At 64.4% G+C, this 57671-nt stretch carries 47 protein-coding genes and 2 pseudogenes (1 of these 49 running past the window's edge); 21 read left to right on the top strand and 28 right to left on the bottom strand.

Translation table 11 applies throughout. From position 1 onward, the window contains the following. Nucleotides 1-3938, top strand: a 3938-nt coding sequence (locus BMI01S_RS23950) for an autotransporter domain-containing protein (protein ID WP_042290814.1), incomplete at its 5' end; no start/stop codon positions are given. A gap of 33 nt (nt 3939-3971) precedes the next feature. Here the strand turns inward: BMI01S_RS23950 and BMI01S_RS23955 are convergent. From BMI01S_RS23955 to BMI01S_RS24015, 13 genes are all read right to left on the bottom strand, one after another. Further along, on the bottom strand, nt 3972-5057 hold the full coding sequence (locus tag BMI01S_RS23955; protein ID WP_042290815.1) for a porin: 1086 nt from the start codon (nt 5055-5057) through the stop codon (nt 3972-3974). A 76-nt stretch (nt 5058-5133) separates the two neighbouring features. Then, nucleotides 5134-6789: a fatty acid--CoA ligase gene (locus BMI01S_RS23960; RefSeq protein ID WP_028233166.1), complete on the bottom strand. Its 1656-nt coding sequence runs from the start codon at nt 6787-6789 to the stop codon at nt 5134-5136. A 103-nt stretch (nt 6790-6892) separates the two neighbouring features. Continuing rightward, nucleotides 6893-7705 (bottom strand): glucose 1-dehydrogenase, encoded by an 813-nt coding sequence (locus BMI01S_RS23965; protein ID WP_306303735.1) that lies wholly within the window; start codon nt 7703-7705, stop codon nt 6893-6895. Nucleotides 7706-7750: 45 nt separating this feature from the next. Further along, nucleotides 7751-8965 carry a serine hydrolase domain-containing protein gene (locus tag BMI01S_RS23970; RefSeq protein WP_028213668.1) on the bottom strand — a complete coding sequence of 405 codons (1215 nt, stop codon included), beginning with the start codon at nt 8963-8965 and terminating at the stop codon, nt 7751-7753. 23 nt (nt 8966-8988) lie between these two features. Continuing rightward, nucleotides 8989-9810 (bottom strand): SDR family NAD(P)-dependent oxidoreductase, encoded by an 822-nt coding sequence (locus BMI01S_RS23975; protein WP_042290819.1) that lies wholly within the window; start codon nt 9808-9810, stop codon nt 8989-8991. A 46-nt stretch (nt 9811-9856) separates the two neighbouring features. Continuing rightward, a complete protein-coding gene (locus BMI01S_RS23980) occupies nt 9857-11137 on the bottom strand; it encodes an MFS transporter (protein ID WP_042290821.1) in 1281 nt (426 codons plus the stop codon). 106 nt (nt 11138-11243) lie between these two features. Continuing rightward, nucleotides 11244-12134, bottom strand: coding sequence for an NAD(P)-dependent oxidoreductase (locus BMI01S_RS23985; RefSeq protein ID WP_051381643.1), 891 nt, complete (start codon nt 12132-12134; stop codon nt 11244-11246). Then, nucleotides 12131-12616 (bottom strand): nuclear transport factor 2 family protein, encoded by a 486-nt coding sequence (locus tag BMI01S_RS23990; RefSeq protein WP_028233164.1) that lies wholly within the window; start codon nt 12614-12616, stop codon nt 12131-12133. Before BMI01S_RS23990 ends, BMI01S_RS23985 begins: the two co-directional genes overlap by 4 nt. Nucleotides 12617-12626: 10 nt before the next feature. After that, complete coding sequence (locus BMI01S_RS23995) at nt 12627-13556, bottom strand: beta-keto acid cleavage family enzyme (RefSeq protein ID WP_028213666.1); 930 nt, start codon at nt 13554-13556, stop codon at nt 12627-12629. Nucleotides 13557-13561: 5 nt separating this feature from the next. After that, entirely contained in the window at nt 13562-14440 is an 879-nt protein-coding gene (locus BMI01S_RS24000) for a fumarylacetoacetate hydrolase family protein (RefSeq protein ID WP_028233163.1), read from the bottom strand. A gap of 73 nt (nt 14441-14513) precedes the next feature. Further along, nucleotides 14514-15446, bottom strand: a complete 933-nt coding sequence (locus tag BMI01S_RS24005) for a VOC family protein (protein ID WP_028213664.1) — start codon at nt 15444-15446, stop codon at nt 14514-14516. Beyond that, nucleotides 15443-17059 (bottom strand): bifunctional 3-(3-hydroxy-phenyl)propionate/3-hydroxycinnamic acid hydroxylase MhpA, encoded by a 1617-nt coding sequence (gene mhpA, locus BMI01S_RS24010; RefSeq protein ID WP_028233162.1) that lies wholly within the window; start codon nt 17057-17059, stop codon nt 15443-15445. Before mhpA ends, BMI01S_RS24005 begins: the two co-directional genes overlap by 4 nt. A gap of 598 nt (nt 17060-17657) precedes the next feature. Then, entirely contained in the window at nt 17658-18425 is a 768-nt protein-coding gene (locus BMI01S_RS24015; RefSeq protein ID WP_081716143.1) for a TetR/AcrR family transcriptional regulator, read from the bottom strand. A 327-nt stretch (nt 18426-18752) separates the two neighbouring features. On the opposite strand from BMI01S_RS24015, the pseudogene BMI01S_RS44060 reads away from it, so the two are divergent. The 4 genes and pseudogenes from BMI01S_RS44060 to BMI01S_RS41010 all read left to right on the top strand — a co-directional run. Continuing rightward, nucleotides 18753-18827: pseudogene (locus BMI01S_RS44060) on the top strand (beta-ketoacyl-ACP reductase); the annotation flags it as partial. Beyond that, nucleotides 18808-18894, top strand: a pseudogene (locus tag BMI01S_RS41005) (beta-ketoacyl-ACP reductase); the annotation flags it as partial. The pseudogenes BMI01S_RS44060 and BMI01S_RS41005, both read left to right, overlap by 20 nt. Nucleotides 18895-19139: 245 nt before the next feature. After that, nucleotides 19140-19547 carry a hypothetical protein gene (locus tag BMI01S_RS24020; RefSeq protein WP_028213662.1) on the top strand — a complete coding sequence of 136 codons (408 nt, stop codon included), beginning with the start codon at nt 19140-19142 and terminating at the stop codon, nt 19545-19547. A gap of 55 nt (nt 19548-19602) precedes the next feature. Next, nucleotides 19603-19767, top strand: a complete 165-nt coding sequence (locus tag BMI01S_RS41010) for a hypothetical protein (protein WP_154671560.1) — start codon at nt 19603-19605, stop codon at nt 19765-19767. A 97-nt stretch (nt 19768-19864) separates the two neighbouring features. On the opposite strand, the gene BMI01S_RS24025 is transcribed toward BMI01S_RS41010, so the two are convergent. Further along, nucleotides 19865-20077 (bottom strand): DUF1059 domain-containing protein, encoded by a 213-nt coding sequence (locus BMI01S_RS24025; RefSeq protein ID WP_028213661.1) that lies wholly within the window; start codon nt 20075-20077, stop codon nt 19865-19867. Between the two features lie 485 nt (nt 20078-20562). On the opposite strand from BMI01S_RS24025, the gene BMI01S_RS24030 reads away from it, so the two are divergent. The 8 genes from BMI01S_RS24030 to BMI01S_RS24065 all read left to right on the top strand — a co-directional run bounded on the left by BMI01S_RS24030 (nt 20563) and on the right by BMI01S_RS24065 (nt 31383). Continuing rightward, nucleotides 20563-21981 carry an FAD-binding oxidoreductase gene (locus BMI01S_RS24030; protein WP_028233161.1) on the top strand — a complete coding sequence of 473 codons (1419 nt, stop codon included), beginning with the start codon at nt 20563-20565 and terminating at the stop codon, nt 21979-21981. A 34-nt stretch (nt 21982-22015) separates the two neighbouring features. Then, the gene (locus BMI01S_RS24035; RefSeq protein WP_028213659.1) at nt 22016-22309 is read left to right on the top strand and encodes a GYD domain-containing protein; all 294 of its coding nucleotides are present in this window, start codon (nt 22016-22018) and stop codon (nt 22307-22309) included. A gap of 317 nt (nt 22310-22626) precedes the next feature. Beyond that, nucleotides 22627-22974: a hypothetical protein gene (locus BMI01S_RS24040; protein ID WP_174480135.1), complete on the top strand. Its 348-nt coding sequence runs from the start codon at nt 22627-22629 to the stop codon at nt 22972-22974. Between the two features lie 3 nt (nt 22975-22977). Continuing rightward, the gene (locus BMI01S_RS24045; protein ID WP_028233160.1) at nt 22978-23337 is read left to right on the top strand and encodes a hypothetical protein; all 360 of its coding nucleotides are present in this window, start codon (nt 22978-22980) and stop codon (nt 23335-23337) included. A gap of 24 nt (nt 23338-23361) precedes the next feature. Continuing rightward, nucleotides 23362-23859 (top strand): lytic transglycosylase domain-containing protein, encoded by a 498-nt coding sequence (locus BMI01S_RS24050; protein WP_036047466.1) that lies wholly within the window; start codon nt 23362-23364, stop codon nt 23857-23859. 253 nt (nt 23860-24112) lie between these two features. Then, nucleotides 24113-26464, top strand: coding sequence for a UDP-forming cellulose synthase catalytic subunit (bcsA, locus tag BMI01S_RS24055; protein ID WP_081723679.1), 2352 nt, complete (start codon nt 24113-24115; stop codon nt 26462-26464). A 4-nt stretch (nt 26465-26468) separates the two neighbouring features. Continuing rightward, nucleotides 26469-28772 (top strand): cellulose biosynthesis cyclic di-GMP-binding regulatory protein BcsB, encoded by a 2304-nt coding sequence (locus BMI01S_RS24060; RefSeq protein ID WP_028233157.1) that lies wholly within the window; start codon nt 26469-26471, stop codon nt 28770-28772. A gap of 7 nt (nt 28773-28779) precedes the next feature. After that, nucleotides 28780-31383 carry a cellulose synthase subunit BcsC-related outer membrane protein gene (locus tag BMI01S_RS24065; RefSeq protein WP_244145344.1) on the top strand — a complete coding sequence of 868 codons (2604 nt, stop codon included), beginning with the start codon at nt 28780-28782 and terminating at the stop codon, nt 31381-31383. A gap of 60 nt (nt 31384-31443) precedes the next feature. On the opposite strand, the gene BMI01S_RS24070 is transcribed toward BMI01S_RS24065, so the two are convergent. From BMI01S_RS24070 to BMI01S_RS24100, 7 genes are all read right to left on the bottom strand, one after another. Beyond that, on the bottom strand, nt 31444-32205 hold the full coding sequence (locus tag BMI01S_RS24070; RefSeq protein WP_028213652.1) for a TerC family protein: 762 nt from the start codon (nt 32203-32205) through the stop codon (nt 31444-31446). Nucleotides 32206-32246: 41 nt separating this feature from the next. After that, nucleotides 32247-33170 carry a transporter gene (locus BMI01S_RS24075; protein WP_051381639.1) on the bottom strand — a complete coding sequence of 308 codons (924 nt, stop codon included), beginning with the start codon at nt 33168-33170 and terminating at the stop codon, nt 32247-32249. Between the two features lie 186 nt (nt 33171-33356). Continuing rightward, nucleotides 33357-33821, bottom strand: coding sequence for a protein kinase (locus tag BMI01S_RS24080; protein WP_042290825.1), 465 nt, complete (start codon nt 33819-33821; stop codon nt 33357-33359). Nucleotides 33822-33866: 45 nt separating this feature from the next. After that, nucleotides 33867-34796 carry a DUF2950 domain-containing protein gene (locus BMI01S_RS24085; protein ID WP_081723678.1) on the bottom strand — a complete coding sequence of 310 codons (930 nt, stop codon included), beginning with the start codon at nt 34794-34796 and terminating at the stop codon, nt 33867-33869. A gap of 10 nt (nt 34797-34806) precedes the next feature. Further along, nucleotides 34807-36111: a DUF3300 domain-containing protein gene (locus BMI01S_RS24090; protein ID WP_028233152.1), complete on the bottom strand. Its 1305-nt coding sequence runs from the start codon at nt 36109-36111 to the stop codon at nt 34807-34809. A gap of 93 nt (nt 36112-36204) precedes the next feature. Continuing rightward, nucleotides 36205-36885 (bottom strand): VIT1/CCC1 transporter family protein, encoded by a 681-nt coding sequence (locus tag BMI01S_RS24095; RefSeq protein ID WP_028233151.1) that lies wholly within the window; start codon nt 36883-36885, stop codon nt 36205-36207. Nucleotides 36886-37012: 127 nt separating this feature from the next. Further along, nucleotides 37013-37678, bottom strand: a complete 666-nt coding sequence (locus BMI01S_RS24100; protein WP_028233150.1) for a hypothetical protein — start codon at nt 37676-37678, stop codon at nt 37013-37015. A gap of 1013 nt (nt 37679-38691) precedes the next feature. Here BMI01S_RS24100 and BMI01S_RS24105 point away from each other — a divergent pair. Further along, the gene (locus BMI01S_RS24105) at nt 38692-40173 is read left to right on the top strand and encodes an MltF family protein (RefSeq protein WP_036047463.1); all 1482 of its coding nucleotides are present in this window, start codon (nt 38692-38694) and stop codon (nt 40171-40173) included. Between the two features lie 103 nt (nt 40174-40276). Here BMI01S_RS24105 and BMI01S_RS24110 read toward each other — a convergent pair whose 3' ends face one another. Next, nucleotides 40277-40507: a hypothetical protein gene (locus tag BMI01S_RS24110; RefSeq protein WP_028233148.1), complete on the bottom strand. Its 231-nt coding sequence runs from the start codon at nt 40505-40507 to the stop codon at nt 40277-40279. A 983-nt stretch (nt 40508-41490) separates the two neighbouring features. Here BMI01S_RS24110 and BMI01S_RS44065 point away from each other — a divergent pair. After that, nucleotides 41491-41706: an EAL domain-containing protein gene (locus tag BMI01S_RS44065; protein WP_238327993.1), complete on the top strand. Its 216-nt coding sequence runs from the start codon at nt 41491-41493 to the stop codon at nt 41704-41706. A gap of 66 nt (nt 41707-41772) precedes the next feature. Here BMI01S_RS44065 and BMI01S_RS24120 read toward each other — a convergent pair whose 3' ends face one another. Then, on the bottom strand, nt 41773-42186 hold the full coding sequence (locus BMI01S_RS24120) for a hypothetical protein (protein WP_154671558.1): 414 nt from the start codon (nt 42184-42186) through the stop codon (nt 41773-41775). A gap of 155 nt (nt 42187-42341) precedes the next feature. Here BMI01S_RS24120 and BMI01S_RS24125 point away from each other — a divergent pair, with 155 nt between their 5' ends. The 3 genes from BMI01S_RS24125 to BMI01S_RS24135 all read left to right on the top strand — a co-directional run bounded on the left by BMI01S_RS24125 (nt 42342) and on the right by BMI01S_RS24135 (nt 45217). Further along, nucleotides 42342-43517, top strand: a complete 1176-nt coding sequence (locus tag BMI01S_RS24125; protein WP_042290829.1) for an endo-1,4-beta-xylanase — start codon at nt 42342-42344, stop codon at nt 43515-43517. A gap of 240 nt (nt 43518-43757) precedes the next feature. After that, on the top strand, nt 43758-44102 hold the full coding sequence (locus BMI01S_RS24130; protein ID WP_081716141.1) for a hypothetical protein: 345 nt from the start codon (nt 43758-43760) through the stop codon (nt 44100-44102). A gap of 65 nt (nt 44103-44167) precedes the next feature. Continuing rightward, entirely contained in the window at nt 44168-45217 is a 1050-nt protein-coding gene (locus tag BMI01S_RS24135; RefSeq protein WP_042290831.1) for a hypothetical protein, read from the top strand. Between the two features lie 49 nt (nt 45218-45266). Here the strand turns inward: BMI01S_RS24135 and fabI are convergent, their stop codons facing one another. The 4 genes from fabI to BMI01S_RS24155 are packed head-to-tail and all read right to left on the bottom strand — an operon-like array spanning nt 45267 to nt 50601. After that, nucleotides 45267-46049, bottom strand: a complete 783-nt coding sequence (fabI, locus tag BMI01S_RS24140) for an enoyl-ACP reductase FabI (RefSeq protein WP_028233146.1) — start codon at nt 46047-46049, stop codon at nt 45267-45269. A gap of 28 nt (nt 46050-46077) precedes the next feature. Next, on the bottom strand, nt 46078-47259 hold the full coding sequence (locus BMI01S_RS24145) for an acetate/propionate family kinase (protein ID WP_028213639.1): 1182 nt from the start codon (nt 47257-47259) through the stop codon (nt 46078-46080). Nucleotides 47260-47263: 4 nt separating this feature from the next. After that, nucleotides 47264-48202, bottom strand: coding sequence for a phosphate acetyltransferase (locus tag BMI01S_RS24150; protein WP_028213638.1), 939 nt, complete (start codon nt 48200-48202; stop codon nt 47264-47266). Continuing rightward, a complete protein-coding gene (locus tag BMI01S_RS24155) occupies nt 48199-50601 on the bottom strand; it encodes a DUF3141 domain-containing protein (protein ID WP_042290833.1) in 2403 nt (800 codons plus the stop codon). The genes BMI01S_RS24150 and BMI01S_RS24155 overlap by 4 nt, the downstream gene beginning before the upstream one ends. 548 nt (nt 50602-51149) lie before the next feature. On the opposite strand from BMI01S_RS24155, the gene BMI01S_RS24160 reads away from it, so the two are divergent. Beyond that, nucleotides 51150-52691, top strand: a complete 1542-nt coding sequence (locus BMI01S_RS24160) for an MltF family protein (RefSeq protein WP_028213637.1) — start codon at nt 51150-51152, stop codon at nt 52689-52691. Between the two features lie 146 nt (nt 52692-52837). Here BMI01S_RS24160 and BMI01S_RS24165 read toward each other — a convergent pair whose 3' ends face one another. After that, entirely contained in the window at nt 52838-53188 is a 351-nt protein-coding gene (locus tag BMI01S_RS24165; protein ID WP_028233145.1) for a DUF4148 domain-containing protein, read from the bottom strand. A 274-nt stretch (nt 53189-53462) separates the two neighbouring features. On the opposite strand from BMI01S_RS24165, the gene BMI01S_RS24170 reads away from it, so the two are divergent. Together BMI01S_RS24170 and BMI01S_RS24175 are read left to right on the top strand one after the other, a co-directional pair. Beyond that, nucleotides 53463-56663, top strand: a complete 3201-nt coding sequence (locus BMI01S_RS24170) for an efflux RND transporter permease subunit (protein WP_028233144.1) — start codon at nt 53463-53465, stop codon at nt 56661-56663. 9 nt (nt 56664-56672) lie between these two features. Further along, a protein-coding gene (locus tag BMI01S_RS24175) for an efflux RND transporter periplasmic adaptor subunit (protein WP_028233143.1) crosses the window boundary here: on the top strand, nt 56673-57671 show its 5' portion. It continues 216 nt past the right edge of the window; 999 of the gene's 1215 nt are visible here — the first part of the coding sequence; it begins with the start codon at nt 56673-56675; its stop codon lies beyond the right edge, outside the window.

A 57671-nucleotide genomic window follows, 5' to 3' on the forward strand; every position in this document is an offset into this window, starting at 1 on the left:
CGGCGCTGCAACTGGACTTCGCATCGAGCAGCACGCTTGCCAACGCGCTCTCGGGTACCGGCAGCCTCACGAAGACCGGTGCGGGAACGGCCACGCTCACGGCGGCGGGCTCGACCCAGGGCGCGGTCACAGTAGGTGCAGGCACGCTTGCGCTCGCGCAGAGCGGCGCGTTCAACGCCTCGTCGTACACGACGCAAGGCGGCGCGACGACGGCCATCGGCGCGAACGCGCAACTGGTGACAAGTGGCGCGCTCGCTCAGGCCGCCGGCTCGGCGCTCGATGTCACGATCGGCTCGAACAATCCGATCATCACCGCGGCAACGGCGACGATCGGCGGAACCCTGGACGTGACAGGGATTTCGGCCAGCGCCCCTGCTTCGGCGAGCGCACTGCTCGGCACGCAGTTCACGATCATCCACACGACCGGCGGTATCACCGGCGATTTCAGCACCGTGTCGCTCGGCAGCGCAACGAGTCCCGTCGACTACCTCAAACTCGCAGCGCAAAAGAGCGCCAACGCGCTCGATTACAACGCCGGCTTCGGGCTGACGTGGGCAGCGGGCGCGACATCAGGCAACGGCACGTTCACACTCACGAACGCCACCGACGCCTTCAACGTCGACGTGGTGCTCACCAACGAAGCCGCTTCAGCCACGGGCTGGGATGGCACGAGCCTCACCAAGGCGGGCGCGGGTACGCTCACGCTCTCGGCGCTGAATACCTATACCGGCGCGACGAACGTCGATGCGGGCACGCTCGCGGCGGGCATTGCCAACGCATTCGCCTCCAGTTCCGCCGTGACCGTGAACAGCGGCGCGACCCTCGCCCTGCACGACTTCTCGCAGACGGCGAACGATCTTTCGGGCGCGGGCAACATCACGCTCGGCAGCGCAACCTCGACCGTGCTCACCGAGAACAGCAATGCCAATACAACGTTCTCCGGCGTGATCAGCGGCGCAGGCGGCGTGACCAAGACGGGTGCCTCCGCATTCACGCTCTCGGGCGCGAACACCTACCTGGGCGGCACGACGATTTCGGCGGGCACATTAGTCGCCACGTCCGGCAACGCGCTCGGCAGCGGCGCGGTTGCCAACGGCGCCGCGCTGCAACTGGACTTCGCATCGAGCAGCACGCTCGCCAACGCGCTCTCGGGTACCGGCAGCCTCACGAAGACCGGTGCGGGAACGGCCACGCTCACGGCGGCGGGCTCGACCCAGGGCGCCGTAACCGTCGGTGCAGGCACGCTTGCGCTCGCGCAGAGCGGCGCGTTCAACGCCTCGTCGTACACGACGCAAGGCGGCGCGACGACGGCCATCGGCGCCAACGCGCAACTGGTGACGAGCGGCGCGCTCACTCAGGCCGCCGGCTCGACGCTCGATGTCACGATCGGCTCGAATGCGCCCGCGATCAACGCGAGTACGGCCGCGCTCGGCGGCACCCTGGACATCGCCGGCTTCTCGGCCAATGCGCCGACCTCGGCGAGCGCGTTGACGGGCACACGCTTCACCATCATCAACACCACGAGCGGCATTACGGGCGACTTTGGTTCCATCACGCTCGGCAATGCCACCAGCCCGGTCGATTACCTCACGCTCGCAGCGGGTTCGGGCAGGAGTGCAAACAATCTGCAATACAACGTGGGTTTTGGCCTGGCGTGGCAGGCGGGCGCGTCAGTCGGCAACGGCACGTTCACGCTGGCCGGCGTCTCGGATAGCTTCAACGTCGATGTGCCGTTGGGCGACCGCCCGGCATCGGCGACGGGCTGGGACGGCGCGAGCCTCACCAAGGCGGGCGCGGGCACGCTGATGCTCTCGGCACAGAACACCTATACGGGCGCGACGATCGTCAATGGCGGCACGCTCGCGACGGCCGTTGCCAATGCATTCGCCTCCAGTTCTTCCGTGGCGGTAAATAGCGGCGCCACACTCGCGCTGCGCGACTACTCGCAGATGGCGAACAACCTCACCGGCGCAGGCGAGGTGACGCTCGGCATCGGCTCAGGCACGGTGCTGACCGCGAACAACAGCGTCGACACCACGTTCTCGGGCGCGATCAGCGGCGTGGGCAGCGTCGCCAAGACCGGTGCGGCCACGCTCACGCTAGGGGGCTCAAACACGTATGCGGGTGGAACGGTCGTCTCGGGCGGCACGTTGATCGGTACTGCGAACAGCTTCGGCAGCGGACCGATTACCGACAACGCCGCACTGATCATCGATCAGGAATCCAATGCATCGTTCATCAACGCGATCAACGGCAAAGGATCGTTCACGAAGACGGGCGCGGGCTCACTGAATCTGACCGGCGACAGTCTGCTCACCGGCCCGACCACCGTGGCCGCAGGCCGACTCGCCGTGAATGGCGCACTGGCCAACTCGGCCGTGACCGTCGAGAACGGCGCGACGCTCGGGGGCAACGGCACGGTCGGCAGAACGCTGATCCAGAGCGGCGGCACGATCGGACCGGGCAATTCCATCGGCGCGCTCAACGTCCATGGCGGCTTCACGCAGGCCAGTGGTTCGATCTATCAGGTTCAGCTCGATCCGGCCGGCTATTCGACAGACATCATCCGTGTGAATGGCCCCGCGACCATCGCCAGCGGCGCCGTGCTCGACGTGGTGAAGTACATGCCCGGCAGCTACTCGGGGTCGTCCAACTATACGGTGCTCACTGCGACTGGCGGCGTAACCGGTACCTATACGCTCACGGGCGACATCAGCGGCGCATTCTTCAACCTCGTCGATGTTTACGACGCAAACGACGTCTACCTCAAGGCCGTGCGCGTACGCAACTTCGTCGATGCGGCGCGCACCCGCAATCAGCGGGCAGTCGCGGGAGCCCTCCAGCAACTGCCGGACGACAATGTGTTGAAACGCGCAGTGGCGGCGCTCGCGACGGAAGACGAAGCGCGGTACGCGTTCGATCAACTCTCGGGAGAGATACACGCGTCGGTCAAGTCCGTGCTGATCGACGACAGCCATTACGTGCGCGACATCGCGATCGATCGTATGCGCCAGAGCTTCTGCTTGCCGGGCAGCGGAGCGAATACGATCGCGACGACGCAGTTGACGCAATCGCCGCCCAATGACAACGACGAGTGCGCTCGACATGCCGGCGAGCCGGTCGCGTGGGCGAGCGTATTCGGCGGTTGGGGCAACATGGACAGCGACGGCAACGCCGCCAGCTTGCGGCAAAACCTGGGTGGCTTCCTCGTCGGCGCCGATACGTCGATCGGCAGCCGCTGGCGCGTGGGCGCGCTCGCCGGATACAGCGCCGGCAGCATCCATGTCGACGATCGCAATTCGTCGGCGAACAGCGATAACTACCATGTGGGGCTCTACGGTGGCGCGCAGTTCGGCGCGCTGGGCATTCGGCTCGGCACCGCGTTCACGTGGCATTCGATCGATGCGACTCGCACTCCGAGCTTCACCGGATATCAGGACCGGCTCAGCAGCAGCTATAACGGCCGCACCGCCCAGGTATTCGGCGACGTGGGCTACCGGATTCCGTTTCAGCGCATGATGCTGGAGCCGTTTGCGAGCCTTGCGTACGTGAACGTCCACACTGACGGATTCAACGAGCAAGGCGGCGCCGCAGCGCTGAGCGCACAGGGCGGCAGCATGAATTCGACGTTCTCCACCTTGGGGCTAAGGCAGTCGATCGACTTCGTGCTGCACAACGGCGCGACACTGACGGCGAGTGCGACGCTCGGATGGCGCCACGCGTTCGGCGACATCGTGCCGGTTTCGGTGTTCGCATTCGCGGGCGGCGGTCCGTTCGATATCGCCGGCGTGCCGATCGCGCGCGATGCGGCAATCGTGGAACTGGGGCTCGGCTTTCACGTGACGCGCGACGCGTCGCTGGGGCTCACGTATCGCGGCCAGTTCGGCGGCGGTACGACGGGACAGTTCATCCAGGGGACGCTGAAAGTCGTCTTTTGAGGGGTTCGCCCGCGCCGCAATGCTGCCGCCCGATCAGAACACGTGGCGGATACCGACGTCCGCGCCAACCGTCGATCCCTGCACGCCAAAGAGCGCCCCGTGTAACGAAAGCCCCGTATTCATCTTTCCGTGATTATTGACGTACCCGACCTGCCCATAGAGCAACGTCGCTTTCGACAGGTTATAGGTCAAGCCCGCTGCCGCCAGAATCGAATGGTTCGACGTATCGTTGCCGTCGCTCGTATACCATACGCCCGCGTTGATGTTCGCCGCGGGTGTGACAAAATAGCTTGCTCCTGCACCGTACACCCGGTTGTCGAACGAACCGGCGACCTTGTAATTGACGTAGTTCACCTTCACCGTCAAGTCGCCTGTCTGATAGCTCACGCCGATCGTGCGACCGGAAAACGCCACCGTGCTCGGGATTGGCGTCGATGATGCCGTGCCGCCCGCGTTGCCGCTGTACATTGCCGCGCTCACCCCGAAAGGACCGGCGTGATAGTCAAGGCTTGCCGAATACTGGCGGCCAGCCTGGAAACTGCCCGGCGTGCCTCCGAATGCGAATAGCGCGCTGCCCTGAAAACCCGCAATCGTCGGTGAAGTGTATGAAACCGCATTCGCATTGAATACGCCTGTGACAAAGACGTTTCCGATGTAGAGCGGCACTCCGCTGCCAAAAGATGAAGTGTTACGCGGATCCATCGAAATGATCGAAAGCGCGAAAGGCGAATACTGGAGACCGGCTTTTACGGTGCCGAAGTCGCCCGCGACACCGAGCCAGGCCTGACGGCCAAAAAAATTGCCGTTCGAATCGTTGAATCCGCCATTCGCCATGTCGATACCGCTTTCGAGCGCGAATATCGTCTGAAAACCGCCGCCGAGGTCTTCTGTTCCCCTGAGCCCGAACAGCGACGGCCCCACTCCGCCCGAGATGAACGAGAACTGATGCCCGGCGTTGTGCCCCGTGGCTGGATCGAGCGTCCGGCTGGTATAGAGCAGCCCTGTATCGACTATCCCATAGAGTGTCACGCTGCTTTGCGCGTATGCAGTCGTCATGCTGCTTCCCAGCAACAGAGCCACCAATGCGGCGATACGGGTCCGTGAATGCGTCAATGCCATAACTAGTCTCCGGGTCCTATCTTTATGTTTGTCCGCTCGTGGCGGACACGCGTCATTCCCCGCGGGAAAATCTGTTTTACCCAGCATTCGTTGAGGCGCTCTGGTACCTGGCCCTGAGTCGCTTCTTGTCGATCTTGCCGACGCTCGTCTTGTCGATCTGGTCGACGAAAACGACGCGATCAGGCACCGCATATCGGGAGATCACGCCGCGAGCGGCAAATCCCTTCAAGTGCTCCAGGATCTGTTCCTGATCGGCCTGCTTGTCCGGTTTGAGCACCACCAGTGGCATGGGCCGCTCGCCCCACTTGGCGTCCTTGACACAGATCACAGCCACCTCGCTAACGGCAGGGTGGCGCGAGACGAGATCCTCCAGTTCGAGCGACGAGACCCACTCCCCACCCGTCTTGATGACATCCTTGATGCGGTCGGTGACCTGCAGGTAGCCTTCGCTGTCAATCACCCCGATATCGCTCGTGTGCAGATAACCGCCGCGCCATAGCGCTTCCGATGCGGCGGCATCCCCAACGTAGCCCTGCGTCAGCCAGGGCGCTCGCGCCACGATTTCGCCGGTAGACCTGCCGTCGTGCGCAACATCGTTGGTCGATGTATCGACGACGCGAAGATCGACGAGCGGAATCGGCAGACCGGTTTTCGTACGAACGTCGAGATCGCGTTCGGCATCGTCCGTCATCGACGACTTGTGTTGCGCGAGCGTCAGAATCGGGCAGGTCTCGGACATGCCATAACCGGTGAAGATATCGATGCCCCGCTCGACTGCCGCCCGGGCGAGGCCGCGCGGCAGTGCCGAACCGCCCACGATTACCTTCCAGCCCTTCATGTCGACATTGGCGGCGGCAGGGCTGGATAACACCATGTGCATCAATGTCGGCACCCCGTGCGAGAAAGTCACCTTCTCCCGTTTCAGGAGATCGATAAGCGTCTCTGGCGCGTACCGGCCCGGGTACACCTGCTTCAACCCGAGCAACGTCGCGACATACGGCATGCCCCACGCGTGTACGTGGAACATCGGCGTCATCGGCATGTACACGTCATCGCGGTGGATGCGTCCCTGCTGCGGCGCGCTCGACAGCGCTGCCGCCAGAGAAAGCGTGTGCAGGACGAGTTGCCGGTGACTGAAATACACACCCTTCGGCTGGCCGGTCGTGCCCGTGGTGTAAAAGGTCGTCGCGCGCGCGTTCTCGTCGAAATCCGGGAACACGTAGTCCGGCGACGCCGCAGCGAGCAACGACTCGTACTCGCCAACGAAGCCTGCGGGCACCTCGCACGAATCATTGTCGACTAGCAGTACTAATCGATCAGGACAAACAAGATGAGCACGTACGGCATCGAGCACCGGCATGAACTCGGTGTTGACCAGCACCGCCTTCGCGCGCGAGTGGCCCAATGTGTAGGCGATCTGCTCCGGCGAAAGCCGCACGTTGACGGTCATCAGGACGGCACCCATCATCGGGACTGCGAAATAGGACTCCAGGTAGCGGTTGCTATCCCAGTCCATGATCGCGACCGTGTCGCCGGGGCCGATCCCGATCGCCCGTAATGCGCTCGCCAGCCGGCCGATGCGATCGCGCAGCGTGCGATAGGTATAGCGCGTGCGGTCACGATAGACGATCTGCTGGTCGGGGTTCACCGCGAGCGGCGTGAGCAACAACTGCCGGATCAGCAGTGGGTACGTGTACGCGGATTCGGTGCCATCGAAAGATGTGGATGTCATGTTCGCTATCTAGTTGGGTTGTACCAGTGTTGTCGCACGGGACGAGCCTCTAGCGCGTCGTCGTCGCGACTATCGGCCCGGCGTGCAACGTCGAAGCTCGTGCTCATCGAGCCGCGTCTGAGTCGTCGTCAAAGCCCCATACGATCGCCCCCGCCGTCTGGCCGCCATCGACGATGAACTCGGATCCGGTCGAGAAGGCCGATTCGTCACTCGCAAGGTACACGACGAGGTTGCCGACCTCGGCGGGTTCGCCCATGCGGCGCAACGGAATGGCATCGGTCGACGGAGCCGGCCCGGCCATCGATAGCGGTGTCCTGATAAAGCCTGGATGGACGGAATTGACCCGGATGCCATCGCGCGCGAGTTCCAGTGCCGCCGCCTTAGTCAGGCCGCGAACGCCGAACTTCGACGCAACGTAGGCAGGCAGGCCGGTGTAACCGAGCATCCCCGCTGCAGACGAAATATTGACGATTGAGCCGCCGCCGGCGCTTCTCATCTGGGGAATCGCCGCCCTGATGCCTCGGAACACGCCCGAAAGGTTGACCGCGAGCGTTTTTTCCCAATCGTGATCGTCCAGATGCTCGATGAGTCCGTACGTCGAAATGCCCGCGTTGTTCACCAGCACATTCAGCTTGCCGAACGCGTGAACAGCGGACTCGACCGCTTTTTGCCAGTCGGCCGATTTCGTGACGTCCAGATGCACATACCGCGCACCACTTCCGATTGCTTCCGCGAATGCCTGCCCTTCGTCGTCGAGCACATCGGCGATGAGCACCTTTGCACCTGCGTCGGCCATCGCCTTCGCAATGGCTGCACCGATGCCGCGAGCGGCACCCGTAACTAGTGCTACTTTCCCTTCGAGTCGAGACATCTTCCTTCTCCTTGGACAATTTGAGGAGCACCCTGCGACGCCCATGAAACCACCGCCCGGGCTCCAACCGGCAGCCATCAGGCCGCCTGCTCAGTTCGTTATGGCCGCCAGCACCAGCGTCGCAAGGGTCGACATGCGCTCCAGGTGGCGGCTGTCCTCCATCAGGCCAGTCGAGAGAAACGCGATCGTGAGGTCACGCTGTGGATCGATGCTGAACCCATTGCATCCTGCGCCAAAGCCGCCAAAGGCATTCGGCGAATGCAGCGCGCTGAAGTGATGCCCCGGGAGCGTGCCGTCGCCCCGAACGAAGAAGCCGACGCCGATGGCCGCTGGATAAGTCATCCAGTTACGCATGCCACAGGTCGTGTCGAAGAAGACGTTGCGCATGTCGCCCGTGTGGTTGCGCGCGCAAAACTCGATCATCGCCGGCGACAGCACGCGCGCGCCATCGAGCTCCCCGCCCTGCCGCAGCATCTCGGCGAAGCGCTGTACGTCGTCGATCGTCGTCATGCATCCGCCGCCCGGGATCTCGCAGCCCGGTGCCGCGATCAGCGCGCCCACCCCCTCCACCGCCTCCTTGGGAGTCAGCGACGGCATGTTCTCGTACGCGACGCGGACCGGGCACAAACGTTCAACGAGATCCGCCCGCGGGCCGAGACTGGTGTCGCTCATGCGAAGCGGCTCGAACAGTTCCTCGCGCAGCATGTCGGCATAGCGCCGGCCGCGGCCGCCGACACGCAGGCACATCGCCGCGATGATCGAATGACCGAGCAACAGCGAATAATTGACACGTTCGCCGGGCTGCGATTCGAGCGGCAGTCCGCAAGCGTAATTCACCATCGCGTCGATATTCGTCAGCACCTCGGGCGGCACGTTCGGCACGGCCGACAGCACGCCGCTCGTATGCGTGAGCAGGTGGTAGAGGTTGACCCGTTCCTTTCCGAGCGTGCCGAACTCGGGAATCACCTCCGCGACGGGCGCATGCAGCTTGAGCAAACCGCGCTCGACCAGCGACAACGCGAGCACGTTGGTGAACTGCTTTGCGACCGACATCGATGCGAAAACCGAGTCCGGCCGTAAGCGGGTGCGAGCGGCGTGGTCGGCATAGCCTTCGCACAGATCGAGCACCGTCGTGCCGCGACGGGCGACGCGCATCGCGACACCGTGGCAACGCCCTTGCTCGATGTCCGATACGATGGCCTCGCGCACGCGTGCGAGGCGCGACGCGTCGAAGCCATAGGCCTGCAGTGCGTCACGATCTGCTGCCACGGATGCCCCGCGATTGCTGTCTGCAACTTCACTCATGACAATCTCCACCGAGGGTTGGTTCACAGGGGCTTTCCGACCAGCTGCGTGGGGAACATCCCGCGCACGGTGGCCGCGCCGTCCGCCACATGGACCTGGCCTGTCACGTACGACGCCGCATCCGAGCAGAGGAACAGGACGGATCCCGCCATCTCTTCCGGCCGCGCCGGCCGGCCGATCGGCGCGGCTTCGCGCAGTCGCGCGTTCAGTTCCGGTTCGTCCTTCAGCGCCACCGTCATCGGCGTGTCGACCCAGCCGGGCGCCAGTGCATTGACACGGATACCCTGGCTCGCGTATTCGATCGCGGCACTCTTCGTGAGACCGATAACGCCATGCTTTGCTGCGACGTATCCGGCCACGCCGGGCTCGGCGACGATACCCGCGACGGACGCAGTGTTGACGATCGCCCCGCTGCCCGAGCGCGCCATCTCCAGCAACTCGTACTTCATGCACAGGAACACGCCGCGCAGATTGACGGCGAGCAGGCGATCGAAAACGGACACATCCATCTGCGCGAGGGCGCTGCGGTCAGCGTCTCGGGGTGCAATTCCCGCATTGTTGAACGCGCAGTCGAGCTTGCCGAAGCGTCGTACCGTCTCGGACACGAGGTGTTGCACGTCGGCTTCGCTGGAGACGTCGGTGCGCACGAAGATCGCTTCGACACCGAGGCGCTCGATGCTCTCGAGCGTTTCACGCGCGGCATCCTCGTTGAGGTCACCGATCGACAATCGCGCTCCGTGCTTCGCGAAAGCGAGCGCCACGGCCCGTCCGATGCCAGTCGCGGCACCCGTGACGAGCACCGTCTTTCCGTGGAAGTCCAGAAGATCAGATGCGAGTGAAGTCATATTCCATTCCCTTTTGAAGGAGATTGAACCGCCGCGCCGCACGCATTCATGCCGCGGGCATGCCGGCATCGGCGGGGTTTGCCGCGCTAGCCCGTGTGGGCTCCCGCACGGCAAGCAGCACGATCACGCAGGCGAGCGACATGGCGCCGACGGCAATCCACGGCACCGCGGCGATGCCGAAGCGTTGAGCCACGGTGCCGGCCATCGCGGGGGCCACCGCGCCGCCGAATACTTCGCCGATGCCGACCACCACGCCCGTCGCGGTGGTCACACAGCGTGCCGGGACCGAGCCGTGCGTGAGCGGGCCGACGTTGATCGCGAGGACTCCCGTGTTCATGAAGGCGGCGACGAAGAGCAGGACGCACAGCGAGACGGACTGCGCCCCGCCGATCGAGGGCAGAACCCACAACGCCACGAGTGCGAAGACCATCGCGCCGATCATGACCGGCTTGCATCCGAGGCGATCCGAAAGCGCAGGAACGAGCACCATGCCGAGGCACCCGCCCGCACCGAACGCGGAAAGCACGATGCTCATGGTGCCGAGATCGAGCTTCAGGTGATCAACCAGATAATTCGGCATGAACGCCGCGAGCACGAGCAGGCTGGTGAGGAAGCAGCACATCGACGCGGTGTTCACGAGCACTGCGCGCTGGGAGAGCACGTCCCGCCACGAGGCCGGAGGTTCCGCGTGCACCTGCGCCCGCACTGGCGCGGCAGGTTGGCGCTCGCGCAGTACACGCGCAAGCAGGCAGGCAACGACGAGCCCCGGGACGGACACGACCGCGAACACCCAGTGCCAGCTCGGCAGAACCCTCAGCAGACCAATGGCGATCAGGGGCCCGAGGAAGGAGCCAACCAGCGGCGATGCCATCTGCTGCAGACCGATGTTTAGCCCGATGCGCGACGGCTTCGACGCATCGATCGTCGCGACGATGCTGGCCGGCACGTAAGCCCCCTCGGCGAGCCCCATGAGCCCGCGTATCAGGAGCAGACTCATGAGTCCCGTCGCCAGCCCGCTCGTGGCCACGAGCAGCGAAAAAGCGCCGATGGCGGGCACGAGCACTCGCTTGCGCCCCAGCCGGTCCGAGAGCCTGCCGCTGAAGATCGACGCGATCCCCCAACCAAGCGCCAGCACGGCCGAAATCAGGCCCAGCTCCTGGTAGTTCAAGCCGAGATCCTTCTGCATCGCTGGAAAGAGCGGGTTGATGATGAAGCGGTCCAGGCCGACCATCCCAAAGCCGAGGGCGAGCAGCGCCACTGCCTTGGCCTCGTAGTGCGCGTCCGACGAGCCGATATCATCTAGTGCGTGCGAAGCTCTCGCGTGCATGGTGTCTCCTTGTGCCGGTCAAAGCCGGCGCTATATGATGGAAAATCGATTCACGACCGCGGACCCGCGGATCGCATGCCGCCAAGCCGTCGCGGCGGTATTGCAACTACGAATGCAGTGCGACTCCCGCGTGCTCGCGCTCGGCGGCAATCACGCTCGCCATGTCGAGCTCACCACCGCCCAGCTCGCGCGCTCTCAGGTACCGCGCCCGTATGTCGGTCAGGCCCGCCGTCGGTATGCCGGCGGCCTCCGCAGCCGCGACGATCAGACCCAGGTCCTTGATCGCCGTGTCGACGCTGCCCCTCGGCGCGAAGTCGCCGTCGATCATTTGCTTGCCCTTGGCCTGGTATAGCGGCGATCTGAATCCGGTGATGCCCAGCAGCTCGAGCAGGATCTTCGGATCGCCCTCGTTGGCCTCGATCATTGCCAACGAGGCCGCGAGATGCTCGACCATCGTGAGCACCAGCAGGTTGCCGGCAAGCTTCACCGTGGCCGCCGCGCCGACGGGACCCACGTGAAAGACGCGATCGCTGAACGCCCCGAGCACGGGACCAACGCGTGCCAGCACATCGGAATCGCCACCGACCACGGGCCAGAGGCCGCCTGCCTCGGCTTCCTTCAGCGAGCCGAAAAACGGCGCATCGAGAAAGTCAACGCGCGCATGGGCCGCCGAACTCGCCGCCTTGCGCTTGGTCGCAGCGGCCGTGGTCGACATCTCGATCACCACGGTGCCGGGCCGGCAGCCCGCGAACACACCGTCGGAGCGCACCAGCACGTCGAGCACGGTCTCGTCGCCGGACAGCACGACAACGACGGCATCGGCATTCCGGCTCGCATCAGCGGGCGTCTCCGCCCAGTTGCCGCCCGCAGCGATAGCTGCCGCCGCGCGTTCACGGGTGCGGTTCCACACCGTCACGGTGTGCCCCCGGCGCACCAGATGACCTACCATCACCGATCCCATCGTGCCGGTTCCGATCACTGCCACATTCGTCTTCATTGCTGCGCTCCTTGTTCGCTAAACGGGCACATCACGCTTGCGCCTTTGCCCGGTTCGAGTTTCTGCGGCGGAGAACCGGCAGTGGACTGTGCTCCTGCTGCTTCCTTCCAGCTCGCCTCTTCCACCCTGGTCGACTGGCAGACCTCCATCTGCCAGCGCCGATCGACGCGGACCCAGATCTGGACTACAAAAGAAAAGGCCTCGAACGCCTGCTGCGCAGGAAGGCGCCGTCCTTCGTAGCGCAAAAGACCCGTCATCCACGCCACGTCGCCAACCGCCCGCACCTGCAGGTCACGTCGCTGCACGGCGCTGAACTGCACCTCCTGGCGAACGAACTGCATCAACGCTTCACGTTTGTGAATCACACCGGGCGCATGCACGTACACGAGCCGGGGCGACGTCAGCCGGTCGAGTTCGACGAAGTCTTTGTTCAGCAGCGCCGCACAGCGCCGCCGTTCGAGTTCAAAAACAGGATGTTGCATGGCCCCCTCATCAAAGTCGCACTTGCTGACGACCCTTCAGGCTCAGCATGTCGCGCACATCGCCTGGGGTTGCGATCTCCAGTCCTAACGACTCCAGCACGCCACGGATCATGCGCACCTGTTCGGCATTCGAGGTCGCGAGCCGGCCCGGTCCGATCGACAGCGCATCCTCGAGTCCGACGCGCACATTGCCGCCCATCAGTGCTGCCTGCATCGCCAGCGGCATCTGGTGACGGCCAGCGCCCAGCACGCTCCATTGATAACTGTCGCCGAACAGCTTGTCCGCGATGCGCTTCATGTGGAAAAGGTTCTCCGGATCAGGGCCAATTCCGCCGAGAATGCCCATCACGAACTGCAGGAAAAGCGGACCCTTCACCAGTCCACGGTCGACGAAGTACTTCAGGTTGTAGAGGTGGCCTACGTCATAGCACTCGAATTCGAACCGCGTGTCGTGTGCCCGGCCAAGGCGAGCCAGCAGATCCTCGATGTCAGCGAACGTATTGCGGAAGATGTTTGCTCGCGTCCTTTCGACGTATTCGCGCTCCCAGTCGTATTTCGTTTCCTCCACCTTGTCCAGCATGGTGTGGAATGCGAAATTGATCGAACCCATGTTGCACGAGGCCATTTCCGGCGAGACGTCGAACGCCGCGGAAAGGCGCTGCTCAATCGTCATCAGAACCGATCCGCCCGTGGTGATGTTGATGACGGCATCGGTGGCCGCGTGAATTCGCGGCAGAAATTCGCGGTACACCGCGGGATCGAACGAGGGCCGGCCGTCTTTCGGATCGCGCGCATGCAGGTGCAGGATGGCGGCGCCGGCTTCGGCCGCTTCGATAGCCTGCTCCGCAATCTGGTCCGGGGTGATGGGAAGGTGCGCGGACATGCTCGGCGTGTGGACGGAGCCGGTGACAGCACAGGTGATGATGATCTTGCGGGACATGTCCGTTACTCCGCGCGGTTCGGTTCGGCAACGACGATATTTTCGATGTGCCCGATGCCATCGATCTCAACGCGCATCACATCGCCGATGCGGCGATACGACGGTGGTTTCATCGCCACGCCGACACCCGATGGCGTTCCCGTCGCAATGATGTCGCCGGGCTCGAGTGTCATCACCGTCGTGAGATAAGCGATCTGCTGCCAGATGTCGTAGATGAGTTCGCTCGTACACCCTTCCTGCCGCAGTTCGCCGTTCACCTTCATGCGAATCTTCAGCGTGTGCGGATCGGGAATCTCGTCGGCAGTGACGATCCACGGGCCGATGGGCCCATGCGTGTTGAAGCTCTTGCCTAGCGTCATCGTCGGCGAGCGCATCTGCCAGTCGCGCACGGACACATCGTTGACAGCCAGGTAGCCGGCCACCACCGAAGGTGCCTGGTCGACGCTCACATGCCGACAGCGTTTGCCGATGACCACGCCAAGCTCGGCTTCGTAATCCAGCTGGTCCGATGCGAGCGACATTTGCACCGGATCGTACGGCCCGTTGATGCAGGAGACCTGCTTGTTGAACCACAACTGGCTGTCGGGAACCTTCACGCCAAGATCGATCGCCTCTTGCGCGTGTTTGCGGTAGTTCATGCCGATGGCGAGAAACTTCGACGGGTCGGGCACGGGCGCTTCCAGACGGACATCGTTGAGCGGAAATGTCACTGCCCGGCCGCGCTCGATTGCACGAGCCCGCTCGAGCGCGGCCGGCCCAGCCTGCAGAAGTTCGAGCATCGTACGCGGCAGCGTATCGTCGCTCGCAGGCAGATCGATGATCTGGTCGTTTACCACTTTGCCGATCGATACACGGCCGCGGCAGCTAAAGGTGACGAGTTTCATGTCGGATCTTCGGTCGTTGATCAGAGGAGTCCACGGGCATCGCGCTGCGAAAGGGCCCGCGCGCTGGTCGCGCTCAAGCTTCGGAATTGACGAACAGGAGTGGCTCGATCGGCGGCCCCCACAGATAAACGGAGTTACCTGCCGGATGGTCGAGCCCCTTCCATTCGATATCCGCCGGAATGTAGTCCATCGTGGCGGAGAACTCGCACCAGCTGCCCCATGGGTCTTGCGCGTAATAGAAGTAGTTGGACCCGAGCACGTGACGGCCCACGCCCCACCCTGTCGTGTAGCCGGCCTCATGCATGCGCTTCATGCCCAGGCCGACGTCCTCGACGGTCGGCACATCCCAGCTCAGGTGATGCAGCGCCGGCCCTTCGCTGTGCATGAACGCGACGAGATGATGATCGGAGCCATGCGGTGCGTGCAGGAAAGCCACCGCATTGCCGCTGCGGTCGGACAGGCGCAGACCCAGCACATCCGTGTAGAAGTCGAGCTGCTTCAAAACGGACGACGTCATGCGCGCGATATGCGAGAGCCGCTGCGGCAAGACCGGGTTCGCCTGACCGCTGTATGGCGCACATCGTGTCCCGTCAACCGGAAGCTCGGGACAGCGATGGTGCGCGCAATCTATCGTCGTCTTGCGGCCGGGTTTCACCTGCAAGGCAAGACCATCGGGATCGCGAAACCAGATGCCGCCGGTATCGGCGCTCTTGGGCGAGGAAATCCGTTCTACACCGCGGGAAAGGATATGCCGGTACAGCGCTTCGGCATCCTCCTCGAAACAATGAAACGTGATGCTGTCGAGCTTCTTCTTTGCCCCTTCGCCCAGGCGGCCCCACACATGGTCACCATCGTATGTGCGCAGCGTCAGACCATTTGCGTCGCGCTCCACGCTCAGCCCGAATGCGCGATAGAAGTTTTCGGCTTGCGTGAGCGATGGCACGGTCATGTGAAATTCACCGATCGAATGCACGCCCAGACGGTCGTACCGGCGTGAGCTGTTCATGCGTATCTCCTCTCGCCGCTCGCCGCGTACGCAGCCAGCCCCAGCGAATCGCGCCATGCGTCCAGCAAGCCGTCGATCTCCGCAGGCGTGCGTGCGCCGCCATACACGTAGAAGTCCGGCCTGACGAAGGCTGCGACACAATCGAGCTCAGCGAGCCATTTCCCATAGCTCCCGTCCACGTCATTCATGCCGCCTCGGCCGATGTGCACGATCGCAGCACCGTGGTCTCGCAGCGCCTCGTGGTTGACGGCGGAGATCGCCGCCAGCGTGTCCGCATCGCGGGCGATGAGTGCAAAGCCTCTGCCGACCACGTCGTCGAACAGCCCACGTGTTCCATTGAACCCGACCTGCGCCTGGATGCCCAGCCGCCCGGCGCCTGGTGCGCCGGCCATCCAGAGACCAGGTCCCAGGGATGGCGCGGGCGGAGGCGGCGCGGCGTAGCCGGGCCTCGCCTGTGCGGCGCGCATTGATTCGTCGCGCCTCGTTGCCTCCTCGCGATCGGTGATGCAGACGACCTTGCCAAGGTCGATCGAAAAATCGATCAATTCCCGTACATGACCGCTGCGCTCCGGGCCATAACTGTCCAGAACGCTTTCAGGCACCCGGCCTTGCAGCACCGCATCGAGCCGCCAGGCGAGCGCCATGCTGTCACGCATGCCGCTGCACATTCCCTGTCCCGCGAATGGCGGCATGAGATGAGCGGCATCACCCGCGAGCAAGATGCGCCCCCGCTTCCATTCCGTGGCCCATTGAGCGCGGAACGTGTAGACGGCGTGCCGCTCCAGCTCTGCGTTAGCGGGCGTGACGTCCCACGGTGCCAGTAGTTTCCAGGCCACGTCTTCACGGTTCATGTCTTCGGCACGTTCTCCGGGCAGCAGCATGAACTCCCAACGACGGCGGCCCGGGCCGCCCGGCACCAGTGTCGCAGGCCGTGCCGGATCACAGAGCTGCCACATGTTGGGCACCCAGTCACGCGCGACGCGCGGCTTTACGTCGATCACGAGCCAGTCGAAGGCGAAGCCGAGGTTTTGCCATCCGATATCTAGCGCGCGCCGCACGAAAGAGTTGGCGCCGTCGGCACCGATGACCCAGTTGGCTTCGATAGAACCCTGCTCACCGGTGCCAATCCATCGACCATCGCGGAGCTCACCTCGCTCGATCCCGATCTGTACGCCAGTTTTCGTTTGAGTCAGCGCCTTGGCTTCCCAGCCCTGGCACACCGTGACGCACGACATCGCCTTCACGTGGCGATCAAGAAGGCGCTCCAGATCAGGCTGCGCGAACATGCTGGCAACGGGCCATCCGCTTTGGCCGAGACCGCTCCAATCGAGCTGAAGCAGCAGATCGTTTTTCTCGTTGCGCCACTCGTAAAAGTCGATCCGGTCGGCGATTGGCATGACCTCGTCAACGACGCCGGCGCACTGAAAAATACGGGCGATTTCGTGATTGAAATGAACGGCACGTGGCAGTGGGTATAAATGCGGCCAGCGATCGACCACTGCGACGCGATGCCCGAGCCGAGCCAGCAAAAGCGCCAACAATTGACCCGTGGGGCCGTAACCGACGATAGCCACATCCGCAGAAACGGCCTCGTTTCTTCTTGCTGTCTCCACTTCGTCTTCCTCCAAAGTCAAACGCCTGCGTCGATACCCGGACCCGGTTTGAATCGTCGTATCAAATTGGCTTTGCTTTTTATTTTTTCGTCCCGGTAGCGTCCGATTCGCGCTTCCGTGAACACAGAGTAGGTGACGTGTACTCCAGTGTCAAGCTGACATTTACGTCCATATTGAACACAGATGTTCAGATCATTGGACGTGAAACCGGTCGGTTCATGCGGGGGGACTACGGCCTCGCGTGTTTGGCGATCGTGAAACGTCCGCCTGGATGAGCGGCTTGATCGCGGCGTGCATTGAGATGTGTCGAGGCGTTCTACTCGGTGCAGATCAGCAGAGCGCGGATGGGATGAAGTCTGTGCACGCCGCTACACACAGCGGGTGCTGCAAGGATGTGGAGCGCAGTTCGCTGCGAAAGTGCAGCGGCCTGAGAGAGGGTGGCGGCTCCTGGCCGGTCAAATGAAGAATGAAATCGCAGACGCCGGGCGCCCTGGCCTCAAGTGCACGGGCACCGGGTCATTGTCGCCGCCCAAGCGACCACCGTCGTGACGACGCTATCTCCTGCTGTGAAGATCGCCGCCTCGCGGCGAAAAGCGATTCAACCAGCAAGATGTCGCCGCGCCAGAGAAACGTCGTCGAAGACCCCGGCGGGCAGCTCGACCTCCGGCAGCTCCATCTGACTCAGACGGGCAGAAAGCGCGGGAGCCACGCCGACTCCGCGCAGCGCCAGGAGAAGCACCTGCCGCAGATGATCACGGGGCGCCTCCCCGGAGTTCACTGTCTGGATGCCCTGGTTCAGGCTCGCGAAGACCAGATCGTGGGCCGCGCGCAACGTCGGATAATCGACTTCTCCTGCCTTGTGCGCCAGCTTCAGGTCTCGCGGCAAGTACATATTGACGAGCTTTCCGGTTGCCTTGCTTCGTGAGCCCACACGCATCAGGAAGTCGCCCCAGGTGGGCACGTCCACACCAAGATGCATGTAGAGCAAGCAGCCGAGCGCCATCCGTTTCAGCGGATCAGGCACCTGCGAAACCACGTTTTCGATACTACCGACAATCGCGTCACTCAACTCCACTGTGACGGCATCCAGCAACTCCTGGGTCGAATTGAAGTAGTTATAGAACGTGCCGCGTGCGACGCCAGCCGCGGCGATGAAATCATCAATAACGGGCGCGTCCACCCCTCGTTCGGCAAAAACGGCCATTGCCGCAGCAAGTAGCCTTCGGCGTGTGCGCTCACTGCGCGCTGCGCCGGTGCGCACACGGTGGTCCTCCGGCTCTGCCGCTCGCGTCTTGCGGGTTGGAGCGGTGCGCGAACGCTCTGAGGAGCCGTTATTTTTGGGCATTGGACTGCGCTTTTCCATCATGAATTAGACTGTCATGTTGACAAGGTACGTCACCAGATTAGTCAGTATAGTACAAGGCCGGTTTTGCATCCGGTTCGCCGGCAGCGGCTTACGGCCAGGATGCTCGCACAGCTTCGCGTATTGATTTCGACCGGGTGAACAGGGAGGTCGAGCGCGTGATCGTTGCCGCACATGATGGCGTCGGCCAGATCAAAGGCACAGCATCTGCAGATGTTTTGACCGAGGCACGACAAATCCGGCACTCATCTTATCATTCAGTAGAACGTAATGTTTCACGTCTTAAGCGTCATCCGTCGTAGTCACCGTAATCTACCTGGAGCGCATGATATGGCGAAGCGGATTGCTTATGTAACCGGCGGCATGGGCGGTATTGGAACGGCAATCTATCGTCTTCTGGCTCGCCAGCGACGAAGCAGGGTTCGCGACGGGAGCAGACTTCTCGCTAAACGGCGGCCTGTACATGAGCTAGCCATCATCGGCACCGGCAACGACGCCGGCCGGTACGCGGTCTCCTGCGCCCGCAGTACGGCGCGAGAGAGACCTGCGGGACCGGCGCAGAAAGGCTTTTCTGCGCCGGATTCGCGTCGGCGTCTGTCCTGGCCACCCATGGGCGCTTTGCGGCTATGCACATAGCATCGGCGCATTTATTTTTTTGTCTTTTTTGGCCGGCGAAGCTCCCGTTATCCCGTCACCTAGGGACAAAGGAGACAGAGGGTGAAGGCAATCCTTATCGACCCATATGCAGCAACGATCAAAAAGATCAGGTGCACCGGCGATTACCGGCAAATATCCAGGCTCATAGAATGCACGCTGTTTGATGCAGTGCTGCTACCCAACGGAGACGCGATCTACGTCGACAGCGAAAGGCTCCTCACGCCGATTGCGGAACGGCGTTTCTGGGCCATCCGGAATTTCTACCCGGGGGAGCGCTTCCCGGGTAAGGGTCTCCTGCTGGGCTCGGACAGTATTGGAAACTCCATCGCGCCGCAGATGTCGATCGAAAATCTCAAGGCGCTCGTTACGTTCCACCAGAAGGCGCCCATGCAGGAGGCGCCGCCTGACGTTGCGCTCGATACGCGCGCAATCGGCGTTGCGCGCATGCGGGCGAAACTTTGCAGATGAGTGAGGGCGGAGCGCCCCGAACTCCGCGAGCTGGCCAGGACGCTGCGGAAACGGCATGGCCGCGCCCAGCGCCTTTCGAACTTCGGCAGGCATCGCTCGCGGCGTCCGTCACGTCGATCGGCGCCGCAAGTGCGCGCTCGTCGCAGAGAGCCGCTACCTCGCGCGCCTTGCCGATGCCGAAGTCGGCGAACACCCGTTCGCGCCGCGTTCGAGCAAATGACGCCCCACCGCCGCGCAGAGCCCCGAACCGCCGCCGGTCAGGAAAAACGGCGGCGTCCGTGGGCCGACCCCTTGCGCGCCGGGCCGCCTCTTCTTCGTCATGCGGCGCGCGGCGATGCGACGGGCGGCGAGCCTTCGTGAAAGAGCTGACTGAGCTGCGCACGCAGCTCCGGCGAATCGCTGTGACGATGCACGCTCACCGCGTGCTGGACTGCGGCTTCCAGAAGCTCCGCGTCCGAATCCGCCGAAATGGCAACCGTGCAGTTCATCTCGCTCGGAAACTCCCTGCAGTCAATGTACTTTCTAGTCATGGCGAGACCTCTTGTGGGCGAATCGATACAATCTCAAACAGACGCACGCGCGAACCATACGGCATGCGTGAAAATTATAGAATCCATGCATGACGCTTGCTAAACTATTAAAGCCAATCGACGTACGTCAATAATCTGAATTAATGCGCGAGATTTTATTTATCAAGCTGCGTAATTTAGGTTAGCTAATGAATCAACGAGGCACGGCGGCGACTGCCCGGCCACAAGACCGGCGATGCCGCAAAGCGCTCGTTGCCCGGGCCCCTGTACGGCCCGGCCAGAGGCCGCACTCTGCCGCCCTTTTCGAAAGCCTTCCTTCCCGCTTTCCCGACCGAGCGCACACCGTCTTTTTGCGCATGCGAATCTGCATTGATTCGACAATTGGAGCGGTCGCTTGCAGTCCCCTTCAGTCCACGCAGTCCACGAAAGTGCACGCCGGGCCAGTTGCGCGTGTTGTTTCCGATCCCTTGAATGAGAGGTGTGCGATGTCCAGCCTGTCGAGCGACTCCATAGCAACACTGAAAGGCGCGCTGCGCGGCGATGCCCTGCAACCGGGCGACGCGGGCTACGACGAAGCGCGGCAAATCTGGAACGCGATGATCGAGCGCCGCCCGGCGCTGATCGTGCGCTGCCGGGGTTGCGCCGACGTGCGGCGCGCGGTGGCGTTCGCGAGCGAAACGGGCCTGCCGCTGGCCGTGCGCGGCGGCGGCCACAACATCGCGGGCAGCGCGCTGTGCGAAGGCGGCATCGTGATCGACCTGTCGCTCATGAAGTCGGTGCGAGTGGAGCCCGCCACGCGGCGCGCGTATGTCGAGCCGGGCGCGACGCTACGCGACTTCGATCATGAGGCGCAGGCTTTCGGCCTCGCCACGCCGTTGGGCATCAATTCGACGACCGGCGTGGCGGGTCTCACGCTGGGTGGTGGGTTCGGCTGGCTGAGCCGACGCTTCGGCATGTCGATCGACAATCTGGTCGCCGCCGACATCGTGACGGCCGACGGCGATCTGCTGCGCGCGAGCGCCGAGGAAAACGCCGACCTGTTCTGGGCGATCCGCGGCGGCGGCGGCAACTTCGGCGTGGTGACGATGTTCGAGTTCGCGCTGCACCCCGTTGGCCCCGAGGTCTACGGCGGGCTCGTGGTGCTGCCGCTCGACGCCGCGAAGGAAGCGTTGGTGCAATATCGCGAGGCGGCGAGCGCGATGCCCGAAGACTTGACCGTGTGGAGCGTGCTGCGCCTCGCGCCGCCACTGCCTTTCCTGCCGCCGGAAGTGCACGGCACGCCGGTCATCGCCTTCGCGATCTGCTATACCGGGCCGGTGGAAAACGGCCCACAGGCGGTGGAGCGCGTGCGGGCCTTCGGCAAGCCATGTGGCGAACATCTCGGGCCCATGCCGTACACGGCCTGGCAACAGGCGTTCGATCCGTTGCTCACACCGGGCGAGCGCAACTACTGGAAGTCGCACAACCTCGCCACATTGCCCGACGGCCTGCTCGACACGTTGACCGACGCCATCGCCAGCCTGCCCTCGCCCCAGTGCGAAATATTCTTCGGACAAATCGGCGGCGCGACTCAACGCGTCGCGCCTGACGCAATGGCCTATCCGAGCCGCGACGCCCTCTACGTCATGAACGTGCACGGCCGCTGGAGCGATGCCGCCGACGACGCCCGCTGCATCGCCTGGGCGCGCGGCTTCTTCGAGGCATCGGCGCCGTTTGCGCTCGGCAGCGTCTATGTGAACTTCCTCACGGACGATGAACGCGCACGCGTCGAGGCGGCCTATGGTCCGAACATGAGCCGTCTCGTGGCGATCAAGACACGTTACGACCCGCACAATCTTTTCCGTCACAACCAGAACATCCGGCCGGAAGCGTCAGGCTCAGGAAGCACACCAGGGAGCAATTGATCCGCGTTTCGATGTCATCGTAAGGGGAATCGTCATGTCGACCTATGTGGTGCTCGCGCAGTTCACCGACCAGGGTATCCGCACCGTGAAGAACAGTGCCAACCGGGCCGGTCAGGCAGCGGAAATGGCAAAAACTTTCGGCTGTGAAATGAAGCAGATTTACTGGACGCTCGGGGAATACGACATCGTCACCGTCATTGAAGCGCCCGACGAGCAAAGCTTCATGGCGTTCGGTCTCGCGCTGGGATCGCTCGGCAATATCCGTACGCAAACGCTGCGCGCATTGAGCAAGGACGAGTTCACGGCGGTGATCGGCAAGCTTCCTTGATTCGCTCGATCAAACGGGCAGAGGCGCGGGTAGCGGCGCGAGCAGCGGCGCGCGGGCCCGCGCCGCAATTGTTCATACGTATGCGGGGCGTGCGCAACGCATTCCCCCGCGAGATTGCCGGAGGCATTTCTCTGCCCGAAGTCGCCGGCGCGCGCAGCGACTTTCCGGTAACCGCCACTGTGCGAGCGAACTCTTTCTTTTTCGCAAACGTTTGCCGCCCGGGTATCAAGTCTGGCGGGCCACGGCCGAAAACCCGTACATCGCCACGAATTTTTGGAGACCCGGCCGTGACGCGCGTTGTGCTCTTACTTGCCGTAATGGTTATGACAGGTTGCGCGCAGCTGCAGCCGCCCACTACGGCGCAAACCGGCAAACCCGCGGTGTCGAACGCAATCATGAAATTCGACATTCCCGCCGATGCGCTCGGCGCGCGCGATGCGCAGCTCAGCGCCGTGCTCGCCAAGGCGGGCGCGCTCGCCGCCGCGCAGAAGCAACCCACCGTGATCCGCGTGACGGCGCTCGGCCAGGACCTTCCGTACATCAACCAGGCAATCTGGAAGGGTGTGCCGCAAAGGCAGGGGACGAGGCCCACGCTGGAAAACCTCACGGCTGGCGCGAACCAGGCGTACAGCGTCTCGATCGAGCCGTTGCATACGGGGAGCTGACCAATGCGCCAGATCGCTCTCGCCGCAGCCGTTCTTTTCCTGTGCAACGCCGCGTGGGCAGGCCAGCCCGCCGCCAGCGGGAACCCAACCGCAGGCCCAACCGTTAGCCCGACCGTGGTTGCCGCCGCGGCCGCGGCCGCGGACAAGGTCTATCCCCCGCTGCCCACGCTCGCCATGTTGCCGCCCGCGAGCGGCGACGACGACGAAGCGCCCGCGCCGCACAGCGCTTCTTCTCACAAGAAGAAAGCGCGCCAGCGCGACTGCCATTGCGCGATGCCCGCGCCGCGGCTCGTCGTTTCCGACACCTCGCGCGCCTATCTGAAGGACATCGAGCAGCGACTCGATTCCGCTCTCGCGCAGTAACGTTCCAACCCGGAGCCTCGACCGATGCAGCACAAGACCACCGCCCTCCGCCGGTTGCGATCGCGGGGCCGCCTCGCCCGGCTCATGCTCGCGGGCCTCGCGGCATTCGGCATTTCTGCGGCGCATGCCGCGCCGCCGGCCGACGAGTGCTTCGAAAAGGCCGGCGCCTACCAGGGCGTGAATCCGCTCGTGCTGCGCGCGGTCGCATGGCGGGAATCGAAAGGCGACGCGGCGGCCATCAATCACAACGCCAACGGCTCGATCGACGTAGGGCAGGCGCAGATCAACTCGATCCACTTTCCCGAACTCACGCGCGAGGGCATTCCGCACCGCGCGCTCACGGACCCTTGCGTGAATATCTTCGTGGCCGCGTGGCTGCTCAAGCAAAAGATGGTGCGATACGGCAACACGTGGCGCGCCATCGGCGCGTACCACTCGGAATCGCCGCACGAGCGCGACGCCTACGCGCGCAGCATCCAGGCGATTCTCGTGAGCTGGGGGCACCTGCAGCCGGGACGATGAGCGCGGCACGAGGCTTCATTCGTTGCTGGCTTCCCATCCCCTTTCGTATGCGCGGCCCAACCAGGTCCCGCGGTGTGTGACAGCCCCGCCGCTGACCGCGCCAGTCGAACCTCGCGGCCTTCCCTACGAGATCCTTTCGCATCACCGGACACCGGCGAATTCGCCGCCGGCTGACGCCGATCAAAGATACCTCTGAGAGCCTCAAGTTTCACCAAAGCCCGCCGATAAGCCGCCTGGACAAGGAAGCATCCGTATGGAGAGGATCATCGGCACGGCTGGTCGCGAGGTACGTTGGAGAATTCGCCCGCGCGGCTGGCGCCTGGGCGGCGGCCGGCACGCCGTCACGACCGCCGCGCCCTTCAGGCTGCCCGGCTGGGCAGCGGGGCTGGCATGGCTCGTCACGCTGGCAGCAGTCTCGGTGATCGCCTCGGTCAGGCTCGACCTCGTGGCGCAGTTCTGCCTGTCGTTCGCGGTGGTTGCCACGATGATCGCGCTGCGCCGCGTGCGCAGGTTTGAAGGCGTGCGCCTGTTCTTCCTCTTGTGCTCGGGCTTTCTCACGTTTCGCTACCTGTATTGGCGAACGACTTCGACGCTCGACTATTACGGTTTCTTCGACTTCATCTTCGCGTTGTTGCTGTATTTCGCGGAGATCTACGGGATCGTCGTGGCGTCGGTCGGCCTGTTCGTGAACAGCCGGCCCCTTCATCGCGCGGCGGCGCCGCTCGTGACCGACGCGGGGCCGGTGGCCAGCGTCGATGTGTTCATCCCGACCTACAACGAATCGCCCGATCTGCTGGAGGTTACGCTGCGAGCGGCGCTCGACATGCGCTATCCGCGCGGCCGGCTAAAAGTCTATCTGCTCGACGACGGGGGCACCCAGCAGAAGCTCGCACAGGCCGACGAAGCGAAGGCCGCCGAGGCACGCGAACGCGCACAGGCGCTGCGCGAGATGACGGCACGCCATGGCGCCATCTATTTGACGAGGGCGAAGAACGAACACGCGAAGGCGGGCAATATCAACGCCGCGCTGGCTCAAACGAGCGGCGACCTCATGGTGATCTTCGACGCTGACCATGTGCCGACCGCCGATTTCCTCGAGAAGACGGTCGGCTTCTTTCAGCGCGACGAGCGGGTGTGCCTCGTGCAGACGCCGCACTTCTTCATCAATCCCGATCCGCTCGAGAAGAACCTCGGCATGTTCGGCAAGATGCCGTCCGAAAGCGAGATGTTCTACTCGGTCATCCAGCCGGGGCTCGACTTCTGGAATGCGTCATTCTTTTGCGGGTCGGCTGCCGTGCTGCGGCGCCACTGCGTGATGGAGATCGGCGGCATCACGGGCCAATCCATCACGGAAGATGCGGAAACGGCGCTGACGCTGCACTCGCGCGGCTATCACAGCGTGTACCTGAACGAGCCGCTGATCTCCGGGTTGCAGCCCGAGACGTTCGCCAGCTTCGTCCTGCAGCGGGTGCGGTGGGCACAAGGGATGATCCAGCTGCTGCTCTTGAGCAACCCGTTGGGCATGAAGGGACTGACGGTGCCGCAGCGCCTCTGCTACTTCTCCAACGCGTTCTTCTGGTTCTTCTGCTACGCGCGCATCGTGTTCCTGTTTGCGCCGGGGATGTATCTCCTGTTCGGCCTGCAGTTCTACCACGCGACAATTCCTCAGTTTTTCGCTTACGGCCTGCCCCAGGTGGTGGGAGCGATTCTCACCACCGATTATCTGTTCGGACGGCACCGGTGGACGCTCATTTCAGAGGTCTATGAACTGCTGCTCTCGCTGTTCTCGCTGCGCGGCGTCGTCTCCGTCCTGAAGAATCCGCGTGCGCCGACCTTCAAGGTCACGCCCAAGGGCGAGCAAATGGACGAGGACGCCATCTCCGAGCTCTCGGGGCCGTTCTACGCCGTCTACCTTTACGTGCTGATCGCCGCGGTCGTCGGGATCTGGAAGCTGCTGCACGACGCGCCGCACGCGGACGTCATCATGGCATCGCTCGGCTGGAGCGTGTTGAATCTCGTACTGTTGAACGCCTGCGTCGGCGTGCTCTATGAACGCAAGCAGCGGCGGGCCACGCCGCGCATCCCGACCAACATCGAGGCAACGCTGCATCTCGACGACGCCGGGCCCGAAGGGGCGCCGGCGCGCGCGCTCGCATGCCGCATCGTCGACATGTCGGCCGGCGGCGCGAAGCTCGTGATTGCGCGTGGCGCGTACTCGGGCACCCTGCCCCAGTCACACGCGACGCTCGAAGTCTTCAACGCCGCGCTCAACCGCACGAGCCGTGTCGCCGTGGCGCTGCGCGCGTCGTTCAGCACGCCCGACGGGGATCTGGCGGTCGGCGCGCAATTCAGCGATCACAGTGTCGCGGGACGGTCGGAGCAAGTCGCGCTCGTGTTCGGCGATAGCGGACGCTGGCGCGTATTCCGCGAAAGCCGCAACCGACGCATCGGCATCCTGCGCAGCCTCGCCACGGTCATCAGCCTCGGCACCATCCACGCTTTACATCATTACCGCGTCTTTTTCGCCAGCATGGGCACCTATGCCGTCCGGCCGCTCCTCGCCCGCACGCGTACCCTGCGTTCCCTTCTCTCGTCGCGCCAATAACCCGATGAAATTTCCGCTTTACCCGCGCGTGATCGCGTATTCGTGTGTGCTCGCCGCGATCTGTGGCGCTTTAACCGGCCACGCGGCAGTTGCCGCGCAAGCGGCATCGCCGGCCTCCCCGGCATCGGTTCCGGTCGCGGCTGCCTCCGCGGCGGCGGCGCCCGTGTCGCTCGCCACGCTGGCAAACCTGTCGGGGCCGCTGCGACTGGCGGGCGAAGCGGCCTCGCGCGCGCTCTCGCTGCCCGTGTCGGCGAGCGAGACAGTGCGCTCGGCGACTCTGCATCTGGTCGCGACCAATTCGGTGTCCTTGCTGACTGCGCGATCGGCGCTCGCCGTGCGCGTGAACGACCGCACGATCGCGCAAATGCAGCTGTCGCCGCACCAGCCGGAACTCACGGCCGATATCCGCGTGCCGGTGGACTTGCTGCACCCGGGATACAACACATTGGCTTTCGCCGTTGCCGAGCACGCGACGGAAAACTGCGAGGATCCGAACGCGCCCGAACTCTGGACCGAGATCGACACGAACGCGTCGACGCTGCAGATGCAGACGGAACTCAAGCCGCTCACGCCGACATTGGCGGATCTCGACGACCTGATCGACCCCAAGCAGGCGCTCCCGCGCTCGATCGCCATCGTCCCGGCAACTCATGCACGCAACGATCTTCAGCTCGGCAGCGGCGCACTGCTCGCCGAGGGCGTGGCGCTGCGCCTGCGCTATCTGGCGCCGGACCTGCGCGTGCAGGACGCGCGCCCCGGCGCGGGCGGCGGCGCGGTCGCCGGCCTCGCGCTGGCGCCGCTGTCCGGTTCCGACGTGTTGCTGTTCGGCACGCGCGACGCGCTGCGCCCCTATCTGGACCCTCGCATCGCGTCGCACATCGACGGCGCGTTTCTCGGCATCTACCCCAAGCCCGACGACCCGCGCCGATTCGTGCTCGTCGTGAGCGGCCGGGACGACGCCCAGGTGGCGCTCGCGGCGCGCGCGTTCGCCCACCGCGAACTGCCGCTGCCCAAGCGCAATGAGATGGCGGTCGGCGCGCTCAACGAAGCGACGCTCGCCCGCTATGCGGCAAAGCACGTGCTATCGGGGACCGGCGCCCACGCGTTCAAGGACCTCGGCTTCACCACGCGAACGCTGGGCCCCGCCGACCACGCCGACCTCGACCTGATGCTGCCCGCGGACATCTACGCGCCCGAAGACGCCGAGGTGATCCTCGACCTGAACTTCACCGAAGGCGCGAGGATGCGCCAGGATTCGGTGCTGAACGTCTACCTGAATAACCGCTTCGAGCAGGTCATCGCACTCGATCAGCAACAGGGAGCGGTGCTGCGGCACTATCGCGTCGCCATTCCGCTGCGCAGCTTCCAGCCGGGACCGAACGTGCTGTCGCTGCGGCCTGTCCTCGTGCCGCTCGTTTCCGACCATTGCGCGCTGCGCGAGCTGCGCAACCTCCTGATCACGGTGTTCGACGACTCTTCGCTCAGGCTGCCGCCCGCCTCGCACTTCACGACGCTGCCCGATCTCAAGCGCTTTGCGCAAAGCGAGTTTCCTTACACCGTGCATCCGGATGGGGCGGACCTGGCGCTGCGGGTCGCGGCGCGCGACAACGATACGTTGAGGGCCGCCTGGTCCCTGATGGCGAAGATCGCCCAAAAGCAGGAATGGCCGCTCACGTCCGCCCAGGTCACAGCGGGCAGCGTGGCGCCCGGAAGGCACACCCTGCTCGTCGGCGCGGTCGGCGCGCTGTCGCAGGCCGACTGGGAAGGGGCGCCCTGGCAGCCGGGCCGGATCGAGACCATCGCGTATGACCCGGCCGTGGATTCGCCGGGCAGCGAGCCTCGGCACGAAGGGCTGTTGCAGTCGCTGCGCGCTCGCTTCGGCGACGCGGGACAGCCGGCGGCAACCTCGTCGGAGTCGATGCTGAGCGCCGACACCGCGTTGTCGCGCCAGTTGCTGGTCATGCAATTTCGCGGCGATGCGCGCAAGACGGTCACGCTGCTGACCGCCGCGAACGCCGCCGAACTCGCCGAGGGGGTAAGTCGGCTCGTCGAGCCGAACTATTGGGAGAACCTTGCCGGCGACGTGGCCCTGATGAATTTCGACAGCCCCGGCCTCTGGGCGGCACGAAGCGGTGCGAGCTATGCCTACGGCGAGTTGAGCGCCTACGATCGTCTGGGCTTCGAGCTGTCCAACCATCCGTGGCTCGGCTATGCGGGGTTGGCCGGCCTGCTCGCGTTACTGGCCGCGCTCACGGTTGTCTTGCTCCGCCGTTACCACCGGAAGCACCATGCCGCCTCGAAGGACTAAGTCGCGGATGGGTCCGGGGGGAGGCAGGCGGTGGTGCGCGGTGTGGCTTTGCGGGGCGCTCTCCGGTTTCGCGCACGCGGCGCAGGACAACGTGCTCGACGTCGAGCAGACCGGGACGCAAGGGGTGGCCACGCATTGGGGCACGTCCCCGGATGCACGGCGATCGGCGCAGCCGCGGGTGACGAACGCGCAATCACGCGCGGGCGACGCTCGCGTCGAGCAGGCCGAGCAACAGGGGCTGATCGCGCCGGTGGTGCCGCCGGATCTTGCGCTGCCCGCGCGCAACGCGAAGGCGGCCGTGTACGTGCCCAGCGCGCCGGATGAGCGGCCGTTGTGGAACTTGCTGAAGGCGAACGAGCTGACGGCCTACGATGCGCAGGTGGCCCGGCTGACCCGGGAATATCCGTCCTGGACGCCTGCGCAGGCGCTCGCCCACGAACGCGAGCGCAGACAGCGCGAGGAGGCGTTCAAGGTGGCGCTCGGGGGCGGCCCTCAGGCGTTGCACGCCCTGCTGTCGCGCGCCCCGGAGGAATTTGGATGTGACCACATCGAGCACGTCTGGCAGGCCGCCGACGCCTTTTCGCAAGCCGGGGACGCGGACGCGGTCTTCGCGCTGTACCGGGCGGTCGTTCCGACGTGCGCCCCGGCCGCCAACCGCATGGCGACGCTTTACCGCGCCGTGCATCAGCTGAGCGAGGCGCAGGTCGACGCGCTGATCGATGCCGAGGCGAATGAGGGCCATCGTTCGCCAGAGGAAAACATCGCATTCGAGCGGCTGCGCTACGAGCGGGCAGTGAGCGCGCTGGCGGCGTTGCCGCCCGGCGATCCCGCTGCGGCAGCGCAGTTGGCCGTGCTTGCGCCAGCCATTCGCGCGAGGCGCGATGGCGAGGCCGCGACGCTGGCGGGCTGGATCGCATTCGCCCATCAGGATCTCGATGCCGCCGCGGACTGGTTCGACACGGCACTATCGATTACGCCGCAAGCCGCTGACGCGAGCATCGGACTGGCACAGGTGCGCGTCTCCCAGCGCGATTGGGATGCGGCGGACGCCCTGCTCATGCAGCGCGCGGTCGCGAAGGACGCTCGCGCGCGCAATCTGCGCGGGCAGATCGCGCTGGCACGCGCCGACGACGCTTATCGCGCGCATCGCTACGCGCAGAGCCTGCTTCAACTGGACGAGGCAGAGGCGCTCGGCATGCCCCAGGCACAAACCGCTGCGCTGCGCGGCTGGAACCTGTATGCGCTCAAGAAGTATGCGCAAGCCGAGCAGGTCTTTCGTGAACGCTACGAGGCGAGCCATGATGAGGACAGCGCGGAGGGGCTCGCGCTGACGCGCTGGGCCGCGGGCCGGCACGTAGCGAACGCCAGGCCGGACGCCGGTCCGCTCGGTGCTTATGAACACGCACTCGAGGCACAGCGTCTTTACTACGAGAAGTCCTTCGTCGCCGCACACGCCAGGCTGCATGAGGCCCTGGCCGATTCGACCGAGCCGGCACGCATTCTGCGATACGTGCCTGCCGATCTCACCGGTGTGAATTCGGCATCCGTCGCTGCGGGCGTGGACGCCTCCGACCAGGCGGGCACGGCCGGCCAAAGCAAGCTCAGCGTCGTCGCGCCCGCCGTACGAGGGGAATGGTTCGATGGCACGCGAGCGTACAACTTGCGGTATCGGCAACTGTTCCTGGATGCGAGACACGGGCAGCTGAACGGCGTGGGGATGGTGGGGGGCCATGCAACCGCAGAAGAATTCCAGGCGATGGTGTCGGACACCGCACGTTTGAACGGCGCACGAACCATCGATTGGCGCTTGTCGATGGGGGCGGTGCAAGGTGGCGTCGCCGGATTCTCGGCGAACGGGCAGGCGAGCGTCGGGCAGCAGGCACATTGGGGTGGATGGACGGTGTACGCGGGGTATGCGCCGGTACGAGATTCGTTGCTGTCCTGGCGCGGCATGGAGGTCGCGGGCGCCAGGTGGGGAGCGGTCAACCGCGCGGCGAGCGGCGGCCGGGTGCGCTGGCAGGTAGCGCCTCGCTGGAGCATGAGTGCCGCAACCGAAGCACAGTGGCTGACAGGCATGCACGTGGCGGACAACGCAGGCGTTTCGACCGACCTGTCGGCGAGCTATGACCTGAAGCTGCGCGGCTTCGACTATTTCAGTGTCGGTCCGGCATTGCACTATCTCGCGTATCGCCGCAATGAAAACTTCTACTCCCCGGGACAAGGCGGCTATTACAGCCCGCAATCGTCGGAGAGCGCGGGACTCGCGCTCCAGCTGCTGTCCGCCGAAGGGCAGTCCTGGCAATGGCAGGGCAATCTGGAGACGGGGTGGAACTACGCTCGTCAGGATAGCGAAGCATGCTCCGCGAGCTGCATCGGCAGCCACGACCGCGGCCCTTACGTGCACGGGCAAGCGTCGGCTGTCATGAAGCTGGCGCCCCATTGGCAGATGGGGGGCCTCGTCGACGTCAACGTGACGCCGGGGCGCGACAGGCAGGTGGCAGCGCTCGCGTTCGTCCGCTATTTCATCGAGCCGCGCGCGGCCGTGTTCAGCCGGGATCTGCCGCGCAATGCGCGCGATGCCTACCTGCAACTCGACGACGACCATCACTAGATGATCGAGCCAATGCGGCCCGAGCGAAGCTTTCAAGCCGCCCGGGCCGCATGCCGGGAACTACCCCGCCCGCCTCTGGCGCCGGTGCAGCCGCGCCCGCCGGGCCAGCATGTTCATGCCTTCGACGAAGGCCGAGAACGCCATCGCCGCATAGATGTAGCCCTTCGGAACATGCGAGCCGAAGCCCTCCGCGATCAGCGTCATGCCGATCACCAGCAGGAAGCTGAGCGCGAGCATGACGATGGTGGGGTTTTGTTCGATGAAGCGCGATAGCGGGGCCGCCGCGACCAGCATTGCGGCAACCGCCACGATCACGGCAATGTACATGATCGCCACATGACTGGTCATGCCCACGGCGGTGACGATGCTATCGATGGAGAACACGAGATCGAGCATCAGGATCTGGGCGATCGCGGCCCGAGGCGTCAGCATGGTGTGCGCGGCCGACACTGTCTCGTCCGCGAGTTCGTGCACATCGCCCGTGACGTTGTGGTGAATCTCCGTCGTCGCCTTCCACACGAGAAAGAGCCCACCGCTCAGCAGAACGAGGTCACGCCACGAAAACGCATGGCCGAAGAGCGAAAGCGCGGGCTCGGTCAAGCGCGTGATCCACGCCACCGTGCCGAGCAAGGCAAGACGCAACACGAGGGCGAGCGCGATGCCGATCCGCTGCGCCTTATAGCGATGCGTTGGCGGCAGTTTGTTGGTGACGATGGAAATGAACACGAGGTTGTCGATACCGAGCACCACTTCCATGGTGACGAGTGTCACCAGTGCGGCCCATGCGGCCGGGTCTGTGGCGAGAGCAAGAAGATTGTCCATGTTCACCATTGCCTCAATGATCGAACCTCAGTGATCGAACCTCAGTGATCGAACCAGCGATATTGAACCGCGACCGTGACGATCTGATAGTTGCCTGCGGCACGGGTAACGAAGCCGCGCGAATAGGCGAGCTTCGCAGACCAGCCGTGGCCCAGCGGGACCGCGAGCGTCACGCCCCCGCGCGCATTGGCCTGGCCGGTGCCGGCCGGCCCGTCATTCACGCTGGTGGCGCCCCCCTGGGCATAGCCGGCATCGACGGCGAGCCAGAACCCCGGCCGAAAAGTGTAGCCGCCATGCAACTGTGTGACGATGAGCGGGGCCTGGTGTCTGATATGACCGTTGAAAAAGTCCCCGTTGTTCGTGAAGAACCAGGCGCCGGCCGAAACCTCGAAAAACCAGTCGCCCCAAGGTTGCGACAAGCCGATCTCCGGCTTGAACGCCCAACGGTTGTTGCCGATGTTCACGAGATGCGACGGAACGTATTGGCCCGTCGGCGCCTGCACGGTCAGGCTCGCGCCGAGCGAAGTGACGGGTTTCGCCTGTGCGAACGCCTCCGGGGAAAGCGCGGGATTGCCGATCAGGTTCAGCGCGAAACGCAGTTGCATGTCGCCGATGCCTGCGCGATGAATCTCCGTGGGCGCGCCAATGACGAGCCCGCTCATATTGCCGCTCATGAAGGGCTGCGCGAAGCCTATCGATGCCGTGCGGTTTGCGAGTGCGAACGTGCGCACGTAGCCGATCACGTAGGTACCGATTCGCGCGCTCACGCCCGATATCGGCAAGGACGGGTCGGTGAGCACGTCGCCGCTCACATGCGCGTAACCTGCGATGACGAAGTTCGTGCCAACGGGCGAAGCGGAATACGTCCGCGGCTCCAGCTCTTGCGCGTGCAGGGCATTTGCCCGCCAGAGCAAGACAGCGACGCAGAACCAGACACAACGCCAGTGAGCCGTTCGTCTGCTCATCGCGGTTCGATCCGATACGCCGGCTGATGCCCGGCACATGGGCGCGCCTGGACGGCGCGCCCGCAAGGTCACACGACACCGTAGCAGCGCCGCGTTCACGGCTGAACAGGTCTTTGGTCGGACTGCCAATGATCGGTCTCGCCCGCGCTCTTTCGACGAAGCGTTCCTTTCGATTTCGAGTCCTGTTCAATCCCCTTCCGGCATCTTCGACGAATGGTGGCTGGTGATCAGCCAGGTGTGCCCATTCCAGCCATAGGTGAACGTATAGCGCGCCTTGACCACGGTGCCGTCGGCGTACTTGAACGAGTACAGTCCCGCGTCGATGGCCGTGTTGCATTCGATCATGACAAAGCGGAAGTCGATCGTGCCGACGGGTTTGTGTTCAAGGAAATGCTTGAAATAGTCCTCCTTTTCCTCGACGCTCAAACGCGGCTTGTTCGATACGGTCGGCAGCAAGATCGAGCGCCGCGCATAGTTCGCGACGACCTTCGCCGGGTCGCCGGTTTTCAGCGAATCGTTCCAGCGATCGAACAGTGAGGCAATCTGCTTCTCCGTGGCGGGATGGCAGGCTTCGGTCTTCGCGTATGCCCCATGAAAGGCAACACCGAGCACGACGGCAACCGCGCACGGCCTCGACAGGCGGCTATTCATGATTGACCTCGATGAAAACCGAACGGCCCGCATGGCATGCGAGCGTCACTCGCGATCGCGATCGGGCACCTTGCTCCAGCCCGGCCCGGGGTCGAACGATTTCATGGCCTGCGCTTTCGCTGCACTGTCCGGCCCGAGGTCGCGCTCATAAACCTGACCCGAATGGCTCACCATGAACGTCTTGATGCCCGTATCGCCGTACTTGACCGGCCAGCCGATCACCGCGAAGCCGCCAAAGAGCTTGCCCTTCACGACGTAGTCGTAGGCGCCGCCGGGCGCGTTGGGTCCCTGTGACTCCAGCAGCTTGAAGCGGTACCCGTAATAACCGGCGTTCTGTGCATTGCGCGAACTCGCATCGACGAAGGCCGCGCCGAGCGGGCTCGCCGTCTCGTCGGGCCCGCTTGGCCAGTACAGGCCGTCTTGCTTGCCGGGCGAACTCACCAGCTTCGAGGCGTAGGCGAGCACGCCGGCACCGTCGTGATTGGTCTGCGCGTATTCGCGCTGCGCGTCGAAGATCGCGAGCATCGCCTGGATGACGGCCAGCTCGTTGCGGCCGATGCGCCGCAAGCGTATTTCCCGGGCGCCAGCCCGCGTATCGAAGTGCCATCCCTGCTCGCTCTTGACGAGCGGAACCGGGAACGTCCAGCCATCGTCGCCCACGACGATGTGCGCACGCCCGGGCTCGCCTGGCTCGACGGCATGGGACTTTGCCCACTCGGCGATGAACGTATCCCGCACCGGGGCGCCGAAGGGTGGGATCAGCTCGCGAAAGTCGTTGCCGAAGATCGTGCGCAACGCGTCCTCGCGGTCCTTGACGACGGCGTCGCCGAACGCGTTCATCGCAGCCTCGGGCGAGCTGAAGTTCTTCTGCGCGTGCGCGAGCGGCACCGTCGCGACCGACAGCGCGACGACCGCCGCGACGTTCGCGAACATCAGCGTGAGCCACTTTTGCATGTCTCGTGGACGAATGTTCATGGTTCGCTCCCTAGCGCCTGCCACCGCGTCCACCGCCGCCGCGCATGCCGCCTCCGCCCGCGGACCGGTTAAAGCCAGAGCCCTGCATGCTTCGGCTGCCCCGATCGAAATTGCGCTGCGAGGCGCTGCCGCTACCCCCGACGCCCGAGAACGCGCCGTCGCGCCCGCCGCCCCCACCGTATCCGCCGCCATAGCTCGCGCGATTGCCGCTATTGACGCGGTTCGCATCGCCGATGGAACTGCGACTGCCCAGGCCGCCCGCGGATCGGTCCGCCACCGACGCGCGATTGCCTGCGCCGCTAACGTCCATGTTCCCAGCCCCGTTGCCCGCTCCCGGCCGGTCGGCCGTGGCCATGCGGTTGCCCGCCTCGGCCGTGCGCCCGCGATACTGGGACCGCCTGTCGGCCCCGGGTGCGCCGGCGAACTTGTCGCGCGTGGCGTTGTCGCGGTAGGCGACGCCCTGTCGATGGCCTGCATCGTGTTGCCAGCGGCCGCCGCCCCGCTCTCCGTTCTTGAGCTTCGAACGGTCGAAGTTGCGGTCGACGTTCCGGGCCCTGTCCGAGTTGATGTTGACGTCGTCTCCGCCCCAGCACGAATTGCAGTCCGCGAAGATCGCTCCGGCAGCAAGCAGGCCGACGCCGAAGGCGAGCCCCGCGCCCGGATAGTAGCCGGGGTAGTAGGCGGGATACGGCGGCCAGTAATAAGGCGGATAGGCCGGATAACCCCAACCGCCATACACCACGGTCGGGTCGTAGGCGGGCACATAGATCACCTGCGGATTGGCGGGCTCGATCTTCACGATGGTCTGCCCGCCGCCAGCGGGTGCCTGTTCGACGACCACGTTCTGCTGCTCGTTCGACTTCAGGTTGCCCGACTCCTGCGCCCGCGCCCGCAGCCTCTGCACCGCGGCGAACACGTCCTTTTGCTGGGCGAGGAACGCGTCGCCGAGCTTCTGTGTCCAGTCCAGCTTGTCGTACATCGGCTCCAGCACCTGGGGGAACGCCACCAGCGACTTCACGCTCGTGTCCCAGGTCTGATCCTGAACGGCCTGCACGGCGGCATCGCCCTTTATGTCCGGGTGCGCCTTCACCCAGCGCGCCGCATAGACGACTTCGAGCGGGTACGTGGACGCCATCAGAACCTGGGCCAGAACCGAGTCGGGATAGAGCGCGATCGGCGCGACCAGCGCCTCGATCTGCTCCGGCTTGTAGGGAGCCGGGCCATCAGGACTACTATCGGCAAAGACAGGCGCCGCCACCAGCATGGTGACCCACACGAGCGCGGACTTCATCCATCGTTGTTTCCAGTTGGTCATGTCCCCTCCGTGCGGCGGATGTCGACGCGCGCAACGATGTCCCCCCTCCAGCGGCGAAGCACGCCGCATGGGCCGTAGCGCGGCCCGCACCGCCTACCCGCCCAGCGCAATGATCGCCATCGTCAGCAGAACGCCGAGCGCGATCATGGCAAAGCCCGCCTTCATCGCCCCTGCCCCGGTGTAGCGCCCCAGCGCGCAGCCCGCGACGAAAAGTATTGCCAGGGTCAGCACGCGCGAGGCGATGAGTGCCGTCGTCACATCCTTGATGACCAGAAACGGCAGCGCGACCGGGAAGGTTCCCAGAACGACCAGCAAAAAGATGCCCAGCGCGCCGACGAAGTCATCGCGTCCAAGAGTGGCCCGAGGCGGCAGCGTCGCGGCAGTCGCGAGGCGTGCCCGGATCCGCTCGAGATCGGCGTCTTCGACGAGCGGCTCGAGCTTCTCGGGCAAGGCGTCGCGCAAGGCCCGCACGGCGGCCGCCTGGTCCTGCTCGCGCTTCACGGTCTGCGCGAGTTTCAGACGCTGCCCCCGATCGGCGAGCGTGCGCACGAGATACATCACGGCGTCGGCAAGGCCCCATGCGAGATTGCATCCGAGCGCGGCGAAGAACATCTTGTACCCTTCGTCGACGCCCGCGGTGACTGCCTTGACGGCGCCGACGAACGTCAGTGCCATGAAGAGCCCAAAACACAGCTCGCAGACGCGATCGACAGTATTGAGAATCGGCGTGCGCTGTTCGGGTTCGGCGTGTCCGGCTGGTGTGAGAGTGCTCATATGGCCTCGACTCAGGATAGACAAGGCAGACCTTGCTCGACATACCCGCGTGGAGCGCCGGTACGAACAGACATCGAAGGCCGGCAGCTCACATCGTTCGCGACGACTTCGGATGCGGCGCGCCGCGTCACTCGCGGCGCGCGATGGCATCCATGGCGCGGAGCACCACCGGATCCGCTTTCGGCCAGCAGGAAGCGGCGCTGGCCGCGACACTGGCGTCACCGTCCATGCCCAGCGCGAATATGCGCGCTGGGCGACCACCCGCGGAACGCGGCGTGCGTCGAGCGATGCGCACCTCGTGATTCGCCAGCAATTCCCGCAACGCCCGCTGCACCTCGCGCTGCCCGGCGCCCAGTTCCTGCGCCATCTGCGGCGCCGTCAGCTCCCGGTCGCCGGCCAGCAGCGCAGCAATCGCCCCGGCAAGTCCCTGCGACTGGCTGTGCTCCGCCGGGATGCTGCGTCGCCTTTGCCTGCGAGTGTCCATCGGGCGAGGCGGCACCCGTTTCGCCCGGACCGCCAGATGCGCTTTGACGCCTTCGCGGTTGCCATTCCCCTCGGGCGTGGCACTGGCACGCGATCCACTAGTACGAGCCGTTCGGCAGCGCTGGTCGATATCGATCCGGCAGAATGGGCTTGCAAAGATTTCGTGCAGATGCGCGTCGTGAAATCGTGAACACAGCGCACGCCTGATGGCTTCCCAGTCGTCGAAGATTCCGCTGTCCGCAAGCTCGAAGGCCCGCCGGCGGATGATCTCCCGACATTCCGTTGAATCGATACCGTCGCTCTCTTTCATCTCGCTTTCCCATGACTGCGTCCCCCCGCCCCCGCGGGGCATTCGGGGCAATGTGACGTGGCATACGCGCGGTGCGCGATATGGCCGGCGAGCGTCCCCGGCAACGCGACGAGTCGCGTGACACCGTGACCGCCTGCACGGCGCGATTTCAGGGATCAGGTTAAGCATGCGGAGCCAAAGGCGATATCGGACTTTCGTCCGATACATCGCCGCTGCCGTTTCGATAGTGGTTTGCAGTAGTGACCCGTTGCGCTTTGTCTATGCTTACGTTGATCGACAACAGCTCGGTCTGTTGCGCAGCAATCAAGTCGGCCGGACTGATGAAGGCTATTTGTAAGACTCGACGTCCCCAGGGTAGGTACTTATCGCAACGGCCGACGCTCTGTTCCATTGCCGCCACGAGCAACCTCAAGCACCGCTTGCCCTCTCGGTCGCCCAGGGTACCGGACCTTCGTCCGATGGTTGCCAGTTCAACGGCCTGTACCGAGGCCTTTGCCCGCGACGCTTCGCGCCGCCATCACGGACGAAGCTCAGGCGTATCGAGACAACTGGCGACAAGCATGCGTACCAGCTCGGCGAGCGAAGCCGCTTTCATCTTCTCCATCACCCGTCCCCGGTGATCGATGCGCCGCTGAACCGTTCGCGCTGCCCGAACAGACGTTGCGCAAGCGCGACCGCTGCCCGGGCCGTGGCGCCGATCAGCACGGTGGCCTCAGGGTTCGATGTGTTCCGGCGCTGGATTCCGGCTTCCGGGGGTACCATAATCAGTTCAATGACTGGGTAACAAGCGCTGGGCAAAAGGGCCGCCTGGGGACGCCATTTTGGTTCCCGTGGCGTCATTGAGCGCGGGCTTTCCGCGCGCCGGCGACATCACTCCGCCAGAGCCGTGGCTCGCGCGCTGGCGCACTGGTGCCGATGAGGTTGACGCACGCGGCTGGCATGCTCGTGCTGCCTGTTCGGCATGCCGCAGACAACGAGCCACGCTGACTATCGTCGTGTAGGGGATCGTTGCCATGCGTTTCGGCTCCCTGGCTCATCTCGTTGCGGGTCTCCTGTGCGCGTTTGCCCTGGGCGGGGCGATTGCGACCGTCAACCCGCCCGCGCCGGCGTCTGTGCGTCCTCCTGCGACGAGGCAACTGAGCCTGAGCAACAAACCCTGGCGGGGCGACTTCGACGGCATGCTGGAGCGCCGCTGGATCCGGGTGCTGGTGCCCTACAGCCGCACGCTCTATTTCGTCGACAAAGGCCAGGAGCGTGGCCTGACGGCCGAGCTCGTACGCGATTTCGAGCGCTATGTGAACGATACCTACGCCGACCGTCTCGGCAAGCGCCCGCTCACCGTGGTCCTGATCCCCACCACACGCGACCGGCTGCTGCCGGACCTCAATGCTGGCCTGGGCGACATCGCGGCGGGAAATCTCACGGTGACCGATGAGCGGCTGAAGCTGGTCGACTTCGTGGCCCAGATCGAGGGTAACGACGTGCGGGAGGTGGTGGTGACGGGGCCCAAGTCCCCGGTGCTCGCCACGGTGGATGACCTCGCCGGCAAGACGGTGCACGTGCGCCGCTCGTCGAGCTATTACGAGAGCCTGAGCGCACTTGACAGACAATTCCGCGCAAACCGCAAGCCGCCGATCAAGCTGGTGCTGCTGCCCGATGCACTGGAAGACGAGGATGCGCTCGAAATGCTCAACGCAGGCCTGCTGCAGATCCTCGTTGTCGATAACTGGAAGGCCGATATGTGGGCGCAGGTTCTGCCGAACATCACGGTACACGACGATCTTGCCGTGCGAAGCGAAGGTAAAACCGGCTGGGCGATCCGCAGGAACAGCCCACAGTTGCGGGACGCCATCAGCGGTTTCGACAAGAACTACGTCGATCTTCGCAGCGTTGCCGAGTACCGTCTCGAACAGTACATGCGCCGCTTCAGGCAGATCTCCAACAGCGCCAGGGCGGCCGGGTTGAAGCGCTTTGAACAGACCCTGGCGATTTTCCGGCAGTACGGTAACCAGTACAGGTTCGATCCGCTGATGCTCGCTGCACAGGGGTTCCAGGAGTCGAGGCTCGACCAGCGTGCACGAAGCCCCGCCGGCGCGATTGGCATCATGCAGATCACGCCCGCGACGGGCAAGCAGATGGACGTAGGCAATATCAGGGTGACGGAGTCGAACATTCACGCCGGCGCAAAATACATGGATCATTTAATGACCCGCTATTTTCCCGACGCCCATTTCAGCGAGGATGACCGGTCACTGTTCGCCTTCGCGAGCTACAACGCGGGCCCGGCCAACATCGCCAGAATGCGCAAGGAGGCGGCAAAGCGGGGGCTTGATCCCAACAAGTGGTTCAACAACGTGGAGATCGTCGTCGGTGAAAAGATCGGCATGGAGACGACCACATACGTTCGCAACATCTACAAGTATTACACCTCGTACCGCCTGATCACCCAGGCCGAGGCGAGCCGATCGAGGGCGATGGCGAAGGCGCGGCAGTAAGACGAGCGGCTCCCGGTTACTGCGTCAAAGTCCATGTTCGTCAGTTCCCCTCTCACTCGGCTACTGTTGGATTCAAAAATGCGACCCTTGCGGTTCGCGCCCGCTAACTGATTTTGTGGTGGGTGACCACGCCATTCAGCCTGAGAAAGTGTTCTTCACGTCGTCCCCTCAACATGGCCAGGTCCGTTCGCAAGACCGTTCGCACTTCGTCGAGCCACGGCACCAGGAAGTCTTCAGCGCCGCCCTCCATCTCCGCAAGGCGGTCCACGCGGGCCCTGATCTCGGCATCGAGATTCAGCATGGCCACCAGCAGGTCCTCGCTACGTTGCCGCATCGTCTTCGCTCCATGTCATCATCTGGTTTTTCACTTTCGCATGATTCGTGAAGCAATCCAGCTCAAGTGCGGGGTTCATGTCTCGCTTCTTCACGTGCCGCGCGTGTGTGGCACGCGACGCCTTCAAATCCGGCTTTTTTTGCTTTCAGGAGGCCGCAATTCAGCCATTCCGCAGCCGAATCGGTAGCTGTCGTTCGAAAGCAAGTAAGTCACCCATTTTTTTCCGAGACAGTTCAATCCGTTTGTCATTCCGCGCCAAGCGGCACGACAAGCATGGTTCGGGAAGTCGGCACTGCTGACGGTCGGGTCCAGGGTCCGTGTTCGTCCGCGGCACTGCGTTTCGCGCAATTCCCGAGCGCCACCATCGCATGAAAGGCTGCGGAGACCGGGTCCGTCGTGGGCGACGTTCTCGCAGTGCCCGTCGATCGTTGTGTGCGTGGCGTTCGGTCTTTGACGGGAGCCAGGCCACGCTTGAAATGGCGCTCGCCACTTCGGCTGTCGCGGTGTGAAACATGCAGGTCGCCGCGCAACGCTAATGTCCTGAGCGCGTTTGTTAATCGCCGGCCAGCGACACCCGAGGCGGCGGCCAGCTGCGCGACGCTCCGTTGCGCTCCATCCGCCAGCACGCTCAGTAGTCGCGCTTCCAGCGTCCCGACTAACCGTTGCTCTGTCGTCATCTCCCCTCCGTCACTCAAGTTGATAAGTCAACTATAAATGACACTGTAAGGAATTTGTATGCGTCGGTGTGTCGCCAATGCCTGTTTAAATCGGGCTGTCTGAATTGTCGGAGCGACGTGGCGCAAGAATAGCGGGCAGCATGGAGCTTTAAAGCGATGCAGTGCTGCTACGGTCATAGGACTCGTTGTGTCTGGCGCTCATGCAGGCGGATTCGATCACGAGGTCGCCCACGACAACAGCGGTATCTGGAACAGAAATGTTCAGCTTGCGCTGGAACGATTGCGCAGGATACGGCCTCGAGCGTCGTGGCCCCCCACATCATTTCGATGGGTCATAAGCTCGGTCTGGAAATCGTCGCCGAGGGCGTGGAGTCCGGCGCCCAGGCGGAGTGGCTCCGCGAGCGAGGCGTTCAGTACGGACAGGGCTGGTATTTCGCGAAGGCAATGACGGCCGATGAACTCGTGATCTGGGTCGTCAAGCATCGCGCGCGGCATGAGGCAGGCAGCCTGCCCACCATGTAGTTGTGCCGATCGTTTGTCTGGTGCAGGCGTTGCTGGCCGCGCGAACGACCGCCAGCCCTGGTGGCTTCAACCGGTCGAAGCGCCAGGGCAGAGGCCGCACGAACGCGCCTGGCCCAATCGCAGGCGCCCGGCGCTCACCGTCACCTCGCGGCCGCAGTCGCACCGGCAAACCCACAGACCGTCGCCGGCGTAGCGATCCGTCGTGAGCTGGCCGAACACCTCGCCGCCCCGCAGCGCAGGCGAACCGGGACGCGACCGCCACACGCGCCGCTGTGCACGGCAGCCGCAATCGCGCGTTTGGCCGCCCTCCACCGCGTCCAGCCCGGCGCTCACGTAATTCCCGCAGCGGCACTTCCACAGCCACACCCCGGCGCCGCGATACTGGAGCGCCACGAGATCGCCGAAGCTGCGACCCGTGACATCGCGACTCGGCGGGAAGGGCCATTCGGGAGGCAAAGGGGGACGGATACGCTGGTTCACGAAAGTTCGATGGGATTCGGCATGTACATGCAAGTGTAACCGCCGGCTCCCCGCCAAGCGCGCGGCTCATCACGGCGAAACCGGTTGGTTAGCGTTAACGCTGGAAATGATGCACAATCGCCCGTCACAAGAAATCCACTGAAGGGATACGGGAAATGCGTCCTGTGCGGACCTCCATACGTGCGATCAGGGTAGCCGTCGCCGCGCTCTGCGCGATCGCCTCGACGGCTGGTTGCGCGCACAACCAGATGCCGGTTCCACAAGAGGCGGCGGCGCTGGCGCAACCGTTGCCACCGCTGAAAAACGTGATGGCGGCGCACTTCAAGATCGGTGCGGCGATCGAAACCGATTCGATCGACAGTCCCGCCGACGCTGCGCTACTGGCCGCGCAGTTCTCCAGCCTGACAGCGGAGAACAAGATGAAGCCAGGCACGATCGGCGTGGCCGAGGGCAAATACAACTTCGAACCGGCCGACAGGATCGTCGCGTTCGCTCAGGCGCACGGCATCGCGGTGCGCGGCCACACGCTCGTATGGCACTTCCAGAACGCCAACTGGAAGGAGGCGCCGGACTGGTTCTTCGCCGGCAATGCGAACGATCCGCACTACCGCGATATCGTCGCCGCGCGGCTTGAACGCTATGTCACCGACGTCGTCGCGCACTTCCGCGGCAAGGTCTATGCGTGGGACGTCGTCAACGAAGTGATCAGCGACGATCCGCAACACGTCTATCGCGAAGAGAGTCCGTGGTACCGCGCACTCGGTAAGGACTACATTGCAATCGCGTTCCGTGCCGCGCGTGCGGCCGACCCGAACGTCAAGCTCTACATCAACGAGTACGGCACCGACGACCCGGGCAAGCGCGCGAAGCTGCTGGCGGTCATACGTGATCTACGCGCGCAGGGCGTGCCGATCGACGGCGTCGGGCATCAGATGCATATCAGCGTCGGCTGGCCGCCGCTGCCGAACATCAAGCAGGCCTTCGACGAAGTCGCCGCGCTCGGACTCGAAAACCAGGTCACGGAACTCGACGTGAGTCTCTATTCCGACCCGGGCGAATGCTGGCACGATCCGAAAGCGTGTCTTCCGGATCTCGGCAATCCGGTCCCGAGCGACATCCTGCGCGCGCAGGTGCAACGCTATCGCGCGCTGTTCGACCTGTTCGAGCAGGAGCCGAGCATCAAGGCCGTTACGCTCTGGGGCTATTCGGACAAGCACACCTGGCTCACGTCGACGCCCGTGCCGCGAACCAATCTGCCCCTGCTGTTCGACGCGGATCTGCAGCCGAAACCCGCGCTGCGGGCGATCGTCGACGCCTCGTATCGACCTTGATATGGGTCCAGATGCTTGCCCCTAGGACCTAGGTCCGATTGACCGTGCATCCACACGTGGCAACCTTCGAGAAAGTTGTCCGCCTGCTCACGCAATAGCGTGTGTCGCGCCGCTCGCGCGCGCCCTCCCGGCGCTGATTGGGCGAGAGAACGGGACGCACGCCGCACCTGCACGTACCAGACCAACAGGGGAAACCTGATGCGAGCCTGCCGATATGTGGTGCTTTGCGCCTTGCCCTTCATGATCGTCGGCTGCAACACGCCGCCGATACCGCCGGGCAAGCCGGTCGATATCCCGACTGCGCTCGGGCAGGTTCTCGAGGGTCTGTGCAACTTCAAGAAAGATCAGGCTGGCCGCAAACAGGATCTGGGCTTTGCCGTCGACTCCGTCACGGTGGAGCTCGACCTGACCGTCGACGGCGCGCGGACGCCCGCCGTGGCGGTCGCGCCGGATATCCAGTTCATTCCGACGGTTAGCTATGGGCAAATCATCACGGCGAACAGGGGGAGCAGACTGACCCTCACGTTCAAGAACACCGGCAGCGGCGGTCACGGCGGCTGCGACGTCATGGCACCCGTCAAGTAGCGACTATCCTCGCTCGCCATGGCCTATGGCTCAGTGCGAGCAAGACGGCTCGATCGAGGTCTCCAATGGGTCTGCTTACCTGGTTGTTTGGCTCAAAGACCGGCGCGAACACCGGTTCAGACGATGCGGCTTCCGATCGAAGCGGCAAGCGGGGCGCTAGCGCGCGTCTCGACGCGATGATGGATCGCGCAGTCGCGATGCATCCCCGTCTGCAACTCGCACGGCATTACGAGGAGCGCCTGAGGAGCGCCATGTCCGTTTCCCTCGGCCACATCGACGATTTGATCCGTCTGCTGCCTGCGCCCCACGAGGCCAGCATGGCGGCCTGGGCTCACGATCCGTTGATCCGCACGTTCTTCGCGACGCCCGACGACATACCCAAGGCGTTCAGCCGCTCGGAAGAATTGCAGGCGCATTTCGCGCAGCATCCGGACGCGACGCAAGCCTACGCGACGCTCGGGATGGCGATGTTCGAGCGTCACGTGCTGGGCGTCGCGCTCGAAGGCGACGCCGTGCGCCACGACGTGACCCAGACCACACTGTCTTTCACCGATCATCGCATCCCCATCTGCGGCACTAGCGATGCCGGACTACGTGAGGAAATGACGCGCCGGCTGATCGATCAACTCGCGCTAGAAGGGCTGGCCAGACTCGCCGCCGATCGACGCGATCTGGTGGCAAAAGGTCGAGAGCTTCTCGAAGCGCGCGTGAAGTTGCTCGAACGCCAGGGCGTGGGCATGCGCTCCGTGGTCGGAGCGGCACCGGCTGCCGATTCGAAAGAACTGCTGGATTTGCAGGCGCAAATCGAAAAGAACGCAGGCGAACTTGCTGCCCTTCGCGCGCCGACGGAAGTCATCGAGCTCGAACTGGACCGGGTCTGCGACGTGTTCTCCCACCCAGCCGATCATATCTATGTCGAAAAGCGCTGCGTGCGTCTCGATTTGATGAACGTGGTGAGGACCGACGACACGCAGGCGAGCCGCGAAATCGAGTTTCGTGTCGCGCGCGTTCCGGGCGATCCGCCCACCATGCGCGCGTTCACGCTCGTCCGCTTTCCCCGCGCCGAACTTCTGCCCGCCGGATTGCATATCGACGCGGCAACGCGCGCGATTTGAAAGCGTGCAGCAACGCACCGGTGCGCGCCGGTGCGCATGCCTCGCCCGCCTACGCCATGATGTGAACCCCGCCGTCCACATAGAGCGTCTCACCCGACAATCGCCGGGCATAGGGTGTCGCGAGAAACGCGCAGGTGAAGCCGACGTCCATGATGTCGACGAGTTCGCCGAGCGGCGCGCGTTCCGCCGCTTGCGTGAGCAGCACGTCGAAGTCCTTCAACCCCGATGCGGCGCGCGTTTTCAGGGGCCCCGGCGATACGGCGTGCACACGGATTTGCTGCGGACCCAGCTCGTACGCCAGATAGCGCGCGCACGCCTCCAGCGCCGCCTTGACCGGACCCATCACGTTGTAGTTGGGGACGACCTTGTTCGCGCCGTGATAGCTCATCGCGAACATAGCGCCGCCGTTCTTCATCAGCGGCGCCGCGAGGCGCGCCATGCGCACGAACGAATGGCATGAAATGTCCATGGCCGCAGCGAAGCCCTCGGCCGAACAGTTCAGCAGGCCGCCCTGCAAATCGTGCTTCGGCGCCCACGCGATGGAATGCACGAGCATGTCGAGCTCGCCCCATTCACGCGCAATGCGCTCGAATACCGCCTCCAGCTCGCCGTGTTGCGACACGTTCAGCGGCATGAAGATGGGCGCGTCGAGTTCTTTTGCCAGCGGCGCCACGTGCGGCTTTGCCTTCTCGTCGGCATAGGTGATCGCGAGCTCGGCACCCAGCTCGCGGAACGCCTTGGCGCAGCCATAGGCAATCGAATGTTCGTTGGCGATGCCCGTCACCAGCGCCTTCTTTCCCTTCAGGACCGTATGTTGCGTGCTCAGGTTCATCGGACTTTCCCTCGGCAGTCGTGCAGATTCACGCGATACCCGCCACGTCGCGCGTGTGGCGGGCGATCATGAGTTCTTCGTTGGTCGGTATGACCCAGACGGCGACCTTGCTCGATGCGGTGCTGATGCAAGGGCCGCCCGATTCGTTCGCACTGCTGTCAATCTCCACGCCGCACCAGCGGGCCTGTTCGCAGGCCCGCCGCCGGATCTCGGCGGAGTGTTCGCCGATACCCGCCGTGAACACCAGCGCGTCGAGCCCTTGCAGCGCGGCGGCGAGCGAACCCAGCTCGCGTCCGATGCGATACGCGTACAGATCGATGGCGAAGGCCGCGCGCGGGTCGTCGCTGGCCAGCAGGGTGCGCATGTCGCCCGAAATGCCCGAAACGCCGAGCAGCCCCGAGTGGCGATACAGCAGGTCCTCGACACCGCGCGTATCCATCTTCAGCGCATCGAGCAGATAGAGGATCACGCCTGGATCGAGGTTGCCGCTGCGGGTGCCCATCGGCAGTCCATCGAGCGCGGTGAAGCCCATCGTGCTCGCGACACTGCGGCCCGCGGCCATCGCGCACAGACTCGCGCCATTGCCGAGGTGCGCGACGACGGTGCGGCCCTTCGCGGCATCGGGCGCCACGTCGGGCAGGGTTCGCGCGATGTATTCATAAGACAGACCGTGGAAGCCATATCGACGCACGCCTTGCTCCGTCAACGCCGCCGGCAGCGCAAAGGTGGAAGCGAGCGCTGGCTGCGTCGCATGAAACGCGGTGTCGAAACACGCCACCTGCGGCATGTCCGGGTCGCGCGCGGCGATGACACGAATCGGCTTCAGGTTGTGGGGCTGGTGCAGCGGCGCGAGCGGGATGAGCTTCTCGAGTTCGTCCAGCACGGCCGGTGTCGCGGCCACGGGCTGCGAGAACGCCTGGCCGCCATGCACCACGCGATGCCCGATGGCTACGACACGGTTGCCCTCGCGGTGGCTGCGCAGGAATTCACCGATGTACGCAACGGCCTCCTCATGTTCGAGATGGCCCGCGCCCCAGTCCTTGTCTCCGGTCTGGTGGCCATGTCCATCGAACGCGACGAAACGCGGCGCCGATAGCAGCCCTTCGATCTGCCCGCGCATGATGAGCCCGAGCGTCTCCGACTGCATATCGAATGCGCTGAACTTGATGCTCGATGAACCCGCATTGAGTACGAGAATGACGTCGGCCATCGCTTTACCCCATCACCCGCGCATCGGCTCTGCGCTTTTCCGCGACGAGCGAGGCCACCGCGCAGGAGGCCAGCCGCGTGACGACGGAGTCGGCACGGCTCGTCAGGATGACGGGCACGCGCGCGCCGAGCACGATGCCGGCGGCATCCGCGCCGGCCAGAAACGACAGGCTCTTCGCCAGCATGTTGCCGGCCTCCAGGTCGGGCACCATGAGCACGTTCGCGCGTCCCGCCACCGGCGAATCGATTCCCTTGATGCGAGCGGCTTCGGGATCGATGGCATTGTCGAGCGCGAGCGGACCGTCGACGAGCGCGCCGGTTATCTGGCCGCGGTCCACCATCTTGCACAGCGCGGCGGCTTCGATCGTCGATGGCACCTTGGGATTGACCGTCTCCATCGCCGAGAGCAGCGCGACCCGCACTTCGGGAAAGCGCAGCGCATGGCCCAGATCGATCGCGTTCTGCAGGATGTCGGCCTTCTCGGCGAGCGTGGGCGCGATATTGATCGCAGCGTCGGTGATGATGAGCGCGCTCTCGTGTCGCGGCACATCCATGACGAAGCAGTGACTGACGCGGCGTTCCGTCCTGAGACCGCCTTCGCGGCTCACCACCGCGCCCATGATTTCGTCGGTGTGCAGGCTGCCCTTCATCAGCGCTTCGGCCCGGCCCTCGCGCACCAGTTCGACCGCCCTCGCGGCCGCGGCGTGGCTGTGCGGCACATCTTCGATCACGCAACCCGTGATATCGAGATCCTCGCTCGCCGCGACTTCCTCGATGCGTCCACGCGGCCCCACGAGAACCGGTGCGATCAGGCCGAGTTCCTTCGCCTGCAACGCGCCTTCGAGGGAACTGCGATCGCAGGGATGCACCACCGCGGTGGCAAGCGGCGGCAGAGACCGGCAAATCTCGATCAAGCGGTCGTACTTTTCGTGCTGACGATTCACGATGCCTCCTTGAGTCCTGGCAAGACCTGCGCGGTCGGTGCGTCCTGAACCTGACGTTTCGTCGCGGCGGAGCGCGACGCGCTCGCACGCTCGAGCGGCAGCAATTCACGGATCTTCTCGAGCATGCTCGCCTGGGCAGCGGTCGGCTCCATCTGTTGAACGCGCCTGTCGGCAAGCAGCTTGTCGACCAGTTCGAGCAGTTTCTCGCGGTCTTTCCTGTCCGCCAGCAGACCCGGCAGCGTGGCGAGCGCCTGCTCCGGCTCGTAACGCACGATGATCTCCTGCTCACCGCGCACGCGCCGCCATTGGTCTTCGGGAAGCTGGGGCAGATACGCGGCATAGTCCTTCGCGAGCTCGTGCCGCAGGGCGAGCAGGGCGAGCGGAAGCGGCTCGCCGTGGCGCGCGAGCAGGCAACCGGCGCGAGCCAGCGCTTCGGTATAGCCGCCCTCACGCATCGACGCCAGCGCATCCCTCACGAAAGGCAGATCGCGCGGATCTCCAAGTCCCGCAGCGCGCGGCGCTTGCAATTCGTCGCCCTGCTCGACGGAAAAGAGGTTTCCATAGAACGAAAAGAAAGCGCTCTCCGTCATGGCGTCGCGCATCGCCCGATAGAAGTCGAGCGATGCACTGACCATTTCGGATCCATAGTGCTCGAACGCCTTCAACCGGGCCTCGTCGCGCGTTTCCTCATGGGCTTCGACACGCCGTTTCACCCTGACCGCCTCCGCAGTCGGGCCAAGCCATGCGAGCCAGGGATTCATGTCCGAGAACGCCCAGCGTTGCGCGCGCAGTGGATGGAACTGCCGCTGCAGGTTAGCCGTCGTTTCGTTCGACATGGCGCGCACCCAGGGCTGCAGAAATAGCTCATAAGCGCGCTGGTTCATTTCCGAGACGCGCTTGACGGCCTCGAACGGCTGTTCATCGATACGCTCGAACCGGTTCAAGCGCCCCGCGACGTCTTCGAGCCGAAACTCCTCGAACGACACGTCGTAGTGTGTCTTGCCGTCTTCGCCCCGCTGTTCGGCAATCGTCATGCCGTATAGTCCGGGCGGAAAGTCTTCGATCGATTCGAGCACGGACGTGATCTGCTGGTGTTCCTTCTTCGCCACCTTGCCCGAAACGAAAATGCCGAGATGGCCGATGCTCTGATGCACGAGCCCGACGATCACCTGACCGCGCGCCTTGATCTCCTCGGTGCTCCCGTAGATGTCGGCGACCCAGTTGAAGGCCTGCTGCGGCGGCGTGATGTTGTCGCCCAGCGAAGCGAACAGGATGATCGGAGACTTGATACGCCGCAGATCGAAGGCCGCGCCGTCAAGACCCCGAACCTCGCCCGCCCAGAGCTTGTTGCCGACGAACAGGTTGCGCGTGATCCACTCGATCTCCTCGCGGTTCATCAGGTAGTAGCTGCCCCACCAGCGCTCGAAATCGAGGAAGCGCGACGGCTCGGTATCGATGTTGTCGAACACGTGATAGTACTTGTCCCAGAGGCTGTTGGCGGGATTGAGGTTTTCGAAGTTCTGCACGAGCCACGCGCCGTCGAACTTGCCGTTGCCGAGATCCGCGGTCAGCGACGCGAGCCACGTGCCGCCCAGCATGCCGCCGGAGTAGCGCATCGGATTGTCGCCCTCGCCTTCGCTCCACGCGCCGCTCCAGTAGGACATCGGGGCGCCGATGATGACGAGCGGGCCCGTATGGTCGGGGTCGGAACTCGCCACCATCATCGCCGCCCAGCCGCCCTGGCAGTTGCCGACGATCGCCGGTTTCTCACTGTCCGGATGCAGTTCGCAAACCTTCCTGATGAACTGCTCTTCCGCCGCGCAGACATCGAGCAGCGTCTGGCCCGGTTCAGGGTCGCGGAAGAAGATGACGAAATACACGGGGTGGCCGGCCCTCAGGGCAACGCCGGCCTGTGAATCGTCCTTGAAGCCGCCGATGCCGGGACCATGGCCCGCACGCGGATCGATGATCACATAAGGACGCTTGCTAACGTCCACGACCACGCCTTCGGGCGGCAACAGACGCACGAGCGCGTAGTTGACGGGCCGCGGCAGCTTGCGGCCGTCGATCACCAGTTCATGGTCGAAATGAAGAACGAGTTGAAGGCCGTGGCGCGCCTGATCGACGAAAGCGTTTCCGCGCTGACGCAGGGTGTCCCAGAAGAGGATCGAACGCTCGACGACATCCTCGGCGTACCGGTATCCAGCCCAGGGGTCCAGCGCGGTCGTCCATGCAGGGCTGCCCGCTGCGGGTTCGCAGTGGTCTTGCAGATGCTTTGCCGCATCCGTCAAACGCTGACTGAGTTGCGTCTGCGCGACTTCCGAACGCTTTGCGAGAAGCCGGGCAACCTTGCCGCCGATTTCCTGGCTGCGCGCAACTTGATTGGCTACGTCTGTCATTGCATCACCTTCTGATCCGCTAAGGAAAGGGAGAGAACACGTCCGCCGCCACGAGGGTCCGGGCGGACGCGGACATCTGCGACTCGTATGCCGGGCAATACCGGGCGAGTCGCTTCGCATAACAGCCGAAATAGACGGCGGTGCTCTTGTGGAAAACGAGTCTCAATATCGAGCGACAACCGGGAATTCTGGACGGCTTACGGAATAAAAGGATTGCTAACTACTATTCGTGCCAGTCACACTCGTGGCGATGGAGGCGGATAGGGACGCTATCTCCAGTCACCCTGGCAGACCTGTGTGACAGATTCGTTACGGGATTTCCCGTGACGATTGGCGATTCGATGGGCGATTCGATTCGTCCGAAGTCAATCGTGCAGCCGCTCGGGAAGTTTCTCTATAGGACCATCGGCCCATATCCAGCCGATACGATTGTGCCATGATGGAAATCAGCGGAACACGGGGTAATGCTGTGTGGGCCGCCCGCCTCCCGTCAATTACGGTCGGCACTCGCGGCAGTCAGCGATGAGCGCGGCGATTGCCCTGGCACCATGCGTATTGTTCATACGTTGCCTGTCATCCTGTCTTTCGGGATGATGATGGCCGGCCTGCCGGCATGCTGGGCGGCCCAGCCTGCGCCGGCGCAGGCCGTTGCGTCGCAGGCCGCCACGCCCGCGCCGGCGTCGGGAACCGTGGCGGCAACGCCCAAGGCAACCCGAGCCCGCCAGCTCAACCTCGCCAACGAGCCGAGGTTCGGCGATTTCGACGCCATGCTGGACCGCCGGCTGATCCGCGTGCTGGTGCCGTACAGCAGGACACTGTACTTCAACGACCTCGGCCATGAGCGCGGCCTGACCGCCGGGCTGATGCGCGACTTCGAGCGCTTCCTGAACAAGACGTACAAGGACAAGCTCGGCAAGCGGCCCTTGACCCTCTTCATCATCCCGACGACGCGCGATCAGCTCATCCCCGGGCTGCTTGCCGGGAAAGGCGACATAGCCGCCGGCAATCTGACCGTCACCGAAACGCGGCTCGCGCAGGTCGACTTCGTCGCGCCGCGCGACCGCAAGTCGGTCCGCGAGCTGGTCGTCACCGGGCCGAAGTCGCCCGCGCTCACCAAGCTCGACGACTTGAGCGGCAAGACCGTGCATGTGCGCAAGAGCAGCAGTTACTTCGAGAGCCTCAATGCACTGAACGCGCGCTTCAAGAAAGAGGGCAAGGCGCCCGTCAAGCTGGTGCTGCTGCCCGATGCACTAGAGGACGAGGACGCCATGGAAATGCTCAACGTCGGGCTGCTCCAGATTCTCGTCGTCGACGACTGGAAGGCGCGATTCTGGGCGCAGGTGCTGCCGGCCATCGTGGTGCACGACGACATCGCCGTGCGTGACGAGGGCTATATCGGGTGGGCGGTCCGCAAGCAGAGTCCCAAGCTCCAGCAGGCAATCAATGACTTCTACCTGCGCGAAATGAAGAAGCAGAGCCTCGCGGAAGTGCGCCTGAAGCAGGAACTGCAGCGCGTCAAGCAGATCACCAGCAATACCGATGACGCGGACCTGAAGCGCTTCACGGAAACGATCGGTCTTTTCGAACGATACGGTGCGCAGTATCACTTCGACCCATTGATGCTCGCCGCGCAGGGGTTTCAGGAATCGCAGCTCAAGCAAAGCGCCCGCAGCCATGTTGGCGCGATCGGCATCATGCAGCTCATGCCGGCAACCGGCAAGGAGCTTGCCGTCGGCGACATCCGGGTGACGGAAGCCAATATTCACGCCGGAGCGAAATACCTCGATCTCCTGATGTCGCGCTACTTTCCGGACGCGAAATTCTCCGACACGGACCGCTCGCTCTTCGCGTTCGCGAGCTACAACGCCGGCCCGGCGAAGATCGCGAAGCTGCGCAAGGAAGCGAGCGCCCGGGGTCTTTCGCCGGACAAGTGGTTCAACAATGTGGAAATCGTGGTTGCCGAGAAGGTCGGCATCGAGACGACCACGTACGTGCGCAATATCTACAAGTACTATGCCGCGTACCGGCTGGTTCAGGACGCACGTGCGGCCCGTGAGCGCGCCATCGGGCAGGCGCGCAAACAAGGCTGAGCGCAGACCGCGTGCTTTTCATAACGCCGGATGCGATTTGCGGCTGAGGCACGCTTGCGTGTGACCAAACGGACGTTTGATCCAGCCGATTGAGATGCGCGGCGGCGGCGCCTGGCTTCATCGCCAGGCCTGCCGCGCCCGCCTGCTCAATGCCCCGCATAAATCGACCGGCCGCCCGTGCTCGCCAGAACCGGCGCACCAGAATCCGAGCTTCCTGTCATCGCCACGCCGCCAACGGCGTTGTTCGCCGCTGCGGACTGCTGCGCCTTCTGTGCGTCTTGCTGCGCGACGATCGCCTCCGCGCGCTGGATGTCGTCGGGATAATTGTTGTCCCTGGCCAAAGGACGATACCCCGCCTGCTCCAGACGCGTAAGTTCTGCCTTTACCTGGGCTCGCGTGACGGGCGCGTTCCCGGCCGTGTCGGCAGTCTGGGCGAAAGCGGCGGCCGGAACGGCCAGGGCGCAGGCAACGAGCAAAGTGGAAACGAGTGCTTTCATGATGTTCACCTCTCAATGAATGGCCGCCGCATCGTGAAGTGATGCCGCTTCAGCCGCCCTCCGGCAATGTCGCGAAGGTTGACTGGATTCTGGTCGCGCGGCGCTGACCCGAAGCTGACCCGTTGATTACGAGTTCGTTATCTGGGCAGAACGCGCCGATGGCTGTATCCGCCCCTTCGTCCCGAAGATGACGAATCCGTAATGTCGAGGTCAGCAGCGGGTAAGCGCGCCCTCCCGATACTTGCGCCAAACCTGCCATCACCCGGACAACGCCATGTGGATCGTCAAACTGGCCCTCAGGCGGCCTTACACGTTCATCGTGCTCGCCCTGCTGCTCTTCATCCTCGGGCCGCTCGCCATCATGCGCACGCCCACGGACATTTTTCCGGACATCAACATCCCCGTGGTCAGCATCGTCTGGACCTACAACGGCTTCTCGGCCGAGGACATGGCGCACCGCATCACCTCGAACTACGAGCGCGCCCTGACCTCGGACGTCGACGACATCGAGCACATCGAATCGCAGTCGCTCAACGGCGTCTCGGTGGTCAAGGTGTTCTTCCATCCCGGCGCCGACATCAACCGCGCGATTGCCGAAGCCGCCTCGAACTCCGCCTCCATCCTGCGCATCCTGCCGCCGGGCACGCTGCCGCCTAACATCATCACGTACAACGCCTCGACGGTGCCCGTGCTGCAACTGGGCCTCTCGAGCGCGACGCTGCCCGAGCAGTCGCTTTACGACCTCGGCAACAGCTTCATCCGCACGCAGCTCGCCACCGTGCAAGGCGCCGCCGTGCCGCTGCCCTATGGCGGCAAGATCCGCCAGATCATGGTGCAGCTCGACCCCAAAGCGCTGCAGGCAAAGGGCCTCGCGCCCGCCGATGTCGTGAACGCCGTCAACGCGCAGAACCTCATCCTCCCCGGCGGCACCGCGAAGATCGGCTCGCGCGAATACAACGTGGAGATGAACGGCAGCACGCAGACCGTCGCGGCGCTCAACGACCTGCCCGTCAAGACCGTGAACGGCAGCGTGGTGTACCTGCGCGACGTCGCGCACGTGATCGACGGTTATGCGCCGCAAACGAACATCGTGCGCGCGGACGGCAAACGTGCTGCACTCCTTACGGTCGAGAAGACCGGCAGCGCCTCGACGCTCACGATCATCGAGCAGGTCAAGGCGATGCTGCCGAAGATCGCCGCGGGCCTGCCGAGCGCGCTCGATATCACGCCGCTCTCCGATCAATCGGTGTTCGTGAAGTCGGCGATCTCGGGCGTCGTGCGCGAAGCGCTCATTGCGGCCTGCCTCACAGCCGCGATGATCCTGCTCTTTCTCGGCAGCTGGCGCGCCACGCTCATCATCGCCGTGACGATTCCGCTCGCCGTGCTCACGTCGCTCATCGCGCTCGCCGCGCTCGGCGAAACCATCAACATCATGACGCTCGGCGGCCTCGCGCTCGCGGTCGGCATACTCGTCGACGATGCCACCGTCGCCATCGAAAACATCACGCACCATCTGGAGCGCGGCGCCCCGCTGCATGACGCGATCCTCAACGGCTCGGGTGAAATCGCCGTGCCTACGTTCGTTTCCACGCTCTCCATCTGCATCGTGTTCGTGCCGATGTTCCTGCTTTCTGGCGTGGCGCGTTATCTCTTCGTGCCGCTCGCCGAGGCCGTGGTGTTCGCGATGTGCGCGTCGTACTTCTTCTCGCGCACGCTCATTCCCACGCTCGCCATGTATCTGCTGCGGGCGCGCAAGCAAGGGGCCGCGCCCGCGCGCGGCATTGCCGGTGTGTTGACGCGTTTTCAGGCGGGATTCGAGCACCGCTTCGAAGCCCTCCGCAACCGCTATCGCGAGCTGCTTGAGGCCGCGATAGCGCAGCGCCGCCGCTTCGTCGTACTGTGGCTCGCACTGTGCCTCGGCTCGCTCGCGCTCTTGCCGTTCACGGGCCGCGACTTCTTCCCCGCAGTCGATACGGGCGAAATCCGCCTGCACCTGCGCGCGCCCACGGGCACGCGCATCGAGCAAACGGCTCGCATCACCGACGAAGTCGAAGCGAAGATCCGCAGCGTGATTCCGCCTGCCGAACAGGCCGCCGTGCTCGACAACATCGGCGTGCCGGTGAGCGGCATCAACCTCACCTACGACTCCTCGGACCCCATCGGCCCCGAAGACGCGGACATCCTCATCACGCTCGCGCCGAAGCACAAGCCCACCGCGCAATATGTCGCGAAGCTGCGCAACGTGCTCGACGCATCGTTTCCTGGCGTGACCTTTGCATTCCTGCCCGCCGACATCGTGAGCCAGATCCTGAACTTCGGCCTGCCCGCGCCCATCGACGTGCAGATCGTCGGCAACAAGCTCGAGCAGAACCGCGTCGTCGCCAATCGACTGCTAAACGAGATGCGCGGCGTGCGCGGCCTCGTCGACGCCCGCATCCAGCAGCCCGGCGACGAACCCACCATCAACGTCGACGTGGACCGAACGAAGGCCTTGCAAGCGGGCCTCACGCAGCACGACGTGGCGCAGAATCTGCTCATCGCGCTCTCGGGCAGCTCGCAGACCACGCCGAACTTCTGGCTCGATCCGAAGAACGGCGTGAGCTACCCGCTCGTGACCGAAGTGCCGCAGTACGACATCCATTCGCTCCAAACGCTCGCCAATATCCCGGTAACGACGGCGCAATCGGTCTCGTTCACGCCGCAAAACCAGCTCGGCACGCTCGGCACCGTCTCGCGCAGCTCGCAGGAAGCCGTGGTCTCGCACTACAACGTGCAGCCCGTGCTCGACATCTTCGCCTCGACGCAGGGGCGCGACCTGGGCGGCGTCGCCTCGGACGTGAACCGTCTCGTCGATCAAGCGCGCGCGCAACTGCCGCCCGGCTCGTCGATCGTCGTGCGCGGCCAGGTGCAGTCGATGAACGCCTCGTTCGGCGGCCTCGCGGCGGGCCTCGTGTTCGCGATCGCGCTCGTCTACCTGCTGATGGTCGTGAACTTCCAGTCGTGGCTCGATCCGCTCATCATCGTGAGCGGCCTGCCGGCGTCGCTCGCCGGCATCGCGTGGATGCTGTTCGTCACGCAAACCACGCTCAGCGTGCCGGCGCTCACGGGCACGATCCTCTGCATGGGCATTGCCACGGCCAACAGCATCCTCGTCATCAACACGGCGCGCGAGTCGCTCGCCGCGGGCATGGCGCCGCTCGCCGCCGCGCTGGACGCGGGCTTCAACCGCTTTCGCCCGGTGCTGATGACGGCGCTCGCCATGCTGATCGGCATGCTGCCGATGGCGCTCGGCCTCGGCGACGGCGGCGAGCAGAACGCACCGCTCGGGCGCGCCGTGATCGGCGGCCTCGCGATCGGCACGCTTTCCACGCTCGTGTTCGTGCCGGTCGTGTTCGGCATGGTGCATGGCTGGCTCGCGAAACGCCGCGCTGCCAGCGACGATACGCACGCTGAAACAACCACCCATGTTGAATAAGGATTCCAGATGAATACGCAGATTCCGCCCGAGGAACGCGATGCCGCGGCGCAAACCGCGACGCGAGGTCGCTCCGCCGTCGTCGTTGGCCTGACCTGCCTCGCCATCGCCGCGGCGCTTCTCACGGCGGGCATCGCGCCGCGCCTCCAGGCCCGCACGGCGCAGGCGCAGCAGGTCGCGGCACAGCGCGAGCTGATCGTCTCCACTGTCGCGCCCACGCGCGCGCCCGCCACGCAGGACCTGCTGCTGCCCGGCTCGATCATGTCATGGGCCGACGCCTCGATCTATGCGCGTACGAGTGGCTACGTGCAGCACTGGTCCGCCGATATCGGCGCGCATGTGAAGGCAGGCCAGACGCTCGCGCAGATCGACACGCCCGAGCTCGACGCGCAGCTCCAGCAGGCGCGCGCCGACGAAGCGACGGCGCAGGCAAATTACCGCTTCGCGAGCAGCACGGCCCAGCGCTGGCAAACGATGCTGCAGACGCAATCGGTTTCCGAGCAGGACGCCCAGGCGAAAACGAGCGACGCCGCCGCGAAGCTCGCCACGCTCCAGGCGGCGCAGGCCAACGTGGCGCGTTTGCAGGAGCTGGTTTCGTACCAGAACGTGACGGCGCCATTCGATGGCGTCATCACCGCGCGCAACGTGCAGGAGGGCGCGCTCGTGACCGCGGGCGGGACACCGGGCCTCGCCACGATGCCAGGCGAGCTGTTCCATATCGCGCAGACCGACCGCCTGCGCGTCTACGTGGACGTGCCGCAGGACGATGCCAGCCTCATCGCCCCGGGCACGACCGTATGGTTGACGACACAACAATATCCGGGGCGCCGCTTCGACGCCAGCGTCGCACGCAGCTCGAACGTGATCGACCCGGTGAGCCGCACCTTGCGTGTGGAAGTCGACGTTGACAACGGCGACGGCGCGCTGATGCCAGGCGCCTACGCGCAGGTGCACCTTGCGCTCACCGCCGCCTCGCCGGCGCTGGAACTCCCCGTGAGCGCACTGTTG

Source organism: Paraburkholderia mimosarum LMG 23256 = NBRC 106338 (genome assembly GCF_000739815.1).
Classification (GTDB): Bacteria; Pseudomonadota; Gammaproteobacteria; order Burkholderiales; family Burkholderiaceae; genus Paraburkholderia; species Paraburkholderia mimosarum.

What these genes read in the sequence shown, in the direction of transcription:
- BMI01S_RS23955 (WP_042290815.1), bottom strand. Translation starts at nt 5,057, where the DNA reads ATGGCATTGACGCATTCACGGACCCGTATCGCCGCATTGGTGGCTCTG.
- BMI01S_RS23960 (WP_028233166.1), bottom strand. Translation starts at nt 6,789, where the DNA reads ATGACATCCACATCTTTCGATGGCACCGAATCCGCGTACACGTACCCA.
- BMI01S_RS23965 (WP_306303735.1), bottom strand. Translation starts at nt 7,705, where the DNA reads ATGGGCGTCGCAGGGTGCTCCTCAAATTGTCCAAGGAGAAGGAAGATG.
- BMI01S_RS23970 (WP_028213668.1), bottom strand. Translation starts at nt 8,965, where the DNA reads ATGAGTGAAGTTGCAGACAGCAATCGCGGGGCATCCGTGGCAGCAGAT.
- BMI01S_RS23975 (WP_042290819.1), bottom strand. Translation starts at nt 9,810, where the DNA reads ATGACTTCACTCGCATCTGATCTTCTGGACTTCCACGGAAAGACGGTG.
- BMI01S_RS23980 (WP_042290821.1), bottom strand. Translation starts at nt 11,137, where the DNA reads ATGCACGCGAGAGCTTCGCACGCACTAGATGATATCGGCTCGTCGGAC.
- BMI01S_RS23985 (WP_051381643.1), bottom strand. Translation starts at nt 12,134, where the DNA reads ATGAAGACGAATGTGGCAGTGATCGGAACCGGCACGATGGGATCGGTG.
- BMI01S_RS23990 (WP_028233164.1), bottom strand. Translation starts at nt 12,616, where the DNA reads ATGCAACATCCTGTTTTTGAACTCGAACGGCGGCGCTGTGCGGCGCTG.
- BMI01S_RS23995 (WP_028213666.1), bottom strand. Translation starts at nt 13,556, where the DNA reads ATGTCCCGCAAGATCATCATCACCTGTGCTGTCACCGGCTCCGTCCAC.
- BMI01S_RS24000 (WP_028233163.1), bottom strand. Translation starts at nt 14,440, where the DNA reads ATGAAACTCGTCACCTTTAGCTGCCGCGGCCGTGTATCGATCGGCAAA.
- BMI01S_RS24005 (WP_028213664.1), bottom strand. Translation starts at nt 15,446, where the DNA reads ATGAACAGCTCACGCCGGTACGACCGTCTGGGCGTGCATTCGATCGGT.
- BMI01S_RS24015 (WP_081716143.1), bottom strand. Translation starts at nt 18,425, where the DNA reads ATGATGGAAAAGCGCAGTCCAATGCCCAAAAATAACGGCTCCTCAGAG.
- BMI01S_RS41010 (WP_154671560.1), top strand. Translation starts at nt 19,603, where the DNA reads ATGGCCGCGCCCAGCGCCTTTCGAACTTCGGCAGGCATCGCTCGCGGC.
- BMI01S_RS24025 (WP_028213661.1), bottom strand. Translation starts at nt 20,077, where the DNA reads ATGACTAGAAAGTACATTGACTGCAGGGAGTTTCCGAGCGAGATGAAC.
- BMI01S_RS24030 (WP_028233161.1), top strand. Translation starts at nt 20,563, where the DNA reads ATGTCCAGCCTGTCGAGCGACTCCATAGCAACACTGAAAGGCGCGCTG.
- BMI01S_RS24035 (WP_028213659.1), top strand. Translation starts at nt 22,016, where the DNA reads ATGTCGACCTATGTGGTGCTCGCGCAGTTCACCGACCAGGGTATCCGC.
- BMI01S_RS24040 (WP_174480135.1), top strand. Translation starts at nt 22,627, where the DNA reads ATGGTTATGACAGGTTGCGCGCAGCTGCAGCCGCCCACTACGGCGCAA.
- BMI01S_RS24045 (WP_028233160.1), top strand. Translation starts at nt 22,978, where the DNA reads ATGCGCCAGATCGCTCTCGCCGCAGCCGTTCTTTTCCTGTGCAACGCC.
- BMI01S_RS24050 (WP_036047466.1), top strand. Translation starts at nt 23,362, where the DNA reads ATGCAGCACAAGACCACCGCCCTCCGCCGGTTGCGATCGCGGGGCCGC.
- bcsA (WP_081723679.1), top strand. Translation starts at nt 24,113, where the DNA reads ATGGAGAGGATCATCGGCACGGCTGGTCGCGAGGTACGTTGGAGAATT.
- BMI01S_RS24060 (WP_028233157.1), top strand. Translation starts at nt 26,469, where the DNA reads ATGAAATTTCCGCTTTACCCGCGCGTGATCGCGTATTCGTGTGTGCTC.
- BMI01S_RS24065 (WP_244145344.1), top strand. Translation starts at nt 28,780, where the DNA reads ATGGGTCCGGGGGGAGGCAGGCGGTGGTGCGCGGTGTGGCTTTGCGGG.
- BMI01S_RS24070 (WP_028213652.1), bottom strand. Translation starts at nt 32,205, where the DNA reads ATGGACAATCTTCTTGCTCTCGCCACAGACCCGGCCGCATGGGCCGCA.
- BMI01S_RS24075 (WP_051381639.1), bottom strand. Translation starts at nt 33,170, where the DNA reads ATGAGCAGACGAACGGCTCACTGGCGTTGTGTCTGGTTCTGCGTCGCT.
- BMI01S_RS24080 (WP_042290825.1), bottom strand. Translation starts at nt 33,821, where the DNA reads ATGAATAGCCGCCTGTCGAGGCCGTGCGCGGTTGCCGTCGTGCTCGGT.
- BMI01S_RS24085 (WP_081723678.1), bottom strand. Translation starts at nt 34,796, where the DNA reads ATGAACATTCGTCCACGAGACATGCAAAAGTGGCTCACGCTGATGTTC.
- BMI01S_RS24090 (WP_028233152.1), bottom strand. Translation starts at nt 36,111, where the DNA reads ATGACCAACTGGAAACAACGATGGATGAAGTCCGCGCTCGTGTGGGTC.
- BMI01S_RS24095 (WP_028233151.1), bottom strand. Translation starts at nt 36,885, where the DNA reads ATGAGCACTCTCACACCAGCCGGACACGCCGAACCCGAACAGCGCACG.
- BMI01S_RS24100 (WP_028233150.1), bottom strand. Translation starts at nt 37,678, where the DNA reads ATGAAAGAGAGCGACGGTATCGATTCAACGGAATGTCGGGAGATCATC.
- BMI01S_RS24105 (WP_036047463.1), top strand. Translation starts at nt 38,692, where the DNA reads ATGCGTTTCGGCTCCCTGGCTCATCTCGTTGCGGGTCTCCTGTGCGCG.
- BMI01S_RS24110 (WP_028233148.1), bottom strand. Translation starts at nt 40,507, where the DNA reads ATGCGGCAACGTAGCGAGGACCTGCTGGTGGCCATGCTGAATCTCGAT.
- BMI01S_RS24125 (WP_042290829.1), top strand. Translation starts at nt 42,342, where the DNA reads ATGCGTCCTGTGCGGACCTCCATACGTGCGATCAGGGTAGCCGTCGCC.
- BMI01S_RS24130 (WP_081716141.1), top strand. Translation starts at nt 43,758, where the DNA reads ATGATCGTCGGCTGCAACACGCCGCCGATACCGCCGGGCAAGCCGGTC.
- BMI01S_RS24135 (WP_042290831.1), top strand. Translation starts at nt 44,168, where the DNA reads ATGGGTCTGCTTACCTGGTTGTTTGGCTCAAAGACCGGCGCGAACACC.
- fabI (WP_028233146.1), bottom strand. Translation starts at nt 46,049, where the DNA reads ATGAACCTGAGCACGCAACATACGGTCCTGAAGGGAAAGAAGGCGCTG.
- BMI01S_RS24145 (WP_028213639.1), bottom strand. Translation starts at nt 47,259, where the DNA reads ATGGCCGACGTCATTCTCGTACTCAATGCGGGTTCATCGAGCATCAAG.
- BMI01S_RS24155 (WP_042290833.1), bottom strand. Translation starts at nt 50,601, where the DNA reads ATGACAGACGTAGCCAATCAAGTTGCGCGCAGCCAGGAAATCGGCGGC.
- BMI01S_RS24160 (WP_028213637.1), top strand. Translation starts at nt 51,150, where the DNA reads ATGCGTATTGTTCATACGTTGCCTGTCATCCTGTCTTTCGGGATGATG.
- BMI01S_RS24165 (WP_028233145.1), bottom strand. Translation starts at nt 53,188, where the DNA reads ATGAAAGCACTCGTTTCCACTTTGCTCGTTGCCTGCGCCCTGGCCGTT.
- BMI01S_RS24170 (WP_028233144.1), top strand. Translation starts at nt 53,463, where the DNA reads ATGTGGATCGTCAAACTGGCCCTCAGGCGGCCTTACACGTTCATCGTG.